The sequence below is a fragment of the Pseudoxanthomonas mexicana genome (assembly GCF_001556105.1).
GTDB classification, from domain to species: domain Bacteria; phylum Pseudomonadota; class Gammaproteobacteria; order Xanthomonadales; family Xanthomonadaceae; genus Pseudoxanthomonas_A; species Pseudoxanthomonas_A mexicana_A.
Genome location: NZ_LSIF01000104.1, coordinates 7,501 through 50,178, shown reverse-complemented (window position 1 = coordinate 50,178; position 42,678 = coordinate 7,501). Strand labels below are relative to the sequence as shown.

The 42,678-nt window shown below is 68.0% G+C and carries 41 protein-coding genes and 1 pseudogene (1 of these 42 only partly in view); 19 read left to right on the top strand and 23 right to left on the bottom strand.

The genetic code is table 11. The features are described 5' to 3' along the window. Positions 1 to 161 precede the first annotated feature (161 nt). Positions 162 to 1,136, top strand: a complete 975-nt coding sequence (locus AX730_RS17825) for an HPP family protein (RefSeq protein WP_062358540.1) — start codon at positions 162 to 164, stop codon at positions 1,134 to 1,136. A 15-nt stretch (positions 1,137 to 1,151) separates the two neighbouring features. On the opposite strand, the gene AX730_RS17820 is transcribed toward AX730_RS17825, so the two are convergent. Together AX730_RS17820 and AX730_RS17815 are read right to left on the bottom strand one after the other, a co-directional pair. Beyond that, positions 1,152 to 1,529 (bottom strand): hypothetical protein, encoded by a 378-nt coding sequence (locus AX730_RS17820; RefSeq protein ID WP_157074339.1) that lies wholly within the window; start codon positions 1,527 to 1,529, stop codon positions 1,152 to 1,154. Next, on the bottom strand, positions 1,529 to 2,614 hold the full coding sequence (locus tag AX730_RS17815; protein WP_198147244.1) for a DUF2272 domain-containing protein: 1,086 nt from the start codon (positions 2,612 to 2,614) through the stop codon (positions 1,529 to 1,531). Before AX730_RS17815 ends, AX730_RS17820 begins: the two co-directional genes overlap by 1 nt. 118 nt (positions 2,615 to 2,732) lie before the next feature. On the opposite strand from AX730_RS17815, the gene AX730_RS17810 reads away from it, so the two are divergent. Further along, positions 2,733 to 3,710 carry a polysaccharide deacetylase family protein gene (locus AX730_RS17810; protein ID WP_062358538.1) on the top strand — a complete coding sequence of 326 codons (978 nt, stop codon included), beginning with the start codon at positions 2,733 to 2,735 and terminating at the stop codon, positions 3,708 to 3,710. A 218-nt stretch (positions 3,711 to 3,928) separates the two neighbouring features. On the opposite strand, the gene AX730_RS17805 is transcribed toward AX730_RS17810, so the two are convergent. Further along, on the bottom strand, positions 3,929 to 4,708 hold the full coding sequence (locus AX730_RS17805) for a LytR/AlgR family response regulator transcription factor (protein WP_062358537.1): 780 nt from the start codon (positions 4,706 to 4,708) through the stop codon (positions 3,929 to 3,931). Beyond that, positions 4,705 to 5,811 carry a sensor histidine kinase gene (locus tag AX730_RS17800; RefSeq protein WP_062358536.1) on the bottom strand — a complete coding sequence of 369 codons (1,107 nt, stop codon included), beginning with the start codon at positions 5,809 to 5,811 and terminating at the stop codon, positions 4,705 to 4,707. The genes AX730_RS17805 and AX730_RS17800 overlap by 4 nt, the downstream gene beginning before the upstream one ends. A gap of 202 nt (positions 5,812 to 6,013) precedes the next feature. On the opposite strand from AX730_RS17800, the gene AX730_RS17795 reads away from it, so the two are divergent. Then, positions 6,014 to 6,412, top strand: a complete 399-nt coding sequence (locus tag AX730_RS17795; RefSeq protein WP_062358535.1) for a hypothetical protein — start codon at positions 6,014 to 6,016, stop codon at positions 6,410 to 6,412. A 21-nt stretch (positions 6,413 to 6,433) separates the two neighbouring features. Here the strand turns inward: AX730_RS17795 and adhP are convergent, their stop codons facing one another. Then, positions 6,434 to 7,462: an alcohol dehydrogenase AdhP gene (gene adhP, locus AX730_RS17790; protein WP_062358534.1), complete on the bottom strand. Its 1,029-nt coding sequence runs from the start codon at positions 7,460 to 7,462 to the stop codon at positions 6,434 to 6,436. A 187-nt stretch (positions 7,463 to 7,649) separates the two neighbouring features. Between adhP and AX730_RS17785 the strand changes: the two genes are divergently transcribed. Beyond that, positions 7,650 to 8,039 carry a DUF1801 domain-containing protein gene (locus AX730_RS17785; protein ID WP_062358533.1) on the top strand — a complete coding sequence of 130 codons (390 nt, stop codon included), beginning with the start codon at positions 7,650 to 7,652 and terminating at the stop codon, positions 8,037 to 8,039. Between the two features lie 76 nt (positions 8,040 to 8,115). On the opposite strand, the gene AX730_RS17780 is transcribed toward AX730_RS17785, so the two are convergent. Both AX730_RS17780 and AX730_RS17775 read right to left on the bottom strand, forming a co-directional pair. Beyond that, the gene (locus AX730_RS17780) at positions 8,116 to 10,809 is read right to left on the bottom strand and encodes a bifunctional diguanylate cyclase/phosphodiesterase (protein WP_232310294.1); all 2,694 of its coding nucleotides are present in this window, start codon (positions 10,807 to 10,809) and stop codon (positions 8,116 to 8,118) included. 221 nt (positions 10,810 to 11,030) lie between these two features. Next, the gene (locus AX730_RS17775; RefSeq protein ID WP_062358532.1) at positions 11,031 to 11,855 is read right to left on the bottom strand and encodes a CHAD domain-containing protein; all 825 of its coding nucleotides are present in this window, start codon (positions 11,853 to 11,855) and stop codon (positions 11,031 to 11,033) included. A gap of 155 nt (positions 11,856 to 12,010) precedes the next feature. Between AX730_RS17775 and AX730_RS17770 the strand changes: the two genes are divergently transcribed. Then, a complete protein-coding gene (locus AX730_RS17770) occupies positions 12,011 to 12,289 on the top strand; it encodes a hypothetical protein (RefSeq protein ID WP_062358531.1) in 279 nt (92 codons plus the stop codon). Positions 12,290 to 12,376: 87 nt separating this feature from the next. Beyond that, a complete protein-coding gene (locus tag AX730_RS17765) occupies positions 12,377 to 13,372 on the top strand; it encodes an alpha/beta hydrolase family protein (RefSeq protein WP_198147243.1) in 996 nt (331 codons plus the stop codon). A 1-nt stretch (position 13,373) separates the two neighbouring features. Here AX730_RS17765 and AX730_RS17760 read toward each other — a convergent pair whose 3' ends face one another. Continuing rightward, positions 13,374 to 13,724 carry a VOC family protein gene (locus tag AX730_RS17760; RefSeq protein ID WP_062358530.1) on the bottom strand — a complete coding sequence of 117 codons (351 nt, stop codon included), beginning with the start codon at positions 13,722 to 13,724 and terminating at the stop codon, positions 13,374 to 13,376. A gap of 17 nt (positions 13,725 to 13,741) precedes the next feature. Further along, positions 13,742 to 14,710: a LysR family transcriptional regulator gene (locus AX730_RS17755; protein ID WP_062358529.1), complete on the bottom strand. Its 969-nt coding sequence runs from the start codon at positions 14,708 to 14,710 to the stop codon at positions 13,742 to 13,744. A gap of 110 nt (positions 14,711 to 14,820) precedes the next feature. On the opposite strand from AX730_RS17755, the gene aceB reads away from it, so the two are divergent. Together aceB and aceA are read left to right on the top strand one after the other, a co-directional pair. After that, positions 14,821 to 16,449: a malate synthase A gene (gene aceB, locus AX730_RS17750; protein WP_062358528.1), complete on the top strand. Its 1,629-nt coding sequence runs from the start codon at positions 14,821 to 14,823 to the stop codon at positions 16,447 to 16,449. Between the two features lie 42 nt (positions 16,450 to 16,491). Next, positions 16,492 to 17,826 carry an isocitrate lyase gene (gene aceA, locus AX730_RS17745; RefSeq protein ID WP_062358527.1) on the top strand — a complete coding sequence of 445 codons (1,335 nt, stop codon included), beginning with the start codon at positions 16,492 to 16,494 and terminating at the stop codon, positions 17,824 to 17,826. Positions 17,827 to 17,910: 84 nt separating this feature from the next. Here the strand turns inward: aceA and AX730_RS17740 are convergent, their stop codons facing one another. Further along, the gene (locus AX730_RS17740; RefSeq protein WP_062358526.1) at positions 17,911 to 20,007 is read right to left on the bottom strand and encodes an alpha/beta hydrolase family protein; all 2,097 of its coding nucleotides are present in this window, start codon (positions 20,005 to 20,007) and stop codon (positions 17,911 to 17,913) included. Between the two features lie 90 nt (positions 20,008 to 20,097). Between AX730_RS17740 and AX730_RS17735 the strand changes: the two genes are divergently transcribed. Then, entirely contained in the window at positions 20,098 to 20,565 is a 468-nt protein-coding gene (locus AX730_RS17735) for a hypothetical protein (RefSeq protein ID WP_062358525.1), read from the top strand. 108 nt (positions 20,566 to 20,673) lie between these two features. Further along, a complete protein-coding gene (locus AX730_RS17730; RefSeq protein ID WP_062358524.1) occupies positions 20,674 to 21,141 on the top strand; it encodes a hypothetical protein in 468 nt (155 codons plus the stop codon). Positions 21,142 to 21,188: 47 nt separating this feature from the next. Here the strand turns inward: AX730_RS17730 and AX730_RS17725 are convergent, their stop codons facing one another. Together AX730_RS17725 and ubiK are read right to left on the bottom strand one after the other, a co-directional pair. Continuing rightward, on the bottom strand, positions 21,189 to 22,691 hold the full coding sequence (locus AX730_RS17725; RefSeq protein WP_062358523.1) for a YifB family Mg chelatase-like AAA ATPase: 1,503 nt from the start codon (positions 22,689 to 22,691) through the stop codon (positions 21,189 to 21,191). Continuing rightward, positions 22,692 to 22,965 (bottom strand): annotated as a pseudogene (ubiK, locus tag AX730_RS17720) (ubiquinone biosynthesis accessory factor UbiK); the annotation flags it as partial. It abuts the gene before it with no gap. Between the two features lie 189 nt (positions 22,966 to 23,154). On the opposite strand from ubiK, the gene AX730_RS17715 reads away from it, so the two are divergent. Then, positions 23,155 to 23,493 carry a P-II family nitrogen regulator gene (locus AX730_RS17715; RefSeq protein ID WP_062358521.1) on the top strand — a complete coding sequence of 113 codons (339 nt, stop codon included), beginning with the start codon at positions 23,155 to 23,157 and terminating at the stop codon, positions 23,491 to 23,493. 64 nt (positions 23,494 to 23,557) lie between these two features. Here AX730_RS17715 and AX730_RS19035 read toward each other — a convergent pair whose 3' ends face one another. Together AX730_RS19035 and speE are read right to left on the bottom strand one after the other, a co-directional pair. Next, on the bottom strand, positions 23,558 to 24,136 hold the full coding sequence (locus tag AX730_RS19035; protein ID WP_157074338.1) for a hypothetical protein: 579 nt from the start codon (positions 24,134 to 24,136) through the stop codon (positions 23,558 to 23,560). Between the two features lie 95 nt (positions 24,137 to 24,231). After that, positions 24,232 to 25,089, bottom strand: coding sequence for a polyamine aminopropyltransferase (gene speE / locus AX730_RS17710; protein ID WP_062358520.1), 858 nt, complete (start codon positions 25,087 to 25,089; stop codon positions 24,232 to 24,234). 235 nt (positions 25,090 to 25,324) lie between these two features. Between speE and speA the strand changes: the two genes are divergently transcribed. Next, entirely contained in the window at positions 25,325 to 27,214 is a 1,890-nt protein-coding gene (gene speA, locus AX730_RS17705) for an arginine decarboxylase (RefSeq protein WP_062358519.1), read from the top strand. Positions 27,215 to 27,226: 12 nt separating this feature from the next. On the opposite strand, the gene AX730_RS17700 is transcribed toward speA, so the two are convergent. The 5 genes from AX730_RS17700 to radC all read right to left on the bottom strand — a co-directional run bounded on the left by AX730_RS17700 (position 27,227) and on the right by radC (position 31,695). After that, on the bottom strand, positions 27,227 to 27,976 hold the full coding sequence (locus tag AX730_RS17700; protein ID WP_062358518.1) for an SDR family NAD(P)-dependent oxidoreductase: 750 nt from the start codon (positions 27,974 to 27,976) through the stop codon (positions 27,227 to 27,229). 33 nt (positions 27,977 to 28,009) lie between these two features. Then, positions 28,010 to 28,432 (bottom strand): hypothetical protein, encoded by a 423-nt coding sequence (locus AX730_RS17695; protein ID WP_157074337.1) that lies wholly within the window; start codon positions 28,430 to 28,432, stop codon positions 28,010 to 28,012. Beyond that, entirely contained in the window at positions 28,429 to 29,232 is an 804-nt protein-coding gene (locus AX730_RS17690; protein WP_062358516.1) for an SPOR domain-containing protein, read from the bottom strand. Before AX730_RS17690 ends, AX730_RS17695 begins: the two co-directional genes overlap by 4 nt. 14 nt (positions 29,233 to 29,246) lie before the next feature. After that, complete coding sequence (gene argS / locus AX730_RS17685) at positions 29,247 to 30,935, bottom strand: arginine--tRNA ligase (RefSeq protein ID WP_062358515.1); 1,689 nt, start codon at positions 30,933 to 30,935, stop codon at positions 29,247 to 29,249. Positions 30,936 to 31,035: 100 nt separating this feature from the next. After that, complete coding sequence (gene radC, locus AX730_RS17680; protein ID WP_062358544.1) at positions 31,036 to 31,695, bottom strand: RadC family protein; 660 nt, start codon at positions 31,693 to 31,695, stop codon at positions 31,036 to 31,038. Between the two features lie 96 nt (positions 31,696 to 31,791). Here radC and coaBC point away from each other — a divergent pair, with 96 nt between their 5' ends. The 3 genes from coaBC to AX730_RS17665 are packed head-to-tail and all read left to right on the top strand — an operon-like array spanning position 31,792 to position 35,839. Further along, on the top strand, positions 31,792 to 33,021 hold the full coding sequence (gene coaBC / locus AX730_RS17675) for a bifunctional phosphopantothenoylcysteine decarboxylase/phosphopantothenate--cysteine ligase CoaBC (protein WP_062358514.1): 1,230 nt from the start codon (positions 31,792 to 31,794) through the stop codon (positions 33,019 to 33,021). After that, positions 33,018 to 33,482, top strand: a complete 465-nt coding sequence (gene dut / locus AX730_RS17670) for a dUTP diphosphatase (RefSeq protein WP_062358513.1) — start codon at positions 33,018 to 33,020, stop codon at positions 33,480 to 33,482. Before coaBC ends, dut begins: the two co-directional genes overlap by 4 nt. A 14-nt stretch (positions 33,483 to 33,496) precedes the next feature. Beyond that, the gene (locus AX730_RS17665) at positions 33,497 to 35,839 is read left to right on the top strand and encodes a phosphomannomutase/phosphoglucomutase (RefSeq protein WP_083538061.1); all 2,343 of its coding nucleotides are present in this window, start codon (positions 33,497 to 33,499) and stop codon (positions 35,837 to 35,839) included. 78 nt (positions 35,840 to 35,917) lie between these two features. Here the strand turns inward: AX730_RS17665 and AX730_RS17660 are convergent, their stop codons facing one another. Both AX730_RS17660 and pyrE read right to left on the bottom strand, forming a co-directional pair. Then, entirely contained in the window at positions 35,918 to 36,628 is a 711-nt protein-coding gene (locus AX730_RS17660) for a hypothetical protein (protein ID WP_232310293.1), read from the bottom strand. A 17-nt stretch (positions 36,629 to 36,645) separates the two neighbouring features. Continuing rightward, on the bottom strand, positions 36,646 to 37,317 hold the full coding sequence (gene pyrE / locus AX730_RS17655; protein WP_062358542.1) for an orotate phosphoribosyltransferase: 672 nt from the start codon (positions 37,315 to 37,317) through the stop codon (positions 36,646 to 36,648). A 115-nt stretch (positions 37,318 to 37,432) separates the two neighbouring features. Between pyrE and AX730_RS17650 the strand changes: the two genes are divergently transcribed. Genes AX730_RS17650 through AX730_RS17640 form a run of 3 tightly spaced genes read left to right on the top strand, consistent with a single transcriptional unit; the run spans position 37,433 to position 39,812 of the window. Then, positions 37,433 to 38,203 carry an exodeoxyribonuclease III gene (locus tag AX730_RS17650; RefSeq protein WP_062358512.1) on the top strand — a complete coding sequence of 257 codons (771 nt, stop codon included), beginning with the start codon at positions 37,433 to 37,435 and terminating at the stop codon, positions 38,201 to 38,203. Beyond that, positions 38,203 to 39,537, top strand: a complete 1,335-nt coding sequence (locus AX730_RS17645; protein ID WP_332307635.1) for an AmpG family muropeptide MFS transporter — start codon at positions 38,203 to 38,205, stop codon at positions 39,535 to 39,537. The genes AX730_RS17650 and AX730_RS17645 overlap by 1 nt, the downstream gene beginning before the upstream one ends. 47 nt (positions 39,538 to 39,584) lie before the next feature. Beyond that, the gene (locus AX730_RS17640; protein WP_062358511.1) at positions 39,585 to 39,812 is read left to right on the top strand and encodes a hypothetical protein; all 228 of its coding nucleotides are present in this window, start codon (positions 39,585 to 39,587) and stop codon (positions 39,810 to 39,812) included. On the opposite strand, the gene AX730_RS17635 is transcribed toward AX730_RS17640, so the two are convergent. Then, complete coding sequence (locus tag AX730_RS17635; protein WP_062358510.1) at positions 39,809 to 40,939, bottom strand: anhydro-N-acetylmuramic acid kinase; 1,131 nt, start codon at positions 40,937 to 40,939, stop codon at positions 39,809 to 39,811. The two genes, AX730_RS17640 and AX730_RS17635, sit on opposite strands and share 4 nt — an antisense overlap. Before the next feature lie 71 nt (positions 40,940 to 41,010). Beyond that, complete coding sequence (locus tag AX730_RS17630; protein ID WP_062358509.1) at positions 41,011 to 42,447, bottom strand: M23 family metallopeptidase; 1,437 nt, start codon at positions 42,445 to 42,447, stop codon at positions 41,011 to 41,013. A 185-nt stretch (positions 42,448 to 42,632) separates the two neighbouring features. Between AX730_RS17630 and tyrS the strand changes: the two genes are divergently transcribed. Beyond that, on the top strand, positions 42,633 to 42,678 hold the start of the coding sequence (gene tyrS, locus AX730_RS17625; protein WP_062358508.1) for a tyrosine--tRNA ligase. Its footprint extends 1,163 nt past the window's final position; 46 of the gene's 1,209 nt are visible here — the first part of the coding sequence; it begins with the start codon at positions 42,633 to 42,635; its stop codon lies off the right edge, out of view.

Sequence of the window (42,678 nt, the reverse complement as noted above, 5' to 3'; positions counted from 1 at the left end):
CGCCGCTGGTGACCGTGCCGCTGGAGATGTGGTTCCGCCGGATCGGATTGCTCAGCGCACGCGTCTGATGTTCCGCGATGGCGGGCCTGGGCCCGCCCTACGTGGCGGAACGGGCGCGGCGTTCGCATAGACTGCGTCGCCTCCTCATTGTTTATCCGCCCATGAGCCCGCCGTCCCGCCTGACCGAGTTGCGCCTGCTGCTGGGCATCGAGCGCAACACCACCCGCCACGGCGAGAAGTGGATCTCCGGCATCGGCGCGCTGCTCGGCATCGTGGCGGTGTACTGGCTGACCCGCTGGACGTTCCCCGAACACGCGGCCGGCGCCGTCGGCGGCGCGCTGATGGTCACCTCGATGGGCGCGTCCGCCGTGCTGCTGTTCGCCGTGCCGCAGGGCGCGCTGTCGCAGCCTTGGGCCGTAGTGGGCGGCCACCTGCTGTCGGCCTTCATCGGCGTGAGCTGCCAGAAGCTGTTTCCCGGCCATGCCTGGACCGCCGCCCTTGCCGTGGGCCTCGCGGTGTTGGGCATGTACTACCTGCGCTGCATCCATCCGCCCGGTGGCGCCACCGCGCTTGCGGCGGTGATCGGCGGTTCGCAGATGCACGCACTCGGCTACGGCTACTTGCTGATGCCGGTGCTGATCAACGTGGTCGCCATCCTGTCCATGGCGATCGCCTTCAACGCGCTGTTCCCGTGGCGCCGCTACCCGGCGCACCTGCACAAGCGCCGCCAACCCATTCCCGCCACGCGACCGGCGGCGCGCCAGTTCGAACTGACGCAGGAAGACTTCTCCGCGGCGATGGAGCAGCTCAACTCCTACGTCGACATCACCACCGAGAACCTCACCGAACTGCTGGAACTCGCCAAGCAACACGCCGAGAAGAACATTATCCATCCGCAGGACATCATCGCGGGGCGCGCTTACAGCAACGGCAAACTGGGCAAGCTGTGGAGTGTGCGTCGCGTGCTGATGCAGGACGAGCTGCCTGCCGATGCCGTCACGGATCGCATCCACTACCGCGTCGTGGCGGGCGAACAAGCCGGCCAATCAGGTGCATGCACCTTGGACGAGTTCCGCCAATGGGCCCGCTTCGACGTCGTGTCGCAGGGCAGTGGGCGCTGGATGAAGGCGCCGTAGTCGGGCGCCCTGACGTCAGGGCGTCTTGCGCAGTACGTGTTCCGCACGCTCGCAGACGACCAGGCCGCCATCCTCGGTGACGGTACCGGTGGCCCGCACGCGGTCGCCGGCCTTCAGCGATTGCAGGTCGTCCGGCGGCGGTGCCTTGCACAGGTTCCAGCGGGCGGGCAGGTGCACGTCGACCTGGCCGTTGTCGGTCGCGATCTTCACCACGGCGCTGCCGTCGTAGGTCCACGGCGTGGTGTCCACGCTGACGAGGGTGCCATCGACCGTCGCCTGCTGTCCGGCTGCCAGCGTGGTGCTGGGCGTCGTCGCGCACGCGCCGAGCAGCAGGGCGAACACGGAGGCCGAGGCGAGGCCGGCAAGCGATGGCATGCGATGGTGCAGGGTCATCAGAGCGATTCCGTGTCGGAGGTCGGGGCGGCAGTGGCGGGGCTCGTCGATTCTGCGGGGCACCTTGGCACACCCGATCCGATGACGCAGTGAATGCAGCACTCGGCCTTCTCCGGCGACTCGCTGCCAGGCGCGTCCTGCGCGGGCGGCAGGTAGCCTGGGAGCTTCGCCAACTGCTCCGGCGCCTTCAGCCGCAGGATCGCCGCCCAGTCCTGGCGATTCATGTTGCACGCCGCCTCGTTGTCGGGCGCGCACAGCGTGCCGTCGCCGATGCGCAGCGGCAGGCCGCCCCAGAACTCGCCGTTGCGGTTCAGCGGCAGCATCCGCATGGTCACGCTCTGCTGCACGTTGCCACCGATGGCGTACGCGGTGCTGTCGTTGTTGGGGTTCACCGCCACCACGATGTCGCAATGCATGTCGAGGGAGCTGCCGCTGCGCAACAGCGGCGCCAGGCCTTCGTGGCCGAACAGGCGGCCGGCCTGGCGCACGTAGCAGATCAGGTCGCCGACCACCGGCTTGGCGTTCGCCACGTCGATGACGTCGAAGGCGTTGGTCGACGGGTTCTGGTACGCCGCCTGCACATAGGTGAAGTGCCGGCCGGAGCCGCGGAAGCCGGGCACCCGCGCCTCGCGCATCACCCACGAGATGAAGGCAGCCGACCACGGCGTGTCCACCACGAAGCCACGGCAGGCTTCGGCCTGTGGCCCGGTCGCCGAGGCATACAGGCAATCGGTCGCGCCGCGACGGTGGCCGATCGCGGCGAGCAGGCCGCTGTCGCGCCAGTAGCGCGCGACGCGCTGCCAGGCGCGGTCGTCGCCGATCGACAGCAGCGACGACTCGGCTTCCATCATCGGCGCGTTCGCCAGCCGGCCGTTGCGGTCGATGAAGGGGCGGTACCACATCAGGTGCTCGCGGCAGGCGACCGCGGCGATACGGGTGGCGACGTCAGAGGGCGCTTGTTGCGACAACTGCGGACAGGCATCGGCCGCACGCGCGGCGAAGGAAGACAGCAGCAGGAGGGGCAGCAACAGCCATGCACGCATCAGGTGGATCCTTCGGAGTTCGTAGTCCTTCCTACGCATCATGCCGCATCGGCAGGACATGGCTCGTCACGTGGTGTGAAGGTATGGAAATGGTCGCGCGGTTGCCGATGATCGCGTGTGCTGGCTAAGCTCGGGTTCCCTCCGCCTGCGGTTCCTGCTGATGCGACCTGTCCATCGTGCGCTGTCTGCACTGCTCCTGCTGGCGGTGTCCGTGGTGGCGCACGCGTCCGGTCCCGACCGCCGCATCGCCATCACCATCGACGACCTGCCCTGGCAGCGGATGGACAGGACGCCACCGGCGGAACTTGCCTCGCGCCACGCGCAGCTCATGGCGCAGCTGAAGCAGGCCGGCGTGCCGGTGGTGGGCTTCGTCAACGAGGGCAAGCTGGAGGTCGACGGGCAGGTGCAGCCGTCGCGCGTGGCGATGCTGCGCGACTGGCTGGACGCGGGCCACGAACTGGGCAACCACACGCACGGCCATCTCGATGTCCATGCCGTGGGACTGCCGGCGTTCCAGCAGGACATCCTCGATGGCGAGCGCGTGTTGCGGCCGCTGCTGGCGGAACGCGGACAGGTGCCGCGCTGGTTCCGCCATCCCTACCTGCGCGCCGGCCGTACGCCGGAGGACCGCGCCACACTGTCCGCCTTCCTCGGTGGGCACGGTTACCGGATCGCGCCGGTGACCGTCGACAACGGCGAATGGGTCTGGGCGTTCGCCTACGCCAACATGCTCGACGGCCAGCCCGACACGCCCGAACGCGACGCCACGCTGGAGCGGCTGCGGCGCGGCTATATCCCGTACATGCTCAACAAGGTCGACTACTACGAAGCGCAGTCGCAGGCGTTGCTGGGTTATGCGCTGCCGCAGGTGTGGCTGCTGCACGCCAACGAACTCAATGCCGTCGCCTACGCGGCGCTGGTCGCGGGCGTGCAGCGGCGCGGCTACCGCGTGGTGACGCTGGATGAGGCGCTGCGCGATCCCGCGTACGCGCGTGGCGAGGACGGTTACAACGGCCGCTATGGTCCCAGCTGGCTGCACCGCTGGGCGATGGCGGAGAAGCAACCGAAGGACTTCTACGCCGGCGAGCCGGTGGTGCCGGGATGGGTGCTGGCACTGGCCGGGGTGGAGTCGGAATAGCTGGCCGGCCGCGGGGTTTCCGCGTTGGTCCTGGTGGACCTGAGTGCAGACCAGGTAGGACGCACGTCAATCCTGCCGGAAATATACGCGTGCAGCAGAAGGTGGGCCTGTCGATCCAGCGGACGCACCGGGTGGACGTGGTTGTCGAACGGCCCGACGAGCACACCATGGTCGCAAGCGGCACGCGTGATCGACCACGATGCGCAGGACACGCCCGGCTAACCGTCGCGCCGCAACGTCGCCAGTTTCAGGAACGCCTCGTGCTGGTAGCGGCTCATGCGCAGCTGCTGGCCGGTATCCATGGTCACCACGTGGTAGCCGTTGAACCACGGGTGGATGTCCTTGACCCGGCGGATGTTGATGATCGCCGAACGATGCACGCGGGCGAAGCGGCGCGGATCGAGGCGTGCGGCCAGCGCGGACATCGTGTCGCGCAGTTCATGCACGCGGTCGGCCAGGTGCAGGCGCACCGTGTTGCCGCTGGCCTTGATCCAGACGATGTCGTCCACGTCGACCAGCACCACGCGCTCGTCCTCGCGCACCGGCAGCCGTTCCAGGTAGGCATCGCGCTGCTGCAGCGACGCCAGCGCCTGCATGATGCGCGCGGTCGTGTCCGCGTCGGCACCGCGTGCGCTGGCCAGCCGCTGCTTCGCCCGGCGCAGCGTTTCGGTGAAGCGGTCGCGGCTGAACGGCTTCACCAGGTAGTCGACCGCGTTCGCCTCGAACGCGCGCACGGCGAACTGCTCGTAGGCGGTGACGAAGATGGTCGCCGGCATGCGTGCCGCGCCGATCGTCGCCACCACGTCCAGGCCGGTGATGGCCGGCATCTGGATGTCGAGGAACACCAGGTCCGGCGACCGGTCGCGGATCGCGGCCACCGCGGACACGCCATCGCCGCATTCGCCGACGACCTCGATGTCCGGATCCTCGCGCAACAGCCGGAGCACCGCGTGGCGCGCGATCGGTTCGTCATCGACGACCAGCGCGGTGAGGCTCATGCGGGCGCGTGCTCCGGCAGCACGTCGTCGTCCAGTTTGTGGAACGGGAGGCGCAGCCGGCAGGCGACGCCGCGCGGGACGATCAGGTCCAGCCGCAGGCTGGCGTCGTCGCCATAGAGTTCGCGCATGCGCATCCGCGTATTCGACAGGCCGATGCCGTGGCCGCCGGCGTGGCCGCCCTCGTCCAGCGTGCTGTTGAAGTTGCGCACATCGATGCACAGTACGCCGCCCTCGCGCCGGCAGTCGATCTCGACGCAGTCGTCGCCGACGTGCTGGCCGATGCCGTAGCGGATCGCATTCTCCACGAGCGGCTGCAGCACCAGGCTGGGTACGGCCGCGTCCAGTACGTCCGGGGCGACATGGATGCGCGTGGTGAGCCGGTCCTTGAAGCGATGCCGCTGGATGCCGAGATACAGCTCGAGCAGTTCCAGCTCGCGCCGCAGCGGGATCTCCTGGCCGTCGTAGTCCTCCAGAAACGCGCGCAGCAGTTCGCTCAGCCGCAGCAGCATGTCTTCGGCGGACAGCTTGTCTTCGTCCAGCAGGGTGACGATGGCGTGCAGCGTGTTGAACAGGAAGTGCGGTTGCAGTTGCGTCTTCAGCACCTGCAGTCGCGACTGCGCGAGCTCGGTCGCCATCCGGCTGGCTTCGAGTTCGCGCCGCGCCTTCTCGGCATGGAAGTGGATGGCCTGCTGGATGGCGAACAGCAACCAGTAGGTCAGCAGGCCGATGGCGAAGTGCTGTTCCAGGAAGTAGCCGAGCTGTTCGAAAAAGCCGCTGGGCTCGAACAGCGTGGAGACCAGCGCGCCCATCATCATCGCGACGAAGGTCGTGCACAGGCTGGCCACCAGCTGCTTGCCCAGCCCGCGCAAGCGCAGCGGGCTGCTCACCGGATACCGTTCGGCCAGGCGGAACACGAGCGGCGCAAGCGCCGCCCACGTGTACCACTGGATCAACGACCAGCGGACCAGATCCCACAACGGCCAGTTGGGACGGTGCAGGCCGTTGTTGAGCTTCGTCTGCAGGGTGAACAACAGCGCGACCGCCGTCCACAAGGCCAGGTAGCGGACCAGGCCGATCTCGGTATTGCCCAGGCGGATCTTCATGCGGAACTCCCAATCGGCGTCCGCATCGTAGGGCGGTGTGGGGGCGACGGAAAGGCGCGAAGGGCACGGACGACGATTCGTCACGACGGCACGACGATTCGTCACGAATCCGTTGTGGCCTTCTCCGGTCAGGCGCGAGATGCGGTCGCCACGGTACGCGCGCCGCGCATCCGATGGCCCCTATCCCACCGGAGACCACGCCATGCGCCGCCTGTCCGCCCTCGTCCTGCTTGCCGCATCCATGACCGCCTTCACCGCTGTCGCCGGTGAACGTACCCACTACCTGGACCTGATCAACCGTGCGCACGACCGGATCGTCTCGGTCGCCGCGACGCCCGCCGGCGGCACGGTGTGGAACGAAGTGCTGCGCGATGCCGCCGTGCCGGGCGGTGGCGGTGCCGTCACCGTGCAGGTCGCGGGCGGGCAATGCGTCCACGACGTGAGAGTGGAATTCGCCAATGGCCGCAGCGCGCTGTACCCGGCCATCGACCTGTGCCGTCATCGCGGCCTGCGCATCCAGCCGCTGCCGGCAGGCCGCGGAAAGGCGATGATGGCGGTGCAGCAGGCGTCTCCTGCCTACACATCGCCGGCAGGAGACTGAAGGGTCATGCCGGCATGGCGGTCAGGCGGCGAAGTCCAGCACGATGCGGCCTTCGATGGCGCCGGCCCGCATGCGGTCGAACACCTCGTTGATGTTCTCCAGCCGGTCGGTCGCCACGGTGGCGGCCACCTTGCCCATCGCCGCGAAGTCGAGCGATTCCTGCAGGTCCAGCCGCGTGCCGACGATGGAGCCGCGCACGGTGATCCCGTTGAGCACCATGCCGAAGATGTCGAGCGGGAACTGTCCCGGCGGCAGGCCGTTGAGCGACACGGTGCCGCCACGGCGCACCATGCCGATGGCCTGCTCGAACGCCTTCGGCGACACCGCGGTCACCAGGGCGCCGTGCGCGCCGCCGATCTCCTTCTTCAGGTAGGCGACCGGGTCGGTGGTCTTCGCGTTGACGGCGACCGTCGCGCCGAGGCGGCGGGCGAGATCGAGCTTGGTATCGTCGACGTCCACCGCGGCCACGTTCAGGCCCATCGCCTTGGCGTACTGCACGGCCATGTGGCCGAGGCCGCCGATGCCGGAGATCACCACCCAGTCGCCGGGCTGGGTGTCGGTGACTTTCAATCCCTTGTAGACGGTGACGCCGGCGCAGAGGATCGGTGCGATCTCGACGAAGCCGATGGTCTTCGGCAGGTGGCCGACGTAGCCGGCATTGGCCAGCGCGTACTCGGCGAAACCGCCGTTGATCGAGTAGCCGGTGTTCTGCTGCGTCTCGCACAGCGTTTCCCAGCCGCCCAGGCAGTGCTCGCAATAACCGCAGGCCGAGTACAGCCACGGGATGCCGACCCGGTCGCCTTCCTTCACGTGGGTGACGCCGGCACCGACGGCGACGACATGGCCGACGCCTTCGTGCCCGGGGATGAAGGGCGGGTTGGGCTTGACCGGCCAGTCGCCCTCGGCCGCATGCAGGTCGGTGTGGCAGACGCCGCAGGCCTCGATCTTCACCAGCAGGTCGCCCGCCGCCGGGCGCGGCACCGGTACCTCTTCGATCGCCAGCGGCTTGCCGAACGCCCGCACGACGGCGGCTTTCATGGTGCTGTCCATTCCATGCTCCTGTGAGTAGCTGATGGAGATCCACCGTACGGCGAACGGATGAGCGGCACGTTGATCCTGATCAACGCCACACCGGTGCGGGCGGATGCCCGTCGGTGAGCGGGGTGGTGATGACAGCCTTGTGCGGGTAAGTTCGCGACAACGCCGGCCGGCGCGTGGACGGGAGCAGCGCGATACCATGGGCACATCCACGCCGCTGACCGAAGTGGATACGTTCCTGAAGGCGCTGGCGCATCCGCAGGAACCGACCATCCGTCGCCTGCGCGCGATGGTCCTCGCCGCTGACCCGCGCATCGGCGAAGGCATCAAGTGGAACGCGCCGAGCTTTCATCTGGAGGAGCGACATTTCGCGACGATGCAGTTGCGGCGCACGGATCGCGTGCTGCTCGTGCTGCATCTGGGCGCGACCAAGCGCGCGATACCGAAGGGCGCGATCACCGATGCGGAGAAGCGGCTGACGTGGTTGGGCGCGGACCGCGCGACCTGGTCCGCCAGCGGCGTGCATGACGTGGATGCGCATGCGGCTGCGTTGCAGCTGCTGCTGCGGCAATGGATGGCGCACGCCTGACTTAGGCGCGGCGCGTCAGCGGCCGCCGCGGGTGAAGATCGGTTGGCGCTCGATGCGACCGATGCGGGTCACGGCCTCAGCGCACCACCGCCAGCCGACGTGCAGGCGGCTCGTCGCGCTGGAACAGCACGCGCTCGGGACGATGCAACGCAAACCCCTGGCCGTAGTCCACGCCCAGCGAACGCAGGGCGTCGCAGATCTTCGGGCTGGCGACCCATTCGGCCACCACTTTCAAACCACGCTGGTGGCCGATCTGCGCGATGGCGCTGACGATGGTGCGGCTCATCGGGTCGGTCTCGAGATCGCGGATGAAGCTGCCGTCGATCTTGATGAGGTCCGCCGGCAGGTTCTTCAGGTAGCCGAAGGACGACATGCCGGCGCCGAAGTCGTCGAGCGCGATGCGGCAGCCCACGCGGCGCAGGCGCTCGATCACGCCGACCACCTTCAGCAGGTTGCGCACGGCGACGGTCTCGGTGATCTCGAAGCACAGTGCGTGCGGCGGCACCGCGTACTCGGTGATGCGGGCGAGGATGAAGTCGGCCAGGCCCTCGTCTTCGATGCTGGCACCGGACAGGTTGATCGCGCAGGTCCCCAGGCGCATGCCCGCATGGTGCAGCTCGCCGAAGTGCGCCAGTGCGTTGCGGATCACCCAGCGGTCGATCGCCGGCATCAGGCCGTAGCGCTCCGCGGCGGGCAGGAACGCGCCCGGCAGCACGATGCCGCCATCCTCGTCGCGCAGCCGCAGCAGCAGTTCGATGCTGGTGGCGGTGTCGCGGCCGTCGAGCGGCACGATCTCCTGGTAGTCCAGCAGCAGGCGGTCCTGCTCCATCGCCCAGCGCAGGCGGTTGGCCCATTCCATCTCGCCGTGCCGGCGCGTGGTCTCGTTGTCCTCGCGGTACATGTGCACGCGGTTGCGACCGTTCTCCTTGGCCAGGTAGCAGGCGGTGTCGGCCCACGCCAGCAGGTCCTTCAGTGTCGGCTCCTGCTGGTCGACCACCACCACGCCGATGCTGGCGCTGACCGTGTAGGTGCGGTCCTGCCAGACGAACATCAGCGCCTCGATGCGTTCGCGCAGGCGCTCGGCCAGCGCACGCGCGCCTTCGGCGTCCACATGGAAGGCCATCAGGCCGAACTCGTCGCCGCCCAGCCGCGCCAGTACGTCGCCGCCGCGCAGCTGCTGGCGCATCGCCAGCGCGAGCTGCGCGAGCAGCTGGTCGCCGGCCATGTGGCCGGAGACGTCGTTGATCAGCTTGAACTGGTCCAGGTCGATATAGAGCAGCGCGCACGGGTCGCACACGGCGCGCCCCTTGCGTTCGTCGAGCGCCTCCTCGACGCGGCGCTCGAATTCGCGCCGGTTGCACAGCTCGGTCAGTGCATCGTGCGTGGCCTGGTAGCTCAGGCGTTCGGTGAGTTCGCGCTGCTCGGAGATATCCGTCGCGACCATCAGCAGATGCGCCGAGCCGTCCATGTCGACTTGCGCGATCGAGGCGCTTGCCCAGAACGCGCCACCGCCCGGGCTCAACAGCACCGCTTCCAGGTTGCCCCAGTCGTTGCCGATGGCGGCGGCATCACGGGCACGCGCCTGCAGTTGCGGATCCGAGAACAGCGCCGACAGCGGCAGTCCCGTCGGGTCGCCCAGGCGCAGCCGCGCCGCCTGGTTGACGTAGACGATGCGGCCGTCGCGCGCGTCGGCGAGCAGCACCAGCGCGGGCAGCAGTTCGTTGAGCGCACGGAAGCGCAGTTCGCTCTCGCGGTAACGCTGGCTCATCTGCTGGCCCAGCGCCACGGCGCGCCGCCGGGTGGTCGTCAACGACCATGCGAGGGCCGCCAGCAGCAGGCTGATCACGCCGCCGCCGGCCAGGATGGCCTGCAGGCGCCCGGTATCCAGCGGCTGCGGGCGTGGCTGCATCTCGATGCGCCACTGCCGGCCACCAAAGTCCACGCGTCGCTGTTGCCGGGGCAGGTCGGTGGCCGTGGCCGTGGCTGAATCGTAGAACGGATGCGCATCTGCGGTCGCGTCGTAGAGCAGCACCCGGAAGCCGTCCAGCACCTTGCCGCCCATGGCGGTTTCGACCAAGGGCTGCAGGCGGATGCCGATGGCCAGCGCCCCGAGTTCACGCGCACGCCGCTGATTGGGCGTGGTGGGCGTGGGGCCGTCGGAGTACACCGGCAGGCGCAGCGTCACGCCGAGCGGGTTCTGTCCGGCAGGCGTGCTCTGGCGCAGGGCGAAGGGTGCGGAAATCACCACCGAGTCCGTGTCGCGGGCGCGCATCAGCGCCGCCAGGTTCGCCTTCTGCCCGACCATGTCGAAGCCGATCAGCGATGCATTCGCCTGGTAGGGCGCAACGAATTCGTAGCGGTACGAGACCTGGTCGGCCAGCGGCTGCCCGGCAGGCAGGCGGCGGGCGAAGGCCACCGAGGTGTACGCGCCCGAGGCGAGTGGACTGCGCAGGCTGGTGTGGTACTGGCTGAAGCGCGCCTGGTCCATCTGGTCGTTGGCCAGGTACACGGTCTGCATGGCGCGCAGCATGGAGGCGGCCTCTTCCAGCGGCACACGCAACTGGGAGGCACCGGCATCGGCCAGTGCGCTGCGTGCGTCTTCCGCGCGCTGCTGCAGGTCGCGCCATTCGCGCTGGGCCACGATCCCGGTACACGCCAGTCCCAACAGCAGGACAGCCGCCGCCCACGCCAGCGGCGGCAGGCCGACGCGACGGGCGGGCGGGGCCGGCGGCGCCAGGGCGTCACCGGAACGTGCGGGGGTGGAATCCACCTGTGGGCCTTGATCCTGCGTAGGGAGGGCGGTTGGTCCGGGCCGCTCCCTCGGGGAAGCAGGCTTCGTGCCAAACCGGCGGCATGCCGGAACACCGGATCCACGGACGTTCCGGCGGCGCGCATGTTCCGCGCGCTGTCCGGACAGACCGTATGCGTCACTATCGGCCCATGCGGCGTGTTCTTGATGTGCACGCCCGGTGCATCCCGGGCTAAACGCGTTCAGCCCAACGGCTGGATATGCACCGGCTTTGCCTTGCGGGACGGTGCAGTGGTCCGCATGGCGTGGCCCTGGGTCTGTTCCACCGCGTCCAGTGCCTGCCGCAGCAGTGCGAGGTCCTGCAGCACGCCCAACTGGTCGACCAGCCTGCCGATGTGGCGCAGCGGATGGGTAGCGCCGTGGTCGCCGCGAGGGAGTCGCACGTGCAGCGTGTGCAACGCGGACACCTGCATGCGCAACCGCCGCGATCGCCGGCGCCAGTCATGCAGGTCGTCGACGTGTCCGGACGCCAGCGCGTCCGCTTGCGCCTGTGCCTGGCGCTGCATCGAGCGCGCCAGCCGCAGGCGCAGGCCTTCGTCGTGGAGCCGTCGCCAGGGAAGCTGTTGCACCTGTTCGGCCAACCGGTGTGCGTGGGCCTGCCGGCGCATGAAGCCGGGATCGTCGCGCAGCGCGTCGGCGAGCTGATGGTGCTGGCGCGTGGCCAGCAGGGGCAGCAACGCCTCCCAGCTGGCGGCTTCGTCCGCATCCTCGGCATCGCGTACGAGCTGTCGCGCGGTATCCAGCACAACCTCGCCGTCGCGCAACGTGGAGAGGCCCTTGGCCAGCGCGCGAAGCTCATGGTCGATCGCATCGACGCCCTCCTTGCCCAGGGCGCGACGACCGAGCGCCAGCAGCGAACGCAGTCGGCGGATGCACTTGCGCGCTTCGTGCACACCCACCGGATCGGCGGGCGCGATGGCCAATGCGGCGGCCAGTCCGCGCGCATCGTCGGCGGCCAGCGCAGCGGCACGTTGGCCGGTGCGGCGAGAGGCGGTACGGGGGCTCATCGGCAGCGGCCAGGGTGGGGAGCACAGTCTAGTGGCGTGTCGCCTGGAAGCCGCTCGCCGCAGCGGCTGAACGCCTGCCGCTCGTCGGCCGCGCGCCCACTTGGCGATACGGATCAAAAAAGGTATAAATCGTTTATACGATTCTTGGGTGCGCCGTGGCCAAGCTCCGGAAGACGCGTGAACCAGGCGGTGCCGACGCGGCCGGAGAAGCGGTGCCGGGCAAGCTGGTCCGCGACAGCTTCACCATGCCGGCGGACGATTTCGCGCTGGTCGATGTGTTGAAAGGCCGTGCACTGCAGATGCAGCGTCCTGCGAAGAAAAGCGAGTTGCTGCGCGCCGGCCTGCAGGCGTTGTCCGCGCTGTCGCCGCAGGCGCTGGCGAAGGCGCTGGATGCGCTGGCGCCGGTCAAGGCCGGGCGTCCGAAGAAGAAGTAGATGGCCGCCTGCGGGCGGCACGCCGTGTGGTTGTGAGCCTGCGTTGCCGCCGCGCGCGGGATATTCCTGTCCTGGATGCAGTTGCCGATGAACGTTGCCGCCTTTCTCCGCCGCCATCGCGTGGCGGTCGTGCTGTCCCTGGTGTTGTTGGCGCCGATGCTGGTGGCGTCATCGCACGTGCACGTGCGCAGCGATGGCGGCATCGGGATGCAGGCGGGCTACCGCGTGCAGGACCTGGACTGGGTGGATCCGGCGCGTGGCCGCGCGGTGCCGGTGAAGCTGTTCTGGCCGGACGCGGCGCGCACCGGCAAGGTGCCGCTGGTGGTGTTCTCGCACGGCATCGGCAGTGCGCGCGACGGCTACACCTATTTGGGCGATTACTGGGCGAAGCACGGCATCGCCAGCATCCACGTGCAGCACGTCGGCAGCGACCGCGCGCTGTGGCAGGGCAATCCGCTGACGCTGGTGTCGCGTTTCCAGCAGGCCACCAGTGACGACGAAGCCGTCGCCCGCGTGCGCGACCAGCGCTTCGCGCTCGACCAGGTGCTGGCTGGCGAGTGGGGTGCGCGCGTCGATCGTGCGCGCATCGTGGCCGCCGGACATTCCTACGGCGCCAACACCACGCTGATGTCGGCGGGTGCGCGGGTGGTGCGCGACGGCAAGGTGATCGAACTGCGCGATCCCCGCTTCAGCGCCGCCATCGTGATCTCCGCGCCGCCGTTCTACGGCGACGACGATTTCCGTCCGATCCTCGCCGGCATCACCATTCCCACGCTGCACGTCACCACGGCCGACGACATCATCCGCATCCCGGGCTTCGGGTCGGGCGTGGATGACCGGTTGAAGGTGTTCGACGCCATCGGCGGCGCGCACAAGGTGCTGGCGGTCTACCGCCACGGCACGCACAACGTGTTCACCGATCGTCGCTATTTCGATTCGCTCGAAGTCAGCGAGCAGGTCAAGCACGCGACCGAGTCGTTGTCGCTGGCGTTCATCGACACCGCCTACGGCGGCTCGGCAGTCGAACTCGCGCAGTGGCAATCGGGCCACCGCGCGCTGCTCGCGCGCTACGACGCGCGCTGACTCAGGTCGTCGACCAGACCGCGAGTTCGTAGCCGTCCGGGTCGGTGAACTGGAAGCGGCGGCCACCGGGGAACGCGAAGATCGGTTTGGTGATGCGCGCACCCGCGGCCTTGACCTTCGCCAGGCTGTCCTCCAGCGCGGCCGAATACAGCACCACCAGTGCGCCGCCCGGTTGTGGCGCGCCGTGCGCGAAGCCGCCGGTCAGGCGACCGTCGCGGAATTCGCAGTAGTCCGGGCCGTAGTCCTGGAACGTCCAGCCGAACGCGTCGCCGTAGAAGGCTTTCGCGGCGGCGATGGAAGCGACGTTGAATTCGAGGTAGTCGATGCGGTGGTGCTGTTCGGCAGTGCTCATGGATGTCTCGTGCGTGCTCAGCGTTCGGAATGCCCGCTCTCATCGTAATCGCGGCGCTCGAACAGATGGGGCTGGATCAGTTCGATGAAGGCGCGTGCCTGCGGCGACAGGAACTTGCCCTTGCGCACCACCACGCCGTAGCTGCGCGACGGAAACCATTGCGCCAGCGAGCGCGCGGCCAGGCGATCACGGTCGCTGTCGGTCAGGCAGATCGAGGTGATGATCGAGATGCCCATGCCCATGCTGACGTACTGCTTGATCACCTCCCAGCCGCCGACTTCCAGCGCGACGGTGTAGGGCACGCGCGCCTGCTGGAACACCAGGTCGACCAGCCGGTAGGTCACCAGCCGCTTCGGCGGCAGGATCAGCGCATGCGGCGACAGGTCTTCCAGCCGCAGGTCGCGCTTCTTCACCAGGGGATGATCCGGCGGCGTGATCAGCATCGGTTCGAAGCGGTAGACCGGCGCGTAGCTGAGGTCGGCCGGCACGTCGAGCACCGAGCCCACCGCCAGGTCCACCGCGTCCGAGCGCAACAGGTCGGTGCCATCGGCGCTGGCCGCGTTGTGCAGGGTCAGCTTCACGTCCGGGTGTTGCTGGCGGAAGTGCTCCACGATCTTCGGCAGCAGGTACAGGATGGTCGAACTGTTGGCGGCTACGTTCAGTTCGCCAGCTTCCAGCCCGCTGACCTTCTCGCGGAAGGTCGCGTCCAGCCCGTCCAGCCCCGCCACCAGCGGCTGCGCCAGCTCATACAACACTTGGCCCTCGCGGCTGGGGGTCAACCGACGCCCGCTGCGCTCGAACAGCGTGATCCCCAACTCCCGTTCCAGCGCCTGCAACTGCAGGGTGATGGCCGGCTGGCTGACGAAAAGTGCCTCGGCTGCCCGCGAGACCGACCCCAGCCGCACCGTCTGGCAGAAGGCGCGCAGCGGCTTCAGGCGGTCCGATTTGTAAGGAAATCTAGGAGTTGGCGCTTCTTTAGAGCTCACGATCTAGTCAACTATAAGCAAGGCTTATTTAGTGCATTGACAAAACTGTTTTGTCAAATAATTCAGATCGGGAGCACTGTGCGTCTCCAGCAAGACGCCAGGAGACCCCCATGTCCGCTACCGCTTTCGCCCTGCCGCGCGATGCCCGCGCCGACCGTCCCACCCCCGGCATTGCCCTGACCGCCAGCCTAGCGGACCAGGACGCACTGCTGCCGCCGGGCGCATTGGCGCTGTTGGTCTCGCTGCACCGTGCGATCGAACCGGAGCGCCAAGCCCGGCTGCGGGCCCGCCGTGAACGCCAGGCGTTCTTCGACGCCGGCGGCCTGCCCGACTTCCGCACCGACACCCGCACGATCCGTGACAGCGATTGGGCGGTGGCGCCGGTGCCGACCGCATTGCAGGACCGCCGCGTCGAGATCACCGGCCCGGTCGATCCGAAGATGGTCATCAACGCGCTGAACTCCGGCGCGAAGGTGTTCATGGCGGACTTCGAGGATTCCACCTCGCCGACCTGGCAGAACCTGCTGACCGGCCAGCGCGCGCTGACCGACGCCGTGCGCGGCGACCTGCAGTTCACCAGCGAGAACGGCAAGCACTACACGCTGAAGCCGCAGGAGGAGCAGGCCGTGCTGCTGGTGCGTCCGCGCGGTTGGCACCTGGACGAGAAGCACGTGCTGATCGACGGCGCGCCGATCGCCGGTGGCCTGTTCGACGTCGCCGTGTTCGCGTGGCACAACGCCCGCGCGCTGCAGGCGAAGGACCGCGGCCCGTACTTCTACCTGCCCAAGCTGCAGAGCATGGAAGAAGCCGCGCTGTGGGAGACCGCGCTGTCGCACATCGAGGCGGCGCTGGGCCTGCCGCACGGACAGATGAAGGTCACCGTGCTGATCGAGACGCTGCCGGCGGTGTTCGAGATGCACGAGATCCTGCACGCGCTGCGCGAGCGCATCGTCGGCCTGAACTGCGGCCGCTGGGACTACATCTTTTCCTACCTGAAGACCTTCCGTAGCCACGCCGACAAGGTGTTGCCGGAGCGCGGCCAGGTGACGATGACGCAGCCGTTCCTGAAGGCCTATTCGGAACTGCTGATCCAGACCTGCCACCGCCGCGGCGCGCATGCGATGGGCGGCATGGCCGCACAGATCCCGATCAACAACGACGAAGCCGCGAACGAACAGGCGCTGGCGCGCGTGCGCGCCGACAAGCTGCGCGAAGTCACCGCCGGCCATGACGGCACCTGGGTCGCGCATCCGGCGCTGATCCCGGTGGCGAAGGCGATCTTCGACGAGCACATGCCGCAAACCAACCAGCGCGGCGTGCTGCGCGAAGACGTGGCGGTCACGCGCGACGACCTGATCCGCCCGTCGACCGGCACCATCACCCGCGCCGGTTTCGAAGGCAACGTGGAAGTCTGCGTGCGCTATCTGGCCGCGTGGCTGGATGGCAGCGGCTGCGTGCCGATCCACTGGCTGATGGAAGACGCCGCCACCGCCGAGATCTCGCGCACGCAGATCTGGCAGTGGCTGCACACGCCGGACGTGCACCTGTGCGACGGCACCCAGATCGACTACGCGCTGCTGCAGCGCACGCTGGCCGCGCTGCCGGCGAAGCTGGGCGATCACTCGCGCCTGCCGGGCGGCGAACGCATCTCCGAAGCCATCGCCCTGCTCGACCACCTGAGCCGCGCCGACGACCTGGCTGACTTCCTGACCCTGCCCGCCTACGACCGCATCGACTGATTCGCCCCCGCCACGACACCCCACGACGAAAGAGAGCCCGCCATGAGCACCAAACAACAGCAGATCGATGCCATCCAGCAAGACTGGGACCGCAATCCGCGCTGGACCGGCGTGAAGCGCGACTACGCCGCCGCGGATGTCGTCCGCCTGCGCGGCAGCCTGCAGCCGGAACACACCCTGGCCAAGCGCGGCGCGGAGAAGCTGTGGAAGCTCGTCAACGGTGAAGCGAAGAAGGGCTACGTCAACGCGTTCGGTGCGATCAGCGCCGGCCAGGCGATGCAGCAGGCCAAGGCTGGCCTGGAAGCCGTCTACCTGTCCGGCTGGCAGGTCGCCGCCGATGGCAACACGTCCGAGACCATGTACCCGGACCAGTCGCTGTATGCGTACGACTCGGTGCCGACCATGGTCCGCCGCATCAACAACACCTTCCAGCGCGCCGACGAGATCCAGTGGAAGAACCTCTGCGACGGCAAGGCGAACGAGGCCGACGCGATCGACTTCTTCCTGCCGATCGTCGCCGACGGCGAGGCCGGCTTCGGCGGCGTGCTGAACGCCTACGAGCTGATGAAGAACATGATCATCGCCGGCGCCGCGGGCGTGCACTTCGAAGACCAGCTGGCCGCGGTGAAGAAGTGCGGCCACATGGGCGGCAAGGTGCTGGTGCCGACGCAGGAAGCGGTGCAGAAGCTGCAGGCCGCGCGCCTGGCCGCCGACGTGCTGGGCGTGCCGACCATCGTGCTGGCGCGCACCGACGCCGAAGCCGCCAACCTGCTGACGTCGGACTTCGACGCCAACGATCAGCCGTTCGTCACCGGCCAGCGCACGCCGGAAGGCTTCTACCGGGTGAAGAACGGCCTGGAGCAGGCGATCAGCCGCGGCGTCGCGTACGCGCCGTACGCCGACCTGGTGTGGTGCGAGACCGGCACGCCGGACATCGGCTTTGCCCGCGAGTTCGCGCAGGCCGTGCATGCCAAGCATCCGGGCAAGCTGCTGTCGTACAACTGCTCGCCCAGCTTCAACTGGAAGAAGAACCTGGACGATGCACAGATCGCCCGCTTCCAGGACGAGCTGTCGGCGCTGGGCTACAAGTACCAGTTCATCACCCTGGCCGGCATCCACATCAACTGGTTCAACACCTTCAAGTTCGCCCACGACTACGCCCGCGGCGAAGGCATGAAGCACTACGTCGAGCAGGTGCAGGAAGCCGAGTTCGCCGCCCGCGACAAGGGCTATACCTTCGTGTCGCACCAGCAGGAAGTGGGCGCCGGCTATTTCGACGACGTCACTACCGTCATCCAGGGCGGCAGCTCGAGCGTCACCGCGCTGAAGGGCTCGACCGAGGAAGAGCAGTTCTACGAGAAGGAAAAGGCGGCCTGACCGCCTATTGAAAGAACGCATCAAGAGAAACGCCGGCGTGCGCCGGCGTTTCTTCTTTCCGTACTGCGGGAAGATGGAGCGGGCTTACTTCTTCACTTCCTGCGTATGGCGCTTCAGCGCCTCGGACAGGCCGAGGACACCATCGGCACCGGTCGGCACGCTGATGCTGGATCCCGTCAGGTCGTTGCCGATCTGTTCGGCGCGACCACCCAGGCACTGGGCGAGGAAGCCTTCGGCCACGGCGTTGAACGCCTTGCTGTTCTCCGGTCGCGCGAAGCCGTGGCCTTCGTCGGGGAACAGCACGTAGGTCACCGGGATCTTCTTCGCCGTCATCGCCTTGACGATCTGGTCGCTCTCGTCCTGCTTCACGCGCGGGTCGTTCGCGCCCTGGCCGATCAGCAGCGGCTTCTTGATCTGGTCGGCGCGCGTCAGCGGCGAGCGTTCGGTCAGCCAGGCCTTGCCGGCGTCGGTGCGCGGGTCGCCCATGCGCTTGGCGAGCTGTTCGAAGAAGCTGGCCCAGTAGGGCGGCACCGTGCTGAGCAGCGTGTTGAGGTTGGACGGACCGACGATGTCCACGCCGCAGGCGAAGGTATCCGGCGTGAAGGTCAGGCCGGCCAGCGTGGCGTAGCCGCCGTAGCTGCCGCCCATGATGGCGACCTTGTCCTCCGTCGTGACGCCCTGCTTGACGGCCCACTGCACGGCGTCGATCAGGTCGTCGTGCATCTTGCCGGCCCACTCGCCGTTGCCGGCGTTGGTGAAGTCCTTGCCGAAGCCGGTCGAGCCGCGGAAGTTGACCGACAGCACCGCGTAGCCACGGTTGGCCAGCCACTGGTTGTAGCCGCCATAACCGTAGGAGTCGCGTGCCCACGGGCCGCCGTGCACCAGCAGGACCAGCGGCACCGGCGCATCGGCCTTGCCGTCGTTGTTGGCATCGGCGCTGCGCGGCAGGGTCAGGTAGCTCACCAGCGTCTTGTCGTCGCGCGAGGTGATCTCCACCGGCCACTGCGGCACGAGCGGCTTGCCGTCGAGTTTCGGCCGCGCGGAGAACAGCTTGGTCAGCGTGCCGGCGGGTCGGTCGTAGCGGTAGTAGACCAGCGGCGCTTCCGCCGCCGAGTACGCCACGATCCAGGTCCTGTCGTCGCGTGTACGCGTATTCACCGACACGTCGCCGGGACCGATGGCTTCCAGCTTTTCCAGGTCGGCGCGGATCGCGGGATCGACCACCTTCCACTCGTCGCGCAGGTAGTCCACCGACACCGCCTGCACCTTGCCGGTGGCGGGATCGGCGAGCGTGCCGCCGACGTCGGCGCGCGCGTCCTCCAACACCAGCGTGCGCTTGCCGCTGGCCACGTCCACCGCGAACAGGGCCGCCGTGTTGCGCCCGCGCGAGTCGGTGAAGTACAGCGTCTTGCCGTCGAGTGTCAGGCCGCCGGGGCTGGTCGTCAGTCCGTCCTCGAACGGGATGTCCTCGACCTTCTCCCAGCCGCCCTTGGCGTCGCGCTTCAACACGTCGGCGCCGCCATCCGGCCGTGAGCGCGTGGCGTACTTCAGGGCGTAGTCCGCATCGGCGATGTAGCCGGCGATCTGCGCATCGTTCTTCTCCAGCAACGTGCGTGCGCCGGTGACCAGGTCGACCTTGTACAGGTCGTGCCATTTCGCGTCGCGGTCGTTCATGCCGACGAGGATCGTGCCCGGTTGCGTGGGGCTGACGCCGGAGACCTGGGCGGTCGTCTTCGGGAAGGGCGTCAGGTCCTTCGCCTTTCCGGTCTTCAGGTCCACCGCATACAGGTGGAAATCCTCGTCGCCACCGCTGTCGCGCAGGTACAGCAGCGTGTCGGGCTGGTAAGACCAGAAGTAGCTGCGGATGCCGCGCGCCTTGTCCTGGGTGACGGCCTTCGCCTGAGAGGGGTTGCCGGCCGGCGCCACCCAGACGTTCAGCACGCCATCGACGGCAGCCACCCAGCTGAGGTACTTGCCGTCGGGACTGATCTGCACGTTGGCGCGTTCGGGGTTGCCGAACAGGGCATCGCGCGCGATCAGTTCGGTGCCGGCGATGCGGTCGGCGGCGGAGGGAGCGGCCTGGGCCGCGAAGCTCGCGGCGATGGCTGCGGAAAGGAGGAGCGCAGGGGTGGCAATCTGGATGGGGCGCACGGGAACCTCGCAGGGATGGTTGACGGTCATGCGGAGCGCGCCGCAGCTGCCGCCGGCACTGGACGCGCGAGGGGTCGCGGGATAATGTCACAACAGGACAGGCAAAGTCAGGAGAGTCGCGTGCGCAAGATGCTCGTCATAGTGGCCCTGCTGGGTTCGCCGATGGCCCTGGCCAACGACATCCACCCGAACATGGATGCGCAAGCCATCCTCAAGCAGCAGCAGGACATCCGCGCTGAAGTGGACAAGTCGGGTGGACGTTTCAAGCATCTGACGCAGGAGAAGCGCGAGAGCCTGTTCGCAAGCCAGGGCACGGTGACGTCATTGCTCAAGGGCCGGCGATCGATGCAGGAGCTGTCCGAAGTCGATCGCATCGCGGCGTTCAACGCGCTGGAGAACATCGAGGGCATCCTCAATCAGGCAGAGGGCGACCGGATGGTGTGCGAGCGGATGAAGCCCATTGGCAGCAATCGCCCCAAGACCGTCTGCCTGACGGTCGCGGAGCGCCGCGCTGCGCGCGAACAGGCACAGAAGGACGTTTCGAACCGTACGCAGAGCTGCTTCAAGGGGCAGGACAACTGCATCTGACCGCGGGATGTGCCGGCACGGCATGTCCCGATTCGCCGAAATCCTGCAGGTACGACCCTCGGGTTTCAGGAAAGCCAGCACCATCCATCATCTGTAAGGAGATGTGTCATGGGCCTACGCGCGTATGCAGCCGCTATCGTCATTGGTGCTATGGGCATTTTGCCGGCGGCAAACGCCGCGCAATCCCTGGTTGAGATACGTGAGCAACAAACCCGTCTCCGTGATGATCTGGCCGCCGGGACGTTGAAGCTAGATGCCGGAGACCGGCGGAAGGTGACTGAGCAACAGGGTGTGGTGTTCCGCCTGATCCAGGGAAAGAGCGATATCGATGAACTTGATCCCCGCCAGCAAGTCGATCTGAGAAATGCATTGGAAGTGATCGGTGCTTCCGTGTCCCAGGTAGCGACGTCGGAGGACGACCGCGAAGTCTGTTGGCGCGAGAAACGGACTGGATCGAAATTGGTGACCACGATTTGCGGCACGGTGCGCGAACGCCAACAGGCCAAGGAAGCAGCGCGCGATTTCCTGCAGGAGCCGAGGGTGTGTAGAGGATCGGGATGCGGGTCGTCGCCCTGATCTGTGGCTGAAGTCGGTCACGGCCGTGCAAGCAGAGGCAGGCGCCTTCATTCCCTGGACGGAAGCGCGGATCGATAGCCCAGCGATTCAGTGAGGTGTCGTGTGCCGATGTGTTCGCTGCCGGCAAGGTCGGCAATCGTGCGCGCGACGCGAAGGATGCGATGCAGGCTGCGCGCGGACAGCTGCAGGCGTTCGACGGCCCGTTCCAGCAGTGCCTGGTCGCGCGATGACAACCGGCAATGCGCCATCGTCTCGGCCTGGCCCATGCGCGCGTTGGGCCGGCCGGATCGGGCCTGTTGCCGCGCCCTCGCCGCCACGACGCGTGCCTGCACGGCCGCAGTGCACTCGCCATCCGGTGCGTCGGGCCGCAATTCATGCGGCGGCAGGCGCGGCACGTGCACGTGCAGGTCGATGCGGTCCAGGAGAGGGCCGGACAAGCGGCTGCGGTAGCGGCGCACCACGTCGGGACCACAACGGCAGCGTCCGCTGGCATCGCCAGCCCAGCCGCAGGGGCAAGGGTTCATGGCTGCGACCAACTGGAAGCGAGCGGGAAACTCGGCGGTCCTCGCGGCCCGCGATACTGTGACAGTGCCGGATTCAAGCGGTTCCCGCAGCACCTCCAGCGCAGCACGGCTCCATTCGGGCAGTTCGTCCATGAAGAGCACGCCGTTGTGCGCCAGCGAGATTTCGCCGGGCCGCGGTTGTGCGCCGCCACCGACCAGCGCGACGGCGCTGGCGGTGTGGTGGGGCGACCGATAGGGGCGCTGCCGCCAGCGAGCAGGGTCCAGTCCGCGACCGCTGACGGACGCGATGGCGGCACTTTCCATCGCTTCGGTGTCATCCGCGTCCGGCAGCAGACCCGGCAGGCGCGACGCCAGCAAGGTCTTGCCGCACCCGGGAGAACCGATCAGCAACAGATGATGGCCCCCTGCCGCGGCCACCTCGAGCGCGCGGCGTGCGTGCACCTGCCCGCGCACGTCCCTCATGTCGGGCGTCGCAGACGGTAGCGGTGGCGGTGCTACCGCTGGCGGCAACGTCTTGCGACCTTCAAGCAGGGCGCACACTTCCAGCAGGGTACGTCCGGTGAAGGCCCGGCCCTGCTGTGCCAGCGCCGCCTCCGCGCCGCTTGATTCGGGCACGACAAGGGTCCGTCCACTTGCAGCGACCGCCAGCGCGGCCGGCAGCACACCATCCACCGCACGAAGTTCACCGGTGAGGCTCAGCTCGCCGAGGAATTCGTAGTCGGCCAGCGCTTCCCGGCGGATCTGCCCGCTGGCGGCGAGGATGCCGAGCGCGATGGGCAGGTCGAAGCGCCCGCCGTCCTTGGGAAGGTCCGCAGGCGCGAGGTTGACGGTGATGCGGCGCGTAGGGAATTCGAACTGCGCGCACAGGATGGCCGCGCGCACGCGGTCCCGCGCCTCGCGCACGGCGGCTTCAGGCAGGCCGACGATCTGTGTGGACGGCAAGCCACCGGACAGATGCACTTCCACGCGGACCGGGGGCGCGGACACGCCCGCCCGTGCCCGGCTGTTCACCAGGGCCAGACTCATGGTGGCGGGGTCAGGACTGGGCGGGCTTGTCGGCCAGCTGGGTTTCCAGCGTGGCCACGGTACGCTCGAGCGCCTCGAGCTTTTCGCGCGTGCGCAGCAGCACGGCCTGCTGCACGTCGAATTCCTCGCGCGTCACCAGGTCCAGCTTCGCCAGTCCCGCCTGCAGCGCGGACTTGAAGGTCTGCTGCAGTTCTTCCTGCGAATCGCGCAGGCCGGGCGGCACCAGCTGGCTGAGGCGGCGGGCGAGGTCATCGATGTGGTTGAGGTCGATCATGTCTGTTCTCCGGCAGTGCATGGAGCTTGCGAGTCGCACCGGCGGGCACGCCATCGGCATTCGCTGCGCAGCGCTGTCGGGAAAATCCGGGCGGCGAGGCGGTCATTGAACCGCGAGACGCCCTGCGGCCGCAACCGCATGCCGGTGCGGCGCGCTATCCTGCGGGCAGCATCCATGGGAGGACCCTGCATGAAAATGGTCATGGCCATCATCAAGCCGTTCAAGCTGGACGACGTGCGCGAAGCGTTGTCGGAGGCCGGCATCGCCGGCATTACCGTCACCGAGGTGAAAGGCTTCGGCCGGCAGAAAGGACACACCGAGCTCTATCGCGGTGCCGAGTACGTGGTGGATTTCCTGCCGAAGGTGAAACTGGAAGTCGCAGTGACCGATGAGCAGGTCGAGCAGGTGGTCGAGGCCATCGTGAAGGCCGCCGGCACCGGCAAGATCGGCGACGGCAAGGTGTTCGTCTACGATCTGGAGCGGGTGGTGCGCATCCGCACCGGCGAACTGGATGCCGACGCGCTTTGATCCAGTGAGATCAGTGAGATCTAAGAGGGTCTGTGGACCAGCAGGCTACGCAGGTGTCCGGATATCAGTCGGCGGCGTCCTGCCGAGCCGGCTCGACAGGAACTGGAATAGCTGATCCGGTTCCGAACATGCCCATGCGGTTAGGCACGCGTCCTCGCAAGATGATCACGCGGGCAGCCAGCGTTTCGAAGTGGATCGACACCTCAAGGAATCCCCTGGGTTCCGCCTCGCTTTTCCAAGCCCCGAAGTAAGCGCGTGTCCCATGCCCTATGCTGCTGTTGCCGACATGGCGAAGCGGAAGCGGGTGCGATCCAAGGAAAATGACGCCTTCTGATCGCGGCGTACTCTTTGATTTCGTAGGCCGTAGTGTGCAGAACAGGAATGTTTCCGGTGTACCGAGCTGTGTAGGCGGTACGAAGTGGAAGGGGTTCTGGAACATCGAGATGTCGGCCGCCTGTCCCTTTTCGACCACATTCCCAGTTTCGACCTTGTCGAGATGGATCTTCCAGCATTCCTCGTACTTATCATCACTGGCGTAGACGGGTAACACTGCACCCAAGAGGAGTGCAGCGAGAAAGGACAGACCTAGCAAGTGCGGGAAAGATGTCATGGCGCGGGAGTGCGAAGGCAGGGCGGGCGCCACGAGGTTAACCTGCCGATGACGGCAGGTGTCTAGTGCCCGCGCTGGGAGGCGACGAGTGTCGGACGACACTCCTCTTGGGAGGCGTCGGCCGCGCCTCAGTCTCCCAGCGCCTTCGCCACGAACGGCGGCGCGACCAGTACGCCGGTGTGCAGGTGCGCGGTGTAGTACAGCGTGTCGAACGGCTTGGCTGCCGCATCCGCCTGGCGGAACGCGAAGTCGGCGCCGGCCGCCTTGCTGGCGATGGTCACGCTCCACCAGCCGGTCGGGTAGCACGGCTGCGGGAACGGCAGCGTCTTGAACGACTGGAAGCCCGCCTTGCCCATCTCGGCGCGCATGTCCTTGATCAGGTCCAGCAGCGCCAGGGGCGACTCGGACTGCTGCACCAGCAGGCCGTCCGGCTTCAGCGCGCGGTAGCAGCTCTCGAAGAACGCCTTGTTGAACAGGCCTTCCGCCGGGCCGACCGGGTCGGTCGAGTCGACGATGACCACATCGACGCTGCCGGGTTCGCAGTTCGCCATGTAGGCCACGCCGTCGTCGAACAGCAGTTCGGCGCGCGGGTCGTTGTTCGACTCGCACAGCTCGGGGAAATACTTCTCCGCCATGCGCGTGACCTGTTCGTCGATGTCGCATTGCGTCGCCTTCTCCACGCCCGGGTGCTTCAGCACCTCGCGCAGCGTGCCGCAGTCGCCACCGCCAATGATCACCACGCGCTTGGGCGCGGCATGGGTGAACAGCACCGGGTGGCTGATCATCTCGTGGTAGAAGAAGTTGTCGCGCGTGGTCAGCATCATCGCGCCGTCGATCACCATCAGCTTGCCCCAGTCGGTGCTGTCGTAGATCTCGATCTTCTGGAACGGCGACTGCACCTCGTCCAGCTTGCCGGTGGTGCGGAAGCCGATGGCCGAGCCGGTGTGCGAGAAGTGTTCGATGAACCAGGTGTCGTTGGCGGTCATGGGAGGTCCTTGGGGCGAGTGATATTCCTCCTCCTGCCGGGAGAAGGTGGCGCGCAGCGCCGGATGTGGGTGCGGTGAGTGCAGCGATGTCCGGGGGATCTGGACGTCGCCGAACCCTCACCCCAACCCCTCTCCCGGCGGGAGAGGGGCGTCAGCGAGGCGGCGCATTGTAACGAACCCATGTGACCGCAGCCTGTAGAATGCGCGCTCGCTCGCCACCGCACTGGAAAACGCCATGTCCTGGTCCACCGACCACGCCCGCAAGACCTACTCCGTCCCGCACTGGGCCGAAGGGTATTTCGACGTGGACGCCGCCGGTCGCATCGTGGTGTCGCCCAAGGGCGAGCAGGGTCCGCTGATCCCGCTGCCCGACGTGGTCGATGCCGCACGTGCGCAGGGCGCGCAACTGCCGCTGCTGGTGCGCTTCCCCGACATCCTCGGCGATCGCCTGGGCAAGCTGCAGGCGGCGTTCGCGCAGGCACAGGCCGACTGGGACTACCAGGGCGGCTACACCGCGGTCTATCCGATCAAGGTCAACCAGCATCGCGGTGTCGCTGGCACGCTGGCGTCGCACGCGGGCGAGGGCTTTGGCCTGGAAGCCGGCAGCAAGCCCGAGCTGATGGCGGTGCTGGCGCTGTCGCGCCCCGGCGGGCTGATCGTCTGCAACGGCTACAAGGACCGCGAGTACATCCGCCTGGCGCTGATCGGCCGCAAGCTGGGCCTGCAGACGTTCATCGTCATCGAGAAGCCGTCGGAACTGGCGCTGGTCATCGAAGAGTCGCGCGCGCTGGGCGTGAAGCCTGGCCTGGGCGTGCGCATGCGCTTGGCCACGCTGGGCGCCGGCAAGTGGCAGAACAGCGGTGGCGACAAGGCCAAGTTCGGCCTGTCGCCGCGCCAGGTACTGGACCTGTGGAAGCAGCTGCGCGACGCGGGCCTGCAGGACACGCTGGGCCTGCTGCATTTCCACATGGGCTCGCAGATCAGCAACGTGCGCGACATCGCCAACGGCATGCGCGAGGCGACGCGCTACTTCGTCGAGCTGTCGAAGCTTGGCGCGACCATCAGCCATGTCGACGTCGGCGGTGGTCTGGGCATCGACTACGAAGGCACGCGTTCGCGCAGCTACTGCTCGATCAACTACGGCATCGGCCAGTACGCCAGCAACATCGTGCAGCCGCTGGCGGAAGCCTGCGAACAGCATGGCCTGACGCCGCCGCGCATCGTCACCGAGTGCGGCCGCGCGATGACCGCGCACCACGCGGTGCTGGTGGTCAACGTATCGGAAGTCGAGCAGGCGCCGGAAGGCCGCGTGCCGCCGTCGCACGACGACGAACCGGCGGTGATCCGCCACCTGCGCGAGATCCACGGCGAGCTGGACACGCGCCCGGCGGTGGAGCTGTTCCATGAAGCGCAGCACCACCACAGCGAAGGCCTGTCGCTGTACGCGCTGGGCCAGATCGACCTGGTGCACCGCGCGCGCATCGACGACCTGTTCTATGCCATCGCGCACGCCGTGCGTGCACGCCTGAGCAGCGACGAGCGCAGCCATCGCGACCTGTTGGACGAACTCAACGAGCGCCTGGTCGACAAGTACTTCGTCAATTTCAGCGTGTTCGAATCGATCCCCGACGTGTGGGCCATCGACCAGGTGTTCCCGATCGTGCCGATCGAACGGCTGGACGAGGCGCCGGCGCGTCGTGGCATCATCGCCGACATGACCTGCGACTCGGATGGCATGGTCAAGACCTACGTCGAGAACGAGGGGTTGGACTCCTCGATGCCGCTGCACGCGATGAAGCCCGGCGAGAGCTATCGCCTCGGCATCTTCCTGGTCGGCGCGTACCAGGAAATCCTCGGCGACATCCACAACCTGTTCGGCGACACCGATGCGGTGGAAGTCAGCGCCGATGCCGGCACCGGCTACCTGCTCACCCAGCAACGCCGCGGCGACACCACCGACGTGATGCTCGATTACGTGGGTTACCAGCTGGACGACCTGCGTGCGGTGTACCAGCAGCGCGTGGACGAAGCCGGCCTGCCGGCGGACGAATCGCAGCGTCTGGCCGATGCGCTGGAAGCGGGCCTGACCGGGTACACCTATCTGTCGGACGAACCGCTCGCCTGATCGGCGCGCGCGTCAGTCGCGCGCGACCTGGAATCCCGCGAACGACTGCGTCACCGGCATGATTTCCAGTCGGTTGATGTTGAGGTGCGGCGGCAGCGTGGCGACGTAGAAGATCGACTCGGCGATGTCGTCGGCCGTCATCGGATTCGCACCGGTGTAGAGCTTGTCGGACGCGGCCTGGTCGCCGTGCGTGCGCACCAGGGTGAATTCGGTTTCGGCCATGCCGGGCTCGATCGTGGTCACGCGCACGCCGGTGCCGTGCAGGTCGCTGCGCAAGCCCAACGAGAACTGGCTGACGAAGGCCTTGCTGCCGCCGTAGGCATTGCCGCCGGGGTACGGATACACGCCGGCGACCGAACTGATGTTGATGATGGCGCCCTTGCGTGCGACCAGCGCCGGTAGCAGGCGGTGCGTCAGCGTGACCAGGGCGGTGATGTTGGTGTCGATCATCGTGCGCCAGTCCGACAGCAACGCCGTTTGCGCGGGCAGCGTGCCCTGCGCGAGGCCGGCGTTGTTCACCAGCAGGTCGATGTCGCGGAAGCCTTCCGGCAGAGCGGCGAGGGCGGCGTCCATCGCGGCGTCGTCGCGGATGTCGAAAGCGACGGCATGCACCTTGTCGGCACCGACGTCATCCACCAGCGCCTGCAGGCGATCGGCGCGGCGTCCGGTGGCGATCACGCGCCAACCGGCGGCCGCGAAACGACGGACGGCAGCAGCGCCGAAGCCGGAGGTGGCGCCGGTGATGAGGGCGGTGCGGCTCATGGGAGTTCCTTGGGCGAGGACAACGGAATGCGGTCAGCGCCGCGCTGCGCGACGCGCGTACCAGAGCGCGCCGAGCCACGTGCCGAGTGCGGCGGCCACCACGGAGAGCGTCGCGCTGAGCGCGTTGGTGCGCAGCAGGTAACCGAGCGGGTAGGCGATGTCCGAGGCCGCGCCGGCGATGCCGGCCAGCACCGACAGCGTCGCGGCCCACACGGCCAGCGTCAGGCCGACGGCGACGATCAGGAAGCGATGGCCGGCCAGTGCGCCGCCCAATCCCATGCAGGCGGCCGTGACGATGTAGCTGACCGGCGTGAGGAATCCCCAGCGGGTCTGTACCACCTCCTGCCAGGCCGCGGGCAGGACGTGCCCGACCAGCCATGACGCGATAAGCAGCGACACCATCGCCGCCGCCGTCGCTATCACCAGGCGCTGCCATGGCGGCCGGGTGGCGCTCACTGCGCTTTCACCGCCATCGCCGGCAGGCCACCGCTGGCGAGCTTCTGCTTCGCTTCGGCCAGCTCGCTGGCCGTGCCGTACGGCCCCATGCGCACGCGGTAAACGGTCTTGCCATTGATCTGCGCCGACTCGACGCGGGCGCTGAGGCCGAGCATGGCGATCTTGGCCTTCGTCGCTTCGGCATCGCCAGAGGCACCGAAGGCGCCTGCCTGCAGGATGTAGCGCGCGCCGGTTCCGGCGCTGGCCACGGTCGTGGCGGGCTTTGGCGTTGCCGTCGCATCCGCCGTGCGCGGTGCTTCAGTGGCACGTGCGGGTTCGGTTTCGTTGATCGGCGTCGGCTGGGCCGGTTGCGTCGGTACGGTGCCGGCGGTCGGCGATGTGGCGACCGGTGTCGTCGCCTGGCCGTTCAATGCCGCACGCGCCTTGCGGGTGTCTTCCTCGCGCGCGCTGGCGGCGAGTTCGGCATCGGACATCTGGACTTCCTTGCCTGGCAGCAGGGTGTAGAAGTCGTACTGCGTTTCCTTCGCGGCGGCCTCATCCGTCGTCGCGGCCGTGGCAGGCGTGTCGGCGGCAGGCGCGTCGGGCACGACCGATTCGACGTCGGCGCTGTCGATCGGCGCGGGCTGTGCATCCGGGTTCGGCTGCGGGCGGAAGAAGCCGTCGCCGTCCTGCTTGCCGAGGCCGGGCACGATGAAATACACCGCCAGGCCGACCAGCAGGCCGAGGATCAGCCACACCCAGGGAGGGGTGGCATGACCGGAGTTACGGGTGGCCTGGTTCTTGCCGCGCCTTGCTGCCATCTACTGCTCTCCGCTCACATCTTCTCGGGCGCGCTGACGCCCAACAGGTCCAGTCCATTCGCCAGCGCTTGGCGGACCGCCAAGGCCAGCGCCAGTCGCGCATCGCGCGCCGCCGCGTCGTCGATCAACACCGGCGTGCCGGCGTACCACGTATGGAAAGCATAGGCCAACTCGCGCAGGTAGTGCGCCACGACGTGCGGCTCCAGCGACTCGCCGGCGGCTTCCACCACTTCCGGATAGCGCGACAGTTCCACCATCAGCTGCAGCGAGGTGTCGTCGTCGAGCGTGGCCAGGTTCGCCAGGCCGTTCGCCTGGTCGTAGGCGTAGCCCTTTTCGCCGGCCTGGCGCAGCAAGCTGCAGATGCGGGCATGCGCGTACTGCACGTAGAACACCGGGTTGTCGTTACTCTGTTGGCGGGCCAGGTCGATGTCGAAGGTCAGCTGCGAGTCCGGCTTGCGCGCGATCAGGAACCAGCGCGTCGCGTCGGCGCTGGTTTCCTCCACCAGGTCGCGCAAGGTGAAATAACTGCCGGCACGCTTGGAGAGCTTCACTTCCTCGCCGCCGCGCATCACCGTGACCATCTGGTGCAGCACGTATTCCGGATATCCCTGCGGGATGCCTTCGCCCAGCGCCTGCAGGCCAGCCTTCACGCGGGCCAGCGAGCCGTGGTGGTCGGCGCCGAGTTCGGTGATGGCGCGTTCGTAGCCGCGCTGCCACTTGCTCAGGTGGTAGGCCACGTCCGGCACGAAATAGGTGTAGCTGCCGTCGGACTTGCGCATGACGCGGTCCTTGTCGTCGCCGAAGTCGGTGGACTTCAGCCACAGCGCGCCGCCTTCCTCGTAGGTATGGCCGGAGGCGACCAGCTTGCGCACGGTTTCCTCTACCTTGGCGTCGGCGTACAGCGAGCTTTCCAGGAAGTAGCGGTCGAACGACACGCCGAACGCGGCCAGGTCCAGGTTCTGCTCGCGGCGCAGGTAGGCCACGGCGAAGCGGCGGATGGCGTCGAGATCCTGCGGATCCTTTTCGCCGGTGACCACGTGGCCCTCGACCTCGACCGAATCGCCGTTGAGGTAGGCCTGCGCCACGTCGGCGATGTAGTCGCCGCGGTAGCCGTCCTCGGGCCAGCCTTCGCCGTCCGGTGTCAGGCCGAGTGCGCGTGCCTGCGTCGACTTGGCCAGGTTGTCGATCTGCACGCCGGCGTCGTTGTAGTAGAACTCGCGCTTTGCGTTCCAGCCGTTGGCGGCCAGTACGCGCGCGATGCAATCGCCGATGGCGCCGGCGCGGCCATGGCCGACGTGCAGCGGACCGGTCGGGTTGGCCGACACGTATTCCACGCCAACGGTGCGTCCTTTGCCGCTGTCGTTGCGGCCGTACGCCTCGCCCTGCGCCAGCGCCGCCGCCACTTCGCGCTGGTAGGCGCCGGGGCTGAGATGGAAGTTGATGAAGCCGGGACCGGCGATCTCGACCTTGGCCACGTCGTCGCTGGCCGGCAGGGCCGCGACCAGCGCCGTCGCGATCGCGCGCGGATTGCTGCGCGCGGCCTTGGCCAGCTGCATAGCGGCATTGGTGGCGAAGTCGCCGTGCTCGCGGGTCTTGGGTCGCTCGACCACGAAATCCGGCGTGGCGGTATCGGCCGGCAGGGTGCCGGCGGAGCGCAGGGCGTCGATGCCCTGGGCGATCAAGGCACGGAGGGAAGCTTTCACGGAGGACCGTCGTGTTGCGTGGGAACCGCCTATTCTAGGTTTTCCCGGTCTCCGCGTGGGATCGGCGCGGTTCAGCGAGAGCGCATCCCGGCCCGGTCGCTCAGACCCAGCCGCGCGCCGCCATCGATTGCGGTGGCCCGTCGCCGACGACGAAATGATCGAGCAGGCGCACGTCCACCAGCGCGAGTGCCTGCTTCAGCCGCTGGGTCACCGCCCGGTCCGCGGCGGAAGGCTCCGCGCACCCGGACGGGTGGTTGTGGCCCACGATCAGCGCCGTGGCGTTCAGGGCCAGCGCGCGCCGCGCCACTTCGCGCGGGTGCACCTCCGCGCTGTCCACGGAGCCCTGGAACAGCTCCTCGAAGGCCAGCACGCGATGCCGGGTATCGAGGAACAGGGCGGCGAACACTTCGTGGGGCCGCCCCCGCAGTCGCTGGGCGAAGTAGCGGCCCGCCGCATCCGGGTCGCCGATGGCGTCGCCGCGCGCCAGCGAGGCGTGCAGCAGGCGGGTACCGAGTTCCAGTGCAGCGCCGAGGGCGCAGGCCCGGGCCGGCCCCAGGCCAGGGAGGTCGATGAGCTCGGCTGCCGGACGTTCCAGCAGGGCGCGCAACGGACCGTGCTGGGCAAGCAGTTCGCGGGCGGTGGCGACGGCATCCCGCCCGCGCAGGCCGGAGCCGAGGAAGATGGCGAGCAGCTCGGCGTCGCTGAGGCTGGCGGGCCCGCGGGGGGGTCGTTCGTCGAGGGGCCAGTCGCGGATATGCATGGCCCCATCGTCGGCCGGGACCGCCTGCGCGTGCATCGGGCCTCACGGGGCGTTCGGGTAAGCTAATCGCCGGTATCGACGTAGGAATGGGCCGACGTGAGTGGATCGGACAAGACGCAGGGTCTCGCGGGGCAACGCCTGCTGCTGTGCGTGGGAGGCGGGATCGCCGCCTACAAGGCGCTCGAGCTGGTGCGCCGCTTGCGCGACGCGGGTGCGGAGGTGCAGGTCGCCATGACGGCGGGCGCTCAGCAGTTCGTGACCCCGTTGAGTTTCCAGGCCCTGTCCGGGCAGCCCACACGGATCACGTTGTGGGATAGCGCCGCCGAACAGGCGATGGGCCATATCGAGCTGGCGCGCTGGGCCGACCGGGTGATCGTCGCGCCGGCGACCGCCGACCTGATGGCGCGGCTGGCGCACGGCCTGGCCGACGACCTGGTGACCACGCTCTGCCTGGCGACCACCGCACCGATCACGATCGCGCCGGCGATGAACCACCGCATGTGGCAGCACCCCGTCACGCAGGCCAACCTGGCCACGCTGCGCGGCCGCGATGTACACGTGGTCGGCCCGAACGACGGGCCGCTCGCCGAGGGCGAGTCCGGTCCCGGCCGGCTGGCCGAGCCGGATGAGATCGTCGCCGCACTGGCGGGCCAGGCCGCCGTGGCGCCGACGGGACCGCAGGATCTTGCCGGATTGAAGATCGTGGTCAGCGCCGGGCCGACCTACGAAGACCTGGATCCCGTGCGCTACCTGGGCAACCGAAGCAGCGGGAAGATGGGCTTCGCCGTGGCCGCCAGCGCCGCGAAGCGCGGTGCGCGAGTCACGCTGGTGGCCGGTCCGGTACACCTGGCCACGCCGGCCGGCGTGAGCCGCGTGGACGTGCGGTCCGCCGCGCAGATGCACCAGGCGGTGTTCGCCGCGCTGCCGGCCGACATCTACATCGGAGCCGCTGCCGTCGCGGACTACACGCCACGCGAGCCGGCCGCCAACAAGATCAAGAAGTCCAGCGAGTCGCTGGCGCTCGACCTGATGCGCACGCCGGACATCCTGGCCGAGGTCGCCGCGCAGACGCAGGCGCTGAAGCTGGTGGTCGGTTTCGCCGCCGAGACCAACAACGTGGCCGAGTACGCGCGCAAGAAGCTGGACGCCAAGCGGCTGGACATGATCGTGGCCAACCGCGTGGGCATCGCCGATGGCGGTTTCGAAAGCGACAGCAATGCCATGACCGCGTACTGGAAGGACGGCGAGCGCAGCTTCGCGTCCGCACCGAAGACGCAGCTGGCGGATGAGCTGATCGACCTGATCGTGGAGCGACTGGACGCATGAGCGCAGAGCGCGCGGTGGAAGTGAAGCTGCTGGATCCCCGGTTTGGCGATGAGTGGCCGATGCCGGCCTACGCCACCGAGGCGAGCGCGGGCATGGACCTGCGCGCCGCCCTGGATGCGCCGCTCGTGCTGGAGCCCGGCGACGCGGCGCTGGTGCCCAGCGGCATCGCGCTGCACCTGGGCGACCCGCAGCTGTGCGCGGTGGTGCTGCCGCGCTCCGGGCTGGGCCATCGCCACGGCATCGTGCTGGGCAACGGCACCGGCCTGATCGACGCCGACTACCAGGGGCCGCTGCTGATCAGCGTGTGGAACCGCGGGCACGAGGCCTTCACCATCCAGCCGGGCGACCGTATCGCCCAGGTGATGGTGCTGCCGGTCGTGCGCGTGAGCCTGCAAGTGGTGGATACTTTCGCCGACAGCGCACGGGGGACGGGTGGCTTTGGCCACACCGGCGTGCGATGACAGGGGACAAACCAATGGATACGACGAGCGAGAACCGCATGCGGATTCCCGTGGGCGACCTGCGTAGCGCGTTGCCGAAACTGGCGGTGCTGCTGGCCCTGCTGGCCGTCCTGCTGGCGTGGAGCGGTGTCCGCCAGTGGCGCGATGCCGGCCAGCTGGAAGGTATCGAGCGGGCACGCGACCAGGCCGTCGAGCTTGTGCAGGCCCGCCATGCGGCGCAGGTCAAGCAGCTGGAACAGCGACTGGCGTCCGCACCGGTCAAGGCGGCCTTGGCCGCGAACGACACCGCAGCTGCCATTGCGGCGGTCCGCGAAGGCTGGACCGGCGTGGAGCAGGTCGAGATCCTCGATGGCGCCTTGCAGGCCGCCTATGGCGATGCCGCCACGTTCGGATACAGCAAGCTGGCGCTGCTGGAAGCCGGCATGCAGGGCAATGCGGTGGCCACCCGCGTGGTGAAGGACGGCAAGCAGACCTCGTTCGGCATGGCGACAGCGGTGCCGCAGGGCGTGTTGTACGTACGCGTGCCGCTGGCACACCTGACCGAAGGCTTCGATGGCGTGGCGATGCCGGCCGGTGGCTACCTGGCGTTGCGGCAGGGCGCCTACTCGATCCAGCAGCGCGGCGACAGCCGGCTTGAAGACGGTGCCGAGCGCATGGCCCACGCGGTCGGCAAGACCGGTCTGCGCGTGGCGACCGCGGCGCCGGACAGCGAATCCGGCCCGCTGGGGCTGGGGGCGATTCCGGCACTCGTGGTGGCGGCCTTGCTGGCCGGGCTGGCGATCGCGGCCCTGGTGGTCGCGCGCGGTGGTGTTCGTGTGGGACGTTTTGGATCGAAAGGAGCAGAGATGCACGACATGGACGAACCGACCCTGGGTGAGGCGTTGCAGCGCGAGCCGCTTCCCGCCGCGGCCACGCGCCCGGCGGCAACCGCCGAAGGCGAAGGGCAGGGTGGCTACCGGCAGTCCGAAGGCAAGGCCGTCGACGTGGATCCGGGCATTTTCCGCGCCTACGACATCCGCGGCATCGTCGGGAAGTCGCTGAGTGTCGAGGTTGCCGAACTGATCGGCCTGGCCATCGGCTCTCTGATGCGCGACGAGGACCTGACCGACATCGTCGTCGGCCGCGATGGCCGCCTGTCCGGGCCGGACCTGGTGGGCGGGCTGATCGAAGGCCTGCGCAAGACCGGTCGCAATGTCATCGATATCGGCCTGGCGCCGACGCCGGTGGCCTACTTCGGCGCCTACCACCTGCGCGCGGGCAGCTGCGTGGCGGTGACCGGCAGCCACAACCCGCCGGACTACAACGGCTTCAAGATCGTGGTCGGCGGGCAGACCCTGTCGGGCGACGCGATCACCGACCTGTACGAGCGCATCCGCGACCGCCGCCTGTACGAGGCGCCGATGCCGGGCGACCTGCAGCAGCGCGACATCACGGCGGACTACATCCAGCGCATCGCCGACGACGTGCAGCTGGAGCGCCCGCTGAAGATCGTGGTGGACGCAGGCAACGGCGTCGCCGGCGACATCGCGCCGCAGCTGCTGGAAGCGATCGGCGCGGACGTGATCCCGCTCTACTGCGAGGTCGACGGCACCTTCCCCAACCACCACCCCGACCCCAGCGAGCCGCACAATCTGGAAGACCTGATCCAGACGGTGAAGCGGTTCGACGCCGACATCGGCCTGGCCTTCGACGGGGATGGCGATCGCCTGGGCGTGGTGACCAAGGAAGGGGAGATCATCTTCCCCGATCGCCTGCTGATGCTGTTCGCCGCCGACGTGCTGGAACGCAACCCGGGCGCGCTGATCATCTACGACGTGAAGTGCACCGGGAAGCTGCAGGGGTGGGTGCTGCGCCATGGCGGCACGCCGATGATGTGGAAGACCGGTCATTCGCTGATCAAGGCCAAGATGCGCGAGAGCGGCGCGGAACTGGCCGGCGAAATGAGCGGCCATTTCTTCTTCCAGGAGCGCTGGTACGGGTTCGACGATGGCCTGTATTCGGCCGCCCGCCTGCTGGAGATCCTGGCCAACCGGGTCGAGACCCCGTCCGAGGTGCTGGCCGACCTGCCGAATGGTGTGTCCACGCCCGAAATCAAGGTGGACGTGGTCGACGGCACGCCGCACGCCATCGTCGAGCGCTTCGTGGACGGTGCCGAGTTCGAGGGTGCGCGCCTGTCCACGATCGACGGTCTGCGCGCGGACTGGGACGACGGTTGGGGCCTGGTCCGTGCATCCAACACCACGCCGATCCTGGTGTTGCGTTTCGAAGCCGACAACAAGGCCGCGCTGGAGCGCATCAAGACCGAGTTCCGCACGCGCCTGCAGGCGCTGGCGCCGGAGTTGAAGATGACGTTCTGAGCCCGCACACCAGGGGCCATTGCGACAACGCCGGGCAGCGCCCGGCGTTGTCGTTTCCAGAGAGGGTGCCGACGCGGCCTACCTGCGTGCGGGCGCGGGCACGTCAGGCGTGGTGGACTTGAGGGCGGCTTCTTCCGCCTGTTCCGGTGTGACGCCCTTCATGGCGCGGAAGCGCTGCAGGATATCGGCGATCTCCACGTCCAGTTGCGCGCGCTGCGTCTCGAAACTCTGTTGCAGGCGGCGCGTACGCACCAGTTCCGCGTGGCGCTGGTGGATGGAAGCGGCCATCTCCTTGGACACGGGCCGGCCGGCCAGTTCGTTGTCACCGGCGGTCTGCAGCAGGCTGATCAGGCCATCGCGCAGGCTGATGGTGTTGTAACTGGCGGTGCGGACGTTGTTGTCGACGATGGCCGTGCGCTCGTTGAAGACGCGCCGCAGCTCCTCTTCGCTGCGGTACGAGAGCAGCATCGCGGCGTCGGTGCGCCGGCGCATGTCCGCGGCGGCGGCATCGATCAGCTGCTGCTGCGCCACGACGGCGGCCTGCGCGCGTTCTTCATCGGTCAAGGCGCGGTCCACGCCGCCGGTGCGCAGCCCGCTGGCCGCACTGATCTCGTCGCGCGCGACGTTGACGGCATCGGCCGGCAGCGCATCACTGCAGACACGCTGGCCCTTCTCTTCCCAGCAGAAGAGTTTCTTGTTGGCCGGCGCGGCACCCTGGTTGCCCTGTGCATGCACGATCGGCGCGGCCACGAGCAACGCAGCCAGCAGGTAGGAAGTACGGACGGTCATGGCAGTCCCCACTGCGGTCAGTCCTGGGCCGCGCTGCCGTAGCGGGCCCGATAGGCCAGCAGGTCGTCGCGGTGGTGGACAAGGTCGGCGCTTTCGCCGGCAAAAGCAAGCAGGTCGTGCAGGCTGGCCACGGCCACCACCGGCACGCTGGTTTCCTCGGCCACCGATTGCGCGGCCGAACGGCGAGCGCCGCCGGTGCCGGGTTCGCCCAGCACTTCCTGCCGGTCGAGCGCGACGACGATCCCGGCCGGCGTGCCGCCACCGGCGCGGATCAGGCCCAGCGCTTCGCGGATGGCGGTGCCGGCGGTAATCACGTCGTCGACGATCAGTACGCGGCGGTCTTCCAGCGGTGCGCCGATCAGCAGGCCGCCTTCGCCGTGATCCTTGGCTTCCTTGCGGTTGAACGCGACCGGCACGTCGCGACCGCGGCGGGCGAACTCGCACGCCACGGCGGTCGCCAGCGGAATGCCCTTGTAGGCGGGACCGAACAGCAGGTCGAACGACAGGCCTGCCTCCTCGACCGCATCGACGTAGCAGGCCGCCAGCCCGGCGAGGCGCGCGCCGCTGTCGAAGCGTCCGGCATTGAAGAAGTACGGGCTCTGCCGCCCCGATTTCAGCGTGAACTGGCCGAAGCGCAGGGCCTGCGCGTGCAGGGCGAGCTGGAGGAAGCGGGCGCGGTGATCGGTCATGGGCGGTGGCGGACTGAACAGGTGAGACGACAGGATAACCGCCTGCCGGTCGAGGCCGCGCGACGGATGCGCCGGTTCGGGTACGCTTGCCCGGTTTCCGACGAACGACGTGCACATGCGCATCATCAGCTTCAACGCCAACGGCCTGCGCTCGGCCGCCACCAAGGGCTTCTTCGACTGGTTCACGGCGCAGAACGCCGATGTGCTGTGCGTGCAGGAGACCAAGGCCCAGGAGCACCAGCTGGCCGGCCCCGAGTTCCTGCCGGCGGGCTACAAGGCCTGGTTCCGCGATGCCAGCACCAAGAAGGGCTACAGCGGCGTGGCGATCTACGCCAGGCGCGAGCCTGACGAAGTCCGAACGGCGCTGGGCTGGCCGGACTTCGACGAGGAGGGCCGCTACATCGAAGCGCGCTTCGGCGACCTGAGCGTGGTGTCGTTCTATATCCCGTCGGGCTCGTCGGGCGACGAACGCCAGGGCTTCAAGTTCAAGGTGATGGACTGGCTGGCGCCGGTGCTGGACGAATGGCGTCGCAGCGGCCGCCATTACGTGCTGTGCGGCGACTGGAACATCGTGCGCAGCCGGCTGGACATCAAGAACTGGACCAGCAACCAGAAGAATTCCGGCTGCCTGCCACCCGAACGGGACTGGTTGAACGGCATGTGCGTGGACGACGGTGGCTGGGTCGACGCGTACCGCGCGCTGCATCCGGAAGGGCAGGACTACACGTGGTGGAGCAACCGTGGCGCGGCGCGCGCCAACAACGTGGGATGGCGGATCGACTACCAGTTCGTCACGCCGTCGCTGCGTGACCGCCTGAAAGCCTGCTCGATCTATCGCGAGCAGCGCTTCTCCGACCATGCGCCCTTCACGGTGGACTACACCTGATGACGATCTCCGCCGGCGACCGCCCGTCCAAGCCCTCGGTCTGGCGTGCGTTCGCACAGCCGTCGGCATGGACGATGTTCTTCTTCGGCTTCGCCTCGGGCATGCCGTTCCTGCTGGTGGCCGGCACGCTGGCGTACTGGCTGACCGAGAACGGGCTGGAGCTGAAGAACATCACCCTGATCGCCAGCGCGGGCCTGGCGTACACGCTCAAGTTCCTGTGGGCGCCGGTGGTGGACCGCTGGCGGCTGCCGTTGCTCGGACGACTGGGCCAGCGTCGCGGCTGGCTGCTGCTGGCGTTGGCGATCGTCATCATCGGCCTGCTGCTGATGGCGCACCTGACGCCCGGCAAGCTGGCCCCCTTCATCTGGATCACACTGCTGACGGCGTTTGCGGGCGCCACGCTGGATATCGCGGTGGATGCATACCGTATCGAGATCGCGCCGCAGGAATCGCAGGGCGCGTTGCTGGCGACCTACTCGCTGGGTTACCGCATCGCGCTGATCATCACCGGCATGCTGGCGCTGGTGCTGGCCGACCACGTGCCGTGGCCGCAGGTGTACGTCGCCATGGCCGCGTTCATGCTGATCCCGGTGGTTGCGGTGCTGCTCGCCTCGGAGCCGGACGTGGTGCGGGTCAGGATGACGACGTGGGCGGAAGGCCTGCAGGAAGGCGTGGTGGAGCCGTTCCTCGACTTTTTCCGCCGCTTTGGTGCGGCGCTGGCGCTGGCGCTGCTCGCCTTCATCCTGCTGGCGAAGATTTCGGATCAGTCATTGGGTGGCGGCATCATGGCGCCGTTCTACCTCGGCCAGGGCTTCACCAAGACCGAGATCGCCACGGTCACCAAGTTCTACGGCATCTGGGTCGGACTGGGCGGGGTATTCCTCGCCGGCATCGCGATCGCGCGCTGGGGCGTGAAGTGGCCGCTGCTGGCGGGCATCGTGCTGGGCGCGATCAGCAATCTGCTCTACGTCTGGTTGATCGGCGCGGACGGCGACGTGTGGAAACTGACGCTGGTGATCTCCGGCGAAAACCTGGCGCAGGGCTTCCAGGGCACCACGCTCGTCGCGTTCCTCTCGGCGCTGGTGAACCAGCGCTTCACGGCCACGCAGTACGCCCTGTTCTCCTCGCTGGTGATGCTGCCCGGCAAACTGCTCAGCGCCGTCTCCGGCGGTATCGTCGAACAGACCGGCTATGGCGTGTATTTCTGGATCACCGCATTGGTGGCAGTACCCGCGGTCATGCTGTTCTTCTGGCTGGCGCCGCGCATCCGGTTCGGTGGTGGACACGAGGCCGCGACCGGTGTGGATGAACCGCCACCGGATACGCGTGGATGATTGACTGCGCTACAGTCCCTTCCGGGAGCAGCTTGGGGGACGGCGAAATGACCGACATCGTGCTGAAAGACGTGGACCCGATCCTGGCGGAGCGCATCCGGCGCGTCTCCCAGGCCCGTGGCTGGCCGATCCACGACACCATCTTCAACCTGCTGGAGCAGGGCTTGTTCGTCTGTGAGTCCGAAGTCCGCGGCGGCTTCGACGACCGCGAAGTGAATGCATTGGCCGACGCGATCAGCGCCTTGAAGAGCGTGTCGCCCGGCAACGGCTTCTAGGCGGGGTAGACCACGCCGAGGATGCGGGGTCCGGCGGCTCCGGTCACTGCGGGCAGGTTGCCGGGGCGTCCTGCCAGCGTTTCACGCGCCAGCCAGGCGAAGCCCATCGCTTCCACGTAATCCGGATCCAGGCCATGCGCGGAGGTCGACTCCACGACGGCCTGCGGCAGGTACGCCGCCAATCGCGCCATTAGTACCGGATTCCGTACGCCGCCCCCGCACACCAGCACGCGTCGCGTGTCCGGTTGCGTCATCTGCAGGGCATCGGCGACCGTGCGCGCGGTCAGTTCCAGCAGCGTGGCTTGCAGGTCTGCCGGTGCCACCACGGCGTCGCCCAGTCGCGCCTGCAGCCAGTCGAGATGGAACTGTTCGCGACCGGTGCTCTTGGGCGGAGGCAGGGCGAACCAGGGTTCCGCCAGCAGCCGGGCGAGGAGCGGCGCATCGACGCTGCCGCTTGCCGCGAATGCGCCACCGGCGTCATACGGCTGGCCGCTATGGCGCTCGCACCACGCATCCATCAGGGCGTTCGCCGGGCCGGTATCGAAGCCGCGCACGTCCCCCTTGGTGGGCAACAAGGTGAAATTGGCGATGCCGCCCAGGTTGAGCGCCGCGCGGTCCTCGGTCGGGGAACCCAGCAGCGCCGCATGGAACGCCGGCATCAGCGGCGCGCCCTGGCCGCCGGCGGCCACATCGCGGCGACGGAAGTCGGCCACCGTGGGGATACCGCTGCGCTCGGCGATCACGTTGCCGTCGCCGAGTTGCCACGTAAAAGGCGGCTCCGCTTGCGGGCGGTGCCGGACCGTCTGGCCGTGCGAGCCGATCGCGCGGACACGGTCGCGCGGCACGCCGGCCTCCTGCAGCAAGGCCAGCGCCGCCTCGGCGAAGGCCAGCGCGATGCGTCCGTCCAGCGCGCCCAGTGCATCAAGCGACACGGTATCCGCGCCTTGGCCAAGTGCAACGAGCTGCGCGCGCAATGCCGCGTTCCACTCGAACGTGCGGCCCTGCACCAGTTCGCAGCGCAGGGTGCGGCCCTCGCCTTCGAAGCGCACCAGGGCGGCATCGATGCCGTCGGCGCTGGTGCCGGACATCAGGCCCAGATAGAGATCGGCGTCGGTGGCGTCAGTCATGCGGAACCGTCAGGCAAAGAAAAAGGCGGGACAGTGTCCCGCCTTTTCAGGCAGCCCGCCATGCGGGGCGATCAGCCCTTGCGTGCTGCCGGTTTCGCGCTGGCCACCGTGGTCGGTTTCTTGGCATCGTCCGCCGGCCCGACATCGGCATAGATGATGTTCTCGACCGTACGGATACGCGTCAGCGCATTCGCCGTGTAGGTGCGGTACGCGGCGAGCTGCGCGCCCGCCAGCGGCTCCGGCGGCGGCATCGTGACCGACAGCGGATTGCGGTGCGCGCCGTTGATGCGGAACTCGTAGTGCAGGTGTGGTCCGGTCGACAGGCCGGTGGTGCCGACGTAGCCGATCACTGTGCCTTGCGCGACGCGCTGGCCCTGCTTGATGCTGCCCACGCGCGACATGTGCGCATACAGCGTGGTGTGCCCGCGGCCGTGGTCGAGGATGACCGTGCGCCCGTAGCCGCCCTGCCAGCCCGCGAACTGCACACGACCGTCGCCGGCGGCCATGATCGGCGTGCCCGTCGACGCGGCGTAATCCACGCCCTTGTGCATGCGCATCGTGCCCAGCACCGGATGGCGGCGTGCACCGAACTTCGAGCTCATGCGTGCATACGCGATCGGCATGCGGATGAAATTCTTCTTCAGCGGCCGGCCGGCGGCAGTGAAGTACTCCGGTTTCCCGCCCGGGCGGGTGAAGCGGAAACCCGAATGCAGCTTGCCGTCGACGGTGAACGTGGCGGCCTGGACCGGGCTGGTGCTGACCAGCTCGCCCTCGCGCCAGGTCTGTTCGACGACCACGCTGAAACGGTCGTCCGGGCCCAGGTCCGAGTTGAAGTCGATGTCGTACTTGAAGATCTCGTCGGTCAGCGAATTGATGTTGGCCGACGTGAGGCCTGCCTTGCGGGCCGAGCGGTTCAACGAACGCCCGACCTTGCCGCTGAGCACGACCGTCCGGGTGGTGGTTTCGCGGGCGACCACGCGCTCGGTGACCTTGTCGGCACCGACCAGCAGTTCGACCCGGTGGCTGGGATCGCGGTCGTAGCGCAACGTGCGCAAGCCACCGGTGACCGGCAGGTCGAACGCGATTTCGGTGCCGGGCTTCAGGCGCGTCAGCGCCTTCTTGGCGTCCGCGTTGTCCAGGATGCGATGCAGCGTGGCGGCCGGGATGCCCAACTCTTCGAAAATGGCGCCAAGGGTCTCACCTCGCTGCACCCGGATCACCTGCCAGCTGTCGCCGGCCGTGCCGGCCAGGCGTGCCGCAGACAGTTCGGGCAGATCCAGCAGCAGGGTGTTGCGCGGTTCGGACACCGGCACCTGGATCGCGCTGGAGAAGCCCGGCACGATGGTGGCCATCAACACACCGATCGTGGTGAAGAGGCTGGCGTGGATCCAGTGGCGGCGCGTCCAGCGCCCTTCCGGCAGATGCCGCTTCACCGCGGTATCGCGAAGCACCCCAAGGCGATCCCGGAATTGTTGCTTGCGGCTGTTGCCGCCCCCATGAGTTTGCATCAAGGTTGCATCCCGGGGCCAAGGCAAAGCCCCAATCGGCGTACCATAGACACGCGAAGACTTCGCGTCAAACCATTGAGTCAAATAGCTTTTTTGACTGATATCACTATTTACTTTCTTTTAACGGCAACTTCACGTCACTGACTTGGCCTTCACGTGGCCGCCCCTACTGGAACTGCTATCCCGTGTCCTCCGCAGAAGCGTTTGCCCTGATCGGCCGTGGTGCCGACG

Bases quoted from the DNA above. Each gene is read 5' to 3' on its own strand.
- AX730_RS17825 (WP_062358540.1), top strand. From the start codon at position 162: ATGAGCCCGCCGTCCCGCCTGACCGAGTTGCGCCTGCTGCTGGGCATC.
- AX730_RS17820 (WP_157074339.1), bottom strand. From the start codon at position 1,529: ATGACCCTGCACCATCGCATGCCATCGCTTGCCGGCCTCGCCTCGGCC.
- AX730_RS17815 (WP_198147244.1), bottom strand. From the start codon at position 2,614: ATGATGCGTAGGAAGGACTACGAACTCCGAAGGATCCACCTGATGCGT.
- AX730_RS17810 (WP_062358538.1), top strand. From the start codon at position 2,733: ATGCGACCTGTCCATCGTGCGCTGTCTGCACTGCTCCTGCTGGCGGTG.
- AX730_RS17805 (WP_062358537.1), bottom strand. From the start codon at position 4,708: ATGAGCCTCACCGCGCTGGTCGTCGATGACGAACCGATCGCGCGCCAC.
- AX730_RS17800 (WP_062358536.1), bottom strand. From the start codon at position 5,811: ATGAAGATCCGCCTGGGCAATACCGAGATCGGCCTGGTCCGCTACCTG.
- AX730_RS17795 (WP_062358535.1), top strand. From the start codon at position 6,014: ATGCGCCGCCTGTCCGCCCTCGTCCTGCTTGCCGCATCCATGACCGCC.
- adhP (WP_062358534.1), bottom strand. From the start codon at position 7,462: ATGGACAGCACCATGAAAGCCGCCGTCGTGCGGGCGTTCGGCAAGCCG.
- AX730_RS17785 (WP_062358533.1), top strand. From the start codon at position 7,650: ATGGGCACATCCACGCCGCTGACCGAAGTGGATACGTTCCTGAAGGCG.
- AX730_RS17775 (WP_062358532.1), bottom strand. From the start codon at position 11,855: ATGAGCCCCCGTACCGCCTCTCGCCGCACCGGCCAACGTGCCGCTGCG.
- AX730_RS17765 (WP_198147243.1), top strand. From the start codon at position 12,377: ATGAACGTTGCCGCCTTTCTCCGCCGCCATCGCGTGGCGGTCGTGCTG.
- AX730_RS17760 (WP_062358530.1), bottom strand. From the start codon at position 13,724: ATGAGCACTGCCGAACAGCACCACCGCATCGACTACCTCGAATTCAAC.
- aceB (WP_062358528.1), top strand. From the start codon at position 14,821: ATGTCCGCTACCGCTTTCGCCCTGCCGCGCGATGCCCGCGCCGACCGT.
- aceA (WP_062358527.1), top strand. From the start codon at position 16,492: ATGAGCACCAAACAACAGCAGATCGATGCCATCCAGCAAGACTGGGAC.
- AX730_RS17740 (WP_062358526.1), bottom strand. From the start codon at position 20,007: ATGACCGTCAACCATCCCTGCGAGGTTCCCGTGCGCCCCATCCAGATT.
- AX730_RS17730 (WP_062358524.1), top strand. From the start codon at position 20,674: ATGGGCCTACGCGCGTATGCAGCCGCTATCGTCATTGGTGCTATGGGC.
- AX730_RS17725 (WP_062358523.1), bottom strand. From the start codon at position 22,691: ATGAGTCTGGCCCTGGTGAACAGCCGGGCACGGGCGGGCGTGTCCGCG.
- AX730_RS17715 (WP_062358521.1), top strand. From the start codon at position 23,155: ATGAAAATGGTCATGGCCATCATCAAGCCGTTCAAGCTGGACGACGTG.
- speE (WP_062358520.1), bottom strand. From the start codon at position 25,089: ATGACCGCCAACGACACCTGGTTCATCGAACACTTCTCGCACACCGGC.
- speA (WP_062358519.1), top strand. From the start codon at position 25,325: ATGTCCTGGTCCACCGACCACGCCCGCAAGACCTACTCCGTCCCGCAC.
- AX730_RS17700 (WP_062358518.1), bottom strand. From the start codon at position 27,976: ATGAGCCGCACCGCCCTCATCACCGGCGCCACCTCCGGCTTCGGCGCT.
- AX730_RS17690 (WP_062358516.1), bottom strand. From the start codon at position 29,232: ATGGCAGCAAGGCGCGGCAAGAACCAGGCCACCCGTAACTCCGGTCAT.
- radC (WP_062358544.1), bottom strand. From the start codon at position 31,695: ATGCATATCCGCGACTGGCCCCTCGACGAACGACCCCCCCGCGGGCCC.
- dut (WP_062358513.1), top strand. From the start codon at position 33,018: ATGAGCGCAGAGCGCGCGGTGGAAGTGAAGCTGCTGGATCCCCGGTTT.
- AX730_RS17665 (WP_083538061.1), top strand. From the start codon at position 33,497: ATGGATACGACGAGCGAGAACCGCATGCGGATTCCCGTGGGCGACCTG.
- AX730_RS17660 (WP_232310293.1), bottom strand. From the start codon at position 36,628: ATGACCGTCCGTACTTCCTACCTGCTGGCTGCGTTGCTCGTGGCCGCG.
- pyrE (WP_062358542.1), bottom strand. From the start codon at position 37,317: ATGACCGATCACCGCGCCCGCTTCCTCCAGCTCGCCCTGCACGCGCAG.
- AX730_RS17650 (WP_062358512.1), top strand. From the start codon at position 37,433: ATGCGCATCATCAGCTTCAACGCCAACGGCCTGCGCTCGGCCGCCACC.
- AX730_RS17645 (WP_332307635.1), top strand. From the start codon at position 38,203: ATGACGATCTCCGCCGGCGACCGCCCGTCCAAGCCCTCGGTCTGGCGT.
- AX730_RS17640 (WP_062358511.1), top strand. From the start codon at position 39,585: ATGACCGACATCGTGCTGAAAGACGTGGACCCGATCCTGGCGGAGCGC.
- AX730_RS17635 (WP_062358510.1), bottom strand. From the start codon at position 40,939: ATGACTGACGCCACCGACGCCGATCTCTATCTGGGCCTGATGTCCGGC.
- AX730_RS17630 (WP_062358509.1), bottom strand. From the start codon at position 42,447: ATGCAAACTCATGGGGGCGGCAACAGCCGCAAGCAACAATTCCGGGAT.